Origin of the sequence: Streptomyces humidus (assembly GCF_014649655.1) — a bacterium.
Taxonomy (GTDB): Bacteria; Actinomycetota; Actinomycetes; order Streptomycetales; family Streptomycetaceae; genus Streptomyces; species Streptomyces humidus.
The window spans coordinates 1-56,318 of the sequence record NZ_BMTL01000022.1 but is presented as its reverse complement, the minus strand read 5'-3'; the positions used below and the strand labels follow the sequence as shown (position 1 = coordinate 56,318).

General features: G+C 72.1%; 51 protein-coding genes and 3 pseudogenes (1 of these 54 running past the window's edge). 34 read left to right on the top strand and 20 right to left on the bottom strand.

The genetic code is table 11. From position 1 onward, the window contains the following. Positions 1-361: the 5' end (the start) of a BTAD domain-containing putative transcriptional regulator gene (locus tag IE239_RS24845; protein ID WP_229878288.1), read on the bottom strand. 485 nt of this gene lie to the left of the window's left edge; only the first 361 of its 846 coding nucleotides appear in the window; the start codon lies at positions 359-361; its stop codon lies off the left edge, out of view. 450 nt (positions 362-811) lie between these two features. On the opposite strand from IE239_RS24845, the gene IE239_RS24840 reads away from it, so the two are divergent. Then, the gene (locus tag IE239_RS24840) at positions 812-1,369 is read left to right on the top strand and encodes a helix-turn-helix transcriptional regulator (protein ID WP_190151700.1); all 558 of its coding nucleotides are present in this window, start codon (positions 812-814) and stop codon (positions 1,367-1,369) included. 161 nt (positions 1,370-1,530) lie between these two features. On the opposite strand, the gene rfbA is transcribed toward IE239_RS24840, so the two are convergent. Continuing rightward, a complete protein-coding gene (gene rfbA / locus IE239_RS24835; protein ID WP_190151598.1) occupies positions 1,531-2,406 on the bottom strand; it encodes a glucose-1-phosphate thymidylyltransferase RfbA in 876 nt (291 codons plus the stop codon). Between the two features lie 213 nt (positions 2,407-2,619). Here rfbA and rfbH point away from each other — a divergent pair, with 213 nt between their 5' ends. After that, the gene (gene rfbH / locus IE239_RS24830; protein WP_190151597.1) at positions 2,620-3,927 is read left to right on the top strand and encodes a lipopolysaccharide biosynthesis protein RfbH; all 1,308 of its coding nucleotides are present in this window, start codon (positions 2,620-2,622) and stop codon (positions 3,925-3,927) included. Positions 3,928-4,036: 109 nt separating this feature from the next. Here rfbH and asnB read toward each other — a convergent pair whose 3' ends face one another. The 4 genes from asnB to IE239_RS24810 form a co-directional block, all read right to left on the bottom strand. After that, a complete protein-coding gene (gene asnB / locus IE239_RS24825; protein ID WP_190151596.1) occupies positions 4,037-5,887 on the bottom strand; it encodes an asparagine synthase (glutamine-hydrolyzing) in 1,851 nt (616 codons plus the stop codon). 4 nt (positions 5,888-5,891) lie between these two features. Beyond that, positions 5,892-6,161 (bottom strand): acyl carrier protein, encoded by a 270-nt coding sequence (locus IE239_RS24820; RefSeq protein ID WP_190151595.1) that lies wholly within the window; start codon positions 6,159-6,161, stop codon positions 5,892-5,894. Between the two features lie 117 nt (positions 6,162-6,278). Further along, on the bottom strand, positions 6,279-7,553 hold the full coding sequence (locus IE239_RS24815) for a ketosynthase chain-length factor (protein WP_190151594.1): 1,275 nt from the start codon (positions 7,551-7,553) through the stop codon (positions 6,279-6,281). After that, the gene (locus IE239_RS24810; protein WP_308435419.1) at positions 7,550-8,803 is read right to left on the bottom strand and encodes a beta-ketoacyl-[acyl-carrier-protein] synthase family protein; all 1,254 of its coding nucleotides are present in this window, start codon (positions 8,801-8,803) and stop codon (positions 7,550-7,552) included. Before IE239_RS24810 ends, IE239_RS24815 begins: the two co-directional genes overlap by 4 nt. Before the next feature lie 279 nt (positions 8,804-9,082). On the opposite strand from IE239_RS24810, the gene IE239_RS24805 reads away from it, so the two are divergent. Further along, positions 9,083-9,307, top strand: a complete 225-nt coding sequence (locus IE239_RS24805; RefSeq protein WP_190151592.1) for a hypothetical protein — start codon at positions 9,083-9,085, stop codon at positions 9,305-9,307. Positions 9,308-9,387: 80 nt separating this feature from the next. On the opposite strand, the gene IE239_RS24800 is transcribed toward IE239_RS24805, so the two are convergent. Then, positions 9,388-11,010 (bottom strand): class I adenylate-forming enzyme family protein, encoded by a 1,623-nt coding sequence (locus tag IE239_RS24800; RefSeq protein ID WP_190151591.1) that lies wholly within the window; start codon positions 11,008-11,010, stop codon positions 9,388-9,390. A gap of 214 nt (positions 11,011-11,224) precedes the next feature. On the opposite strand from IE239_RS24800, the gene IE239_RS24795 reads away from it, so the two are divergent. From IE239_RS24795 to IE239_RS24785, 3 genes are all read left to right on the top strand, one after another. After that, positions 11,225-12,862: an FAD-dependent oxidoreductase gene (locus IE239_RS24795; protein ID WP_190151590.1), complete on the top strand. Its 1,638-nt coding sequence runs from the start codon at positions 11,225-11,227 to the stop codon at positions 12,860-12,862. Between the two features lie 118 nt (positions 12,863-12,980). Continuing rightward, a complete protein-coding gene (locus tag IE239_RS24790; RefSeq protein ID WP_190151589.1) occupies positions 12,981-13,760 on the top strand; it encodes a cyclase family protein in 780 nt (259 codons plus the stop codon). Next, entirely contained in the window at positions 13,757-14,761 is a 1,005-nt protein-coding gene (locus IE239_RS24785; protein WP_229878287.1) for an acyltransferase domain-containing protein, read from the top strand. Before IE239_RS24790 ends, IE239_RS24785 begins: the two co-directional genes overlap by 4 nt. A 73-nt stretch (positions 14,762-14,834) precedes the next feature. On the opposite strand, the gene IE239_RS24780 is transcribed toward IE239_RS24785, so the two are convergent. Both IE239_RS24780 and IE239_RS24775 read right to left on the bottom strand, forming a co-directional pair. Then, positions 14,835-15,788 carry an aromatase/cyclase gene (locus tag IE239_RS24780; protein WP_308435418.1) on the bottom strand — a complete coding sequence of 318 codons (954 nt, stop codon included), beginning with the start codon at positions 15,786-15,788 and terminating at the stop codon, positions 14,835-14,837. A gap of 32 nt (positions 15,789-15,820) precedes the next feature. Further along, the gene (locus IE239_RS24775) at positions 15,821-16,609 is read right to left on the bottom strand and encodes an SDR family NAD(P)-dependent oxidoreductase (RefSeq protein WP_190151588.1); all 789 of its coding nucleotides are present in this window, start codon (positions 16,607-16,609) and stop codon (positions 15,821-15,823) included. Between the two features lie 181 nt (positions 16,610-16,790). On the opposite strand from IE239_RS24775, the gene IE239_RS24770 reads away from it, so the two are divergent. The 5 genes from IE239_RS24770 to IE239_RS24750 all read left to right on the top strand — a co-directional run bounded on the left by IE239_RS24770 (position 16,791) and on the right by IE239_RS24750 (position 25,918). Beyond that, positions 16,791-17,252, top strand: coding sequence for a nuclear transport factor 2 family protein (locus IE239_RS24770; protein WP_190151587.1), 462 nt, complete (start codon positions 16,791-16,793; stop codon positions 17,250-17,252). Between the two features lie 5 nt (positions 17,253-17,257). After that, positions 17,258-18,289 carry a methyltransferase gene (locus IE239_RS24765; protein ID WP_190151697.1) on the top strand — a complete coding sequence of 344 codons (1,032 nt, stop codon included), beginning with the start codon at positions 17,258-17,260 and terminating at the stop codon, positions 18,287-18,289. Further along, the gene (locus IE239_RS24760; RefSeq protein WP_190151586.1) at positions 18,277-19,461 is read left to right on the top strand and encodes a nucleotide disphospho-sugar-binding domain-containing protein; all 1,185 of its coding nucleotides are present in this window, start codon (positions 18,277-18,279) and stop codon (positions 19,459-19,461) included. Before IE239_RS24765 ends, IE239_RS24760 begins: the two co-directional genes overlap by 13 nt. 64 nt (positions 19,462-19,525) lie before the next feature. After that, positions 19,526-24,877: a type I polyketide synthase gene (locus tag IE239_RS24755; RefSeq protein ID WP_229878286.1), complete on the top strand. Its 5,352-nt coding sequence runs from the start codon at positions 19,526-19,528 to the stop codon at positions 24,875-24,877. A gap of 12 nt (positions 24,878-24,889) precedes the next feature. Continuing rightward, positions 24,890-25,918, top strand: coding sequence for a ketoacyl-ACP synthase III family protein (locus tag IE239_RS24750; protein WP_190151585.1), 1,029 nt, complete (start codon positions 24,890-24,892; stop codon positions 25,916-25,918). An 86-nt stretch (positions 25,919-26,004) separates the two neighbouring features. Here the strand turns inward: IE239_RS24750 and IE239_RS24745 are convergent, their stop codons facing one another. After that, positions 26,005-27,165: a nucleotide disphospho-sugar-binding domain-containing protein gene (locus IE239_RS24745; RefSeq protein WP_190151584.1), complete on the bottom strand. Its 1,161-nt coding sequence runs from the start codon at positions 27,163-27,165 to the stop codon at positions 26,005-26,007. 176 nt (positions 27,166-27,341) lie between these two features. On the opposite strand from IE239_RS24745, the gene IE239_RS24740 reads away from it, so the two are divergent. From IE239_RS24740 to IE239_RS24715, 6 genes and pseudogenes are all read left to right on the top strand, one after another. After that, on the top strand, positions 27,342-28,667 hold the full coding sequence (locus tag IE239_RS24740) for a nucleotide disphospho-sugar-binding domain-containing protein (protein ID WP_190151583.1): 1,326 nt from the start codon (positions 27,342-27,344) through the stop codon (positions 28,665-28,667). Next, a complete protein-coding gene (locus tag IE239_RS24735; RefSeq protein ID WP_190151582.1) occupies positions 28,655-29,887 on the top strand; it encodes a nucleotide disphospho-sugar-binding domain-containing protein in 1,233 nt (410 codons plus the stop codon). Before IE239_RS24740 ends, IE239_RS24735 begins: the two co-directional genes overlap by 13 nt. Beyond that, positions 29,884-30,855 carry an aldo/keto reductase gene (locus IE239_RS24730; protein ID WP_190151581.1) on the top strand — a complete coding sequence of 324 codons (972 nt, stop codon included), beginning with the start codon at positions 29,884-29,886 and terminating at the stop codon, positions 30,853-30,855. The genes IE239_RS24735 and IE239_RS24730 overlap by 4 nt, the downstream gene beginning before the upstream one ends. Positions 30,856-30,868: 13 nt before the next feature. Continuing rightward, entirely contained in the window at positions 30,869-31,714 is an 846-nt protein-coding gene (locus IE239_RS24725; protein WP_190151580.1) for an alpha/beta fold hydrolase, read from the top strand. 201 nt (positions 31,715-31,915) lie between these two features. Further along, positions 31,916-33,430: an acyl-CoA carboxylase subunit beta gene (locus IE239_RS24720; RefSeq protein WP_229878301.1), complete on the top strand. Its 1,515-nt coding sequence runs from the start codon at positions 31,916-31,918 to the stop codon at positions 33,428-33,430. Between the two features lie 40 nt (positions 33,431-33,470). After that, positions 33,471-33,650, top strand: a pseudogene (locus IE239_RS24715) (acyl-CoA carboxylase subunit epsilon); the annotation flags it as partial. A 198-nt stretch (positions 33,651-33,848) separates the two neighbouring features. Here the strand turns inward: IE239_RS24715 and IE239_RS24710 are convergent. After that, positions 33,849-34,082, bottom strand: coding sequence for a helix-turn-helix domain-containing protein (locus IE239_RS24710; protein WP_190151577.1), 234 nt, complete (start codon positions 34,080-34,082; stop codon positions 33,849-33,851). Continuing rightward, positions 34,082-34,633, bottom strand: coding sequence for a DUF2975 domain-containing protein (locus IE239_RS24705; protein WP_229878285.1), 552 nt, complete (start codon positions 34,631-34,633; stop codon positions 34,082-34,084). Before IE239_RS24705 ends, IE239_RS24710 begins: the two co-directional genes overlap by 1 nt. Positions 34,634-34,869: 236 nt before the next feature. Between IE239_RS24705 and IE239_RS24700 the strand changes: the two genes are divergently transcribed. Together IE239_RS24700 and IE239_RS24695 are read left to right on the top strand one after the other, a co-directional pair. After that, positions 34,870-35,322: a hypothetical protein gene (locus tag IE239_RS24700; protein WP_190151575.1), complete on the top strand. Its 453-nt coding sequence runs from the start codon at positions 34,870-34,872 to the stop codon at positions 35,320-35,322. 72 nt (positions 35,323-35,394) lie between these two features. After that, positions 35,395-36,228, top strand: coding sequence for a transposase family protein (locus IE239_RS24695; protein ID WP_190151574.1), 834 nt, complete (start codon positions 35,395-35,397; stop codon positions 36,226-36,228). 100 nt (positions 36,229-36,328) lie between these two features. On the opposite strand, the gene IE239_RS24690 is transcribed toward IE239_RS24695, so the two are convergent. Beyond that, positions 36,329-37,297, bottom strand: coding sequence for an antibiotic biosynthesis monooxygenase (locus IE239_RS24690; RefSeq protein WP_229878284.1), 969 nt, complete (start codon positions 37,295-37,297; stop codon positions 36,329-36,331). A gap of 169 nt (positions 37,298-37,466) precedes the next feature. Here IE239_RS24690 and IE239_RS24685 point away from each other — a divergent pair, with 169 nt between their 5' ends. Both IE239_RS24685 and IE239_RS24680 read left to right on the top strand, forming a co-directional pair. After that, entirely contained in the window at positions 37,467-38,273 is an 807-nt protein-coding gene (locus IE239_RS24685; protein WP_190151573.1) for a hypothetical protein, read from the top strand. 236 nt (positions 38,274-38,509) lie between these two features. Further along, on the top strand, positions 38,510-38,782 hold the full coding sequence (locus tag IE239_RS24680) for a hypothetical protein (RefSeq protein WP_190151572.1): 273 nt from the start codon (positions 38,510-38,512) through the stop codon (positions 38,780-38,782). A gap of 111 nt (positions 38,783-38,893) precedes the next feature. Here the strand turns inward: IE239_RS24680 and IE239_RS24675 are convergent, their stop codons facing one another. Together IE239_RS24675 and IE239_RS24670 are read right to left on the bottom strand one after the other, a co-directional pair. After that, positions 38,894-39,748: an LAETG motif-containing sortase-dependent surface protein gene (locus IE239_RS24675; protein WP_229878304.1), complete on the bottom strand. Its 855-nt coding sequence runs from the start codon at positions 39,746-39,748 to the stop codon at positions 38,894-38,896. Between the two features lie 262 nt (positions 39,749-40,010). Beyond that, complete coding sequence (locus IE239_RS24670) at positions 40,011-40,907, bottom strand: AraC family transcriptional regulator (protein WP_229878283.1); 897 nt, start codon at positions 40,905-40,907, stop codon at positions 40,011-40,013. Positions 40,908-40,980: 73 nt separating this feature from the next. On the opposite strand from IE239_RS24670, the gene IE239_RS24665 reads away from it, so the two are divergent. Both IE239_RS24665 and IE239_RS24660 read left to right on the top strand, forming a co-directional pair. Continuing rightward, positions 40,981-41,808: a phytanoyl-CoA dioxygenase family protein gene (locus IE239_RS24665; RefSeq protein WP_190151570.1), complete on the top strand. Its 828-nt coding sequence runs from the start codon at positions 40,981-40,983 to the stop codon at positions 41,806-41,808. Next, positions 41,805-42,086, top strand: coding sequence for a hypothetical protein (locus IE239_RS24660; RefSeq protein WP_190151569.1), 282 nt, complete (start codon positions 41,805-41,807; stop codon positions 42,084-42,086). The genes IE239_RS24665 and IE239_RS24660 overlap by 4 nt, the downstream gene beginning before the upstream one ends. Positions 42,087-42,484: 398 nt before the next feature. On the opposite strand, the gene IE239_RS24655 is transcribed toward IE239_RS24660, so the two are convergent. Continuing rightward, positions 42,485-43,450: a glycoside hydrolase family 6 protein gene (locus tag IE239_RS24655; RefSeq protein ID WP_190151568.1), complete on the bottom strand. Its 966-nt coding sequence runs from the start codon at positions 43,448-43,450 to the stop codon at positions 42,485-42,487. Between the two features lie 447 nt (positions 43,451-43,897). On the opposite strand from IE239_RS24655, the gene IE239_RS24650 reads away from it, so the two are divergent. The 4 genes and pseudogenes from IE239_RS24650 to IE239_RS24635 all read left to right on the top strand — a co-directional run bounded on the left by IE239_RS24650 (position 43,898) and on the right by IE239_RS24635 (position 48,986). Continuing rightward, positions 43,898-44,911 carry a LacI family DNA-binding transcriptional regulator gene (locus tag IE239_RS24650; RefSeq protein ID WP_190151567.1) on the top strand — a complete coding sequence of 338 codons (1,014 nt, stop codon included), beginning with the start codon at positions 43,898-43,900 and terminating at the stop codon, positions 44,909-44,911. Between the two features lie 736 nt (positions 44,912-45,647). Continuing rightward, positions 45,648-46,547, top strand: a pseudogene (locus tag IE239_RS24645) (non-reducing end alpha-L-arabinofuranosidase family hydrolase); the annotation flags it as partial. A gap of 605 nt (positions 46,548-47,152) precedes the next feature. Continuing rightward, positions 47,153-47,818 (top strand): hypothetical protein, encoded by a 666-nt coding sequence (locus IE239_RS24640; RefSeq protein ID WP_190151565.1) that lies wholly within the window; start codon positions 47,153-47,155, stop codon positions 47,816-47,818. Between the two features lie 76 nt (positions 47,819-47,894). Next, positions 47,895-48,986: a GNAT family N-acetyltransferase gene (locus IE239_RS24635; protein ID WP_190151564.1), complete on the top strand. Its 1,092-nt coding sequence runs from the start codon at positions 47,895-47,897 to the stop codon at positions 48,984-48,986. Between the two features lie 118 nt (positions 48,987-49,104). On the opposite strand, the gene IE239_RS24630 is transcribed toward IE239_RS24635, so the two are convergent. The 3 genes from IE239_RS24630 to IE239_RS24620 form a co-directional block, all read right to left on the bottom strand. Further along, entirely contained in the window at positions 49,105-49,353 is a 249-nt protein-coding gene (locus tag IE239_RS24630; RefSeq protein ID WP_190151563.1) for a hypothetical protein, read from the bottom strand. Positions 49,354-49,465: 112 nt separating this feature from the next. Further along, positions 49,466-49,918: a PIN domain-containing protein gene (locus tag IE239_RS24625; protein WP_190151562.1), complete on the bottom strand. Its 453-nt coding sequence runs from the start codon at positions 49,916-49,918 to the stop codon at positions 49,466-49,468. Beyond that, entirely contained in the window at positions 49,911-50,198 is a 288-nt protein-coding gene (locus tag IE239_RS24620; RefSeq protein ID WP_190151561.1) for a type II toxin-antitoxin system Phd/YefM family antitoxin, read from the bottom strand. The genes IE239_RS24625 and IE239_RS24620 overlap by 8 nt, the downstream gene beginning before the upstream one ends. 80 nt (positions 50,199-50,278) lie before the next feature. On the opposite strand from IE239_RS24620, the pseudogene IE239_RS42320 reads away from it, so the two are divergent. From IE239_RS42320 to IE239_RS24610, 3 genes and pseudogenes are all read left to right on the top strand, one after another. After that, positions 50,279-50,398 (top strand): annotated as a pseudogene (locus IE239_RS42320) (transcriptional regulator); the annotation flags it as partial. Positions 50,399-50,469: 71 nt separating this feature from the next. After that, the gene (locus tag IE239_RS24615) at positions 50,470-50,934 is read left to right on the top strand and encodes a hypothetical protein (protein ID WP_190151560.1); all 465 of its coding nucleotides are present in this window, start codon (positions 50,470-50,472) and stop codon (positions 50,932-50,934) included. Between the two features lie 93 nt (positions 50,935-51,027). Next, entirely contained in the window at positions 51,028-52,698 is a 1,671-nt protein-coding gene (locus IE239_RS24610; protein WP_190151559.1) for a multicopper oxidase family protein, read from the top strand. Positions 52,699-52,844: 146 nt separating this feature from the next. Here IE239_RS24610 and IE239_RS24605 read toward each other — a convergent pair whose 3' ends face one another. Continuing rightward, a complete protein-coding gene (locus tag IE239_RS24605; RefSeq protein WP_190151694.1) occupies positions 52,845-53,342 on the bottom strand; it encodes a DUF4396 domain-containing protein in 498 nt (165 codons plus the stop codon). Between the two features lie 380 nt (positions 53,343-53,722). Here IE239_RS24605 and IE239_RS24600 point away from each other — a divergent pair, with 380 nt between their 5' ends. The 4 genes from IE239_RS24600 (at position 53,723) to IE239_RS24585 (ending at position 56,269) form a co-directional block, all read left to right on the top strand. Continuing rightward, positions 53,723-54,898, top strand: coding sequence for an MFS transporter (locus IE239_RS24600; protein WP_190151693.1), 1,176 nt, complete (start codon positions 53,723-53,725; stop codon positions 54,896-54,898). 77 nt (positions 54,899-54,975) lie between these two features. After that, entirely contained in the window at positions 54,976-55,449 is a 474-nt protein-coding gene (locus IE239_RS24595) for a hemerythrin domain-containing protein (RefSeq protein ID WP_190151558.1), read from the top strand. A 218-nt stretch (positions 55,450-55,667) separates the two neighbouring features. Beyond that, positions 55,668-56,108: a nitrate reductase molybdenum cofactor assembly chaperone gene (narJ, locus tag IE239_RS24590; protein WP_308435417.1), complete on the top strand. Its 441-nt coding sequence runs from the start codon at positions 55,668-55,670 to the stop codon at positions 56,106-56,108. Next, entirely contained in the window at positions 56,105-56,269 is a 165-nt protein-coding gene (locus tag IE239_RS24585) for a respiratory nitrate reductase subunit gamma (RefSeq protein WP_229878282.1), read from the top strand. Before narJ ends, IE239_RS24585 begins: the two co-directional genes overlap by 4 nt. The last annotated feature ends 49 nt before the right edge of the window (positions 56,270-56,318 follow it).

Here is a 56,318-nt window from a genome sequence, read left to right as displayed (position 1 = left end):
ACAGGGACAGCGCCCGGCGCAACGTGCGGGACGCCTTCTCCAGATGGCCTGCGGCGAGCAGCGCCCTCCCGTCCGCGACCAGGCGCTCGAAGACCTGGAAATCCAGCTGATCCTGTTCCACGCGCAGGCAGTAGCCGGGCGGCTGGCTCACCAGGAGCCGCTCGGAGGCGTTTTCTCCGAGCACACGGGTGAACAGCTTTCGCAGCTGGTAAATGTACGTCTGCATTGTTGTCATCGAACTGCGCGGAGGATTCTCGCTCCAGAGTTCGTCGATGACCGCGGTGGTGTCCACCACTTGGTTTGCACGGAACAGCAGAAGGGCCAGTGTGCGCCGGGTCTTGGGTGCCGTGGGTGTACACACGAGATCATTGTGTGCGATTTCCATCGGTCCCAGTACCTTGAATTCCATTGAGTCCCCCGATTCTCCATGGTTCCGGCGAGATATCTCGCCGGTGATGACTCTTGTATGCCACCCATGGTCAGGACAAGGGGTGTGTGTCGAAGGATGTAGCGCCCCGGTCTCCGTGTTAATGATCGGTCGGCGCGCCGCTGATCATGGGTGTTCTCTGTTGCCCCGGGGATTCGAGGTACGGCATACTTCGGCGGGAGGAACGATTTTCTTCAAGAGCAAGCAAAGCTCTGGTAAATGAAACCCACTTTGCCTGGCATTTGGGTTGGATTTTAGAGTCGGACGCTTGACGGGGGCAGATGCGTGTCACATACGGGGAAGGGTGTCGGATCCGACGGGACAGCACCGATTCGGTTGCTTGTGCTCGAGAGGGACACTATTTATCGGGCCGGATTGACGTCCATGCTGGGCTGCGAGGCGGGCATGGAGATCGTGGCGCAATGTGAGGAGCTCAAGGAGGCCCTGAAAATCCTGCCGGACGTTCGGCCGGACGTGGTCTTAGCGGGCGTCGAGAATGTCTCGCGCAGGACGGAGCGGTTTCTTTCGGTGCTGCTCGAGGGCATGTCGTGCGGCCAGCTGGTGGTGCTGGGGCACGACAGGGAGGGGACGGCCGGGCGCAGACTGACGCGCCTCGGGGTCCGGGCCTACCTCTCCAAGGGGGTCCCGTTGCGGTACCTCGTCTCGGTCGTCTGCATGGTCCATTTCTACGGCCGGCGCGCGGCCGGGGGACGCGACCCGGACGAAGCGGCCGGGAACGGCCGGCCGGTGGTCCTGTCGGCCCGTGAGCGGGAGATCGTGGAGCTGGTCGCCAAGGCCATGACGAACGCTCAGATAGGGCGCGAACTCCACATCACCGAGGGCACCGTGAAGCGTCACCTCAGCAACGTGTTCACCAAGCTCCAGGCGGTCTCGCGCATCGACGCCGTCAACAAGGCGGCCGCGGCGTGTCTGATCGACTGAGGCGGTGCTCCCGCGGCTGAGGCGGGGCTCCCACGCGCCCACGGTTCCGCGGAGCCGTGGGCGGGGCCGTACGCGCCTCACGGGCGCGTTCGAACGGGAACGGCCGGGCTTCGCCCGGCCGTTACTCGTCCTCGTCCTCGCGTCCGGTCGGACGACTCCGGTCAGCCCGGCCAGCCGCTGGCCACCTCCTGCACGTACTTGCCGTACTCGGAGCCCGCGAGCCGCGCGCCGAGCCGGTGACAGGCGTCGGCGTCGATGTACCCCATGTGCAGGGCGATCTCCTCGATACAGGCGATCCGCACGTGCTGACGGCTCTCCAGGACCTGCACGTACTGACTGGCCGTCAGCAGTGACTCCGGCGTGCCGGTGTCCAGCCAGGTGAAGCCGCGCCCCAGGTCCACCAGCCGTGCGCGGTCCTCCGCCAGATACGTGAGATTGACGTCCGTGATCTCCAGTTCGCCCCGCGCGGACGGGCGGATGTTCTTGGCGATGTCCACCACGTCGTTGTCGTAGAAGTACAGCCCGGTGATGGCCCGGTTGGACTTCGGGACGTTCGGCTTCTCCTCGATCGACACGAGCCGGCCCTCGGGGTTCACCTCGCCCACTCCGTAGCGCTGCGGATCGGTGACGATGTAGCCGAACAGCACACAGCCGTCGACGTCGCGCGCCGTCTCCTGGAGCAGGGCCGAGAAACCCGGGCCGTGGAAGATGTTGTCGCCCAGCACGAGGGCCACCGAGTCGGAGCCGATGTGCTCGGAGCCGATGAGGAACGCTTCGGCAAGGCCGTTGGGCCGGTCCTGCTGCGCGTAGTCGAGGTTCAGGCCCAGCGAGCTGCCGTCGCCCAGCAGGCGGCGGAACTGCGGCAGGTCCGCCGGCGACGAGATGACGAGGATGTCCCTGATCCCGGCGAGCATCAGGGTCGACAGCGGATAGTAGATCGTGGGCTTGTCGTAGACGGGGATCAGCTGCTTGGAGACCGCCAGCGAAGTCGGGTAAAGTCGCGTTCCGCTTCCGCCCGCCAGCACGATTCCTTTCATGTCGGTTGCCCCTGACCGTGGTTGAGGGATTCGGTGACGGCAGCCATCACACGTGCCGGGTCTCGTGACCACCTCGTGCCGTGTTGGAGCCGGGCCGCGGCCCTTCCATCGAACGTAGACGCGCTCTTGAGCACCCCTCGCCACGCTGTCTCCGAGCAGGCCGGCTCCCGGTCACCCGTCGACCGTCCGGCCCAGCACCCACGGGAGGTAGAGATGTCGAGCGACACCAGGGCGCTCATACTGGAGTCGGTGCGCAAGTTTCACCAAGAAGCCTCGCAGCGAACGGAGTTCGTTCCCGGAGTGACCCCGGTGTGGCCGTCCGGCGCCTCGCTCGTGGAGGAGGACCGGGTGGCGCTCGTGGAGGCCGCGCTGGACATGCGCATCGCGGCCGGCGTGACGTCCCGCAAGTTCGAGCGGAAGTTCGCCCGGGCGCTGGGGCTGCGCAAGGCGCACATGACGAACTCGGGCTCCTCCGCCAATCTCCTCGCGCTGTCGTCCCTGACCTCGCCGCAGCTCGGCGACCGCAGGCTGCGACCGGGGGACGAGGTCATCACCGTCGCCGCCGGATTCCCGACCACCGTCAACCCGATCCTGCAGACGGGGATGGTGCCCGTCTTCGTCGACGTGGAACTCGGCACCTACAACACCACGCCCGACCGGATCAGGGACGCCATCGGCCCGAAGACCCGCGCGATCATGATCGCGCACGCGCTGGGCAACCCGTACGAGGTCGAGGAGGTCGCCGCGATCGCGGAGGAGCACGGGCTCTTCCTGATCGAGGACAACTGCGACGCCGTCGGCTCGACCTACCGCGGCCGGTTCACCGGCACGTTCGGCGACTTCGCCACGGTCAGCTTCTATCCGGCCCACCACATCACCACCGGCGAGGGCGGCTGCGTCCTCACCGACAACCTGGTGCTCGCGCGCATCGTCGAGTCCATGCGCGACTGGGGCCGGGACTGCTGGTGCGAACCGGGCGAGGACGACACCTGCCGCAAGCGGTACGCCTACCAGCTGGGCGACCTGCCTCCGCGCTACGACCACAAGTACACGTTCTCGCACGTCGGTTACAACCTGAAGGCGACGGACCTGCAGGCGGCCCTCGGCCTCAGCCAGCTCAGCCGGCTGGAGGAGTTCGGCGCCCTCCGGCGCCGCAACTGGCAGCGGCTGCACGACGGCCTGGCCGCCACCCCGGGGCTCCTGCTGCCCCGGGCCACGCCGGGGAGCGACCCGAGCTGGTTCGGCTTCGCCATCACCGTCCTGCCCGAGGCGCCGTTCGACCGGTACGAACTGCTGCGCTTCCTGGAGTCGAGGAAGATCGGGACGCGGCTGCTGTTCGCGGGGAACATCACCCGCCACCCCGGCTACCTCGACCAGCCGTTCCGGGTCGCGGGCGAACTGGCCAACAGCGACGTCGTCACCGAGCGGACGTTCTGGATCGGCGTCTACCCGGGTCTGACGACCGAGATGGTGGACTACGTCGCCCGGTCCGTCAGGGAGTTCGTCGCCCAGCGGGGCTAGCGGGCTCCCCACCACGGCAGCCCCCACCACGGCGGGCCCCACCACGCAGAGGCGCCACCCCGGATCCGGGGTGGCGCCTCTGCGTTCCTCTCGCGCCAGCGCGCGCGGCTCACAGGACCAGATCGACCCCGTACGCGTCGAGCCAGGAGTTGAGCCACAGCGCCATCTCCAGCCCGCCACGGTCGTAGGGGCGGCTGACGTCCCCCGGGGACCGTCGCAGACAGCGTCGGACCCGGTCCATGTCCAGCAGGGCCAGGACGGGCGAGGACGGCTCCGCGACGACCTCCGCCAGTTCCGCCTTGAGAGCCCGCTCGTAGGCCGGGTCCTGGGTCGCGGGATAGGGCGTCTTGACGCGGCCGGCCACCGACGGCGGCAGCAGGTCGGCCGTGGCGGCCCGCAGCAGACTCTTCTCCCGGCCGTCGAAGCTCTTCATCTCCCACGGCACGTTGAAGACGTACTCCACGAGCCGGTGGTCGCAGAAGGGCACCCGCACCTCGAGACCGACCGCCATGCTCATCCGGTCCTTGCGGTCCAGGAGCGTCTGGACGAACCGCGTCAGGTTGAGATGACCGACCTCCCGCATCCGCCGCGCCCGCCCGGTCTCACCGGGCAGCCTGGGCACCTCGGCGAGGGCCTGGTCGTAGCGGGCGGCCCGGCGGCCCGGGACGTCGATCTTCTCGACGAGACCGGTGTCGAGCAGGCCGAGTCCGCCGAAGTAGCGGGCGGACCCCGCGGTCAGCCAGGGGAACGTCTCCGCGTCCAGCGCACGCGGGTTGCGGAACCACTGGTAGCCGCCGAAGAGTTCGTCCGCCGACTCGCCGGACAGGGCCACCGTCGACTGTTCGCGCACCGCCTTGAAGAGCAGATACAGGGACGGCCACATGTCGCCCCAGTACGCCGGCGGCAGGTCGGTCGCGGCGAGCACGGCCCGCCTGACCGCGGGAGAGGTCAGCTCGTCGCTGCCGATGACCACCTCGGTGTGCTCGGCGCCGACGTGCCGGGCCATCTCCCGGGCGAACGGGGTGTCCGGCGACGTGCGCACCGCGTCCTCGGCGAAGCGGTCCCGCGCCCCGGCGAAGTCGACCGCGAACGAGCGCACGGGACCACGCCCCTCGGCCTCCAGGGCACGTGCGGTGAGCGCGGTGACCGCCGAGGAGTCCAGACCGCCCGAGAGCAGGGTGCACAAAGGCACGTCGGCGACGATCTGCTGCGCCACCGTGTCCTCGAGCAGCCGGCGTACCGTGGCGATCGTGGTCTCCCGGTCGTCCGGGTGCTCCCGCGATTCCAGCGTCCAGTACCGGCGCCGGACCAGGCCGCTCGCCCGGACGCGCACCAGCTCGCCGGGCCGTACCTCGTGCAGGCCGGCGTACACCGCCTGGCCGGGGGTCCGGACCATGTCGAGCACCTCGTACAGCCCGTCGGCGTCCACCCTGCGGGAGACCGTGGGATGGGCGAGGACCGCCTTCGGCTCCGAGCCGAAGAGCACACCGTCCGCTGTCGGCCAGTAGTACAGCGGTTTGACGCCCATCCGGTCGCGCACGAGCAGGAGTTCCGCCCGCTCGGGATCCCAGACGGCGAACGCGAACATGCCGGTGAGGCGCTCGGGCAGCCGCTCGCCCCACTGCAGGTAGCCGCGCAGCACGACCTCGGTGTCGCTCGCCGTGCGGAACACGTGCCCGTGCGACTCCAGCTCGCTTCGCAGCTCCGGGAAGTTGTAGACCTCCCCGCAGAAGCTCAGACAGGCCAGAGCGCGCCCGGAGGCGTCCGCCACCATGGGCTGGACGCCTCCCTCGAGATCGATGACGGACAGCCGGCGATGCCCCAGCACCGCGTGGCGGTCCCACCACAGGCCCTCGGCGTCCGGACCGCGGCACGCGAGCGTGCCGGTCATCGCGCGGACGGTGTCGAGGTGCCGAGGGAGCTCGAGCCGGTAGTCCACCCAGCCGCTGATCCCGCACACGGGATCAGGCCTTTCCGGCGGCGGGCCGGGCGATGTGGCCGTTGACCAGGTCCAGCAGCAGCCGAGGGGTCAGCTCCTGCGAGACGATGTCGTCGGGCAGCGTGACGCCCACGGCCTGCTGGATGCCGATGACGGTGTTCAGCAGGGCGAGCGAGTCGTAGCCGAGGTCGTCGAACGGGACGTCCAGGATGTCGCCCTCCAGGTCGACCCCCTCCTCCTCCCCGGCGCTCTCGCGCAGAACACGGACGAGTTCGTCGAGTGTGAACGTGGACATGTGTCTCCTTCGGATCGCCGCTTCCGGCGGTGCGGAACGCGGGGGAGTGCGTGGCGTGCTGTCCCGCGGGCCGTGCGGACGGCCCGCGGGAGCCTGAACGGACCTGGGGCGGCCGGATCAGCCGGCCCGGCGCACCACCAGCGCGGAGTTGTGACCGCCGTACCCCCGGGCCAGCACCAGGGCGCACCGGAGGGCCGTCTCACGCGGAGCCCCGGTGACCAGGTCGAGCGCGTCGGCATGGGCCGGGCGGTCGATGTGCACGGTGGGCGGGATCACCCCGTCCCGGAGGCTGAGCAGCGCGGTCGCCACGTCCAGCGCGCCGCCCCCGGCCAGCAGGCGGCCGGTCATGGTCTTGGGGGCGGTCACCGGCACGGCCCGTGGCCCGAACACCGCGGCCAGGGTGTCCGCCTCGATGCGGTCCGGTTCCGGGAGTCCGGCCGCGTCGGCGAACACGACGTCGATGTCCGCGGCCGTCAACCCGGCCTCGTCGAGGGCGAGTTCGACGGCGCGACGCAGCCCCGGCGGCCGGCCCGAACCGGGCCGGGGGTCGAAGGTCGCGGCGTACCCGACGATCGCGCCGTACGGTACGGCGCCGCGCGTCCGTGCCAGGTCGGGGTCCTCCAGGGTGAGGAGAGCCCCGCCCTCGCCGGGCACAAGGCCGCTCGCGTCGTGGTCGAAGGGCACATAGGCGCGACGCGGATCCCGCACGGTGGTGAGCCGTCCGGACCGGGTCATGCACAGCCAGCCCCACGGACACATGGCGCTGTCGACACCGCCCGTCACCATGAACGGCGTGCCGTCCCGGACGTGCCGGCACGCCTTGGCCACCGCGTCCAGCCCGCCGGCCTGCTCGGCGACAAGAGCCGCCCCGGCGCCGCGCATGTCGTGCCGGATGGAGATCTGACCCGTGTTGACGGGATAGAACCAGGCGAACGACTGGTAGGCGCTGACATGACCGCCGCCCCGGCTCCACAGCGCCTCCAGCTCGCGCTGTCCGAACTCGAAACCTCCCCCCGACGCGGCGGTGACCACACCGCAGGCATAGCGCCCGAGGCCCGGCACGTCGACGGCGCTGTCCGCGATCGCCGCGTCCGCCGCCACCAGCGCCAGCCGTGTCATGCGGTCCGTCTGGGGCAGCAGCCGCCCCGGGAGAGACTTCCGCGCGTCGAACCCCTTGACCTCGCCCGCGAGACGGGCGGGATAGTCGTCGGGATCGAACAGGGTGATCCGGGCGATGCCGCTGTCACCGCGCAGCACGGCGGCCCAGTACTCCTCGGTGGACGACCCGTTGGCCGCCAGCACACCGATGCCCGTGACCACCGGCGGCCGGGCGTACGGCGAGGGCGGGCCCGGCCGCCCCGTCCCGGCGCCGGCCACCGTCCGCGCCGTCATGCCGCGCGCCGTTCGGGCTTGGTGAGCACGATCGCGCTCTGGAAGCCGCCGAAGCCGCTGGCGACGCTGAGCACGACATCGGTGTTCTGCTCCCGCGCGACCAACGGCACGTAGTCGAGATCGCAGTCCGGATCCGGTTCGTGCAGATTGGCGGTCGGCGGGATGACGGAGTGCTCGATGGCCAGAGCGCTCGCGGCGACCTCCAGGGAGCAGATGGCGCCCAGCGAGTGCCCGATCATCGACTTGATGGAGCTGATCGGCGTGCGGTAGGCGTGCTCCCCCAGGCCGAGCTTGAACGCGGCCGTCTCGTGCAGGTCGTTCTGCCTGGTGGCCGAGCCGTGGGCGTTGACGTAGTCGACGTCGGACGCGTCGATCCGGGCCCGCGCCATCGCCTGCCGGATCGCCTCCGCCAGCTCGGCGCCGTCCGAGCGCAGCCCGGTCATGCTGTACGCGTTGGACCGTGTGGCGTGCCCCGAGACCTCGGCGTACAGGTGCGCCCCGCGCCGCAGGGCGTGACCCAGTTCCTCCATGACGAAGATGGCCGCCCCCTCGCCGAGCACGAAACCGTTGCGTGTGCGGTCGAACGGCCTGGACGCGGTCTCCGGGCTGTCGTTGCGGGGGCTGGTCGCCTTGATGGCGTCGAAGCAGGCCACCGTGATGGGGGAGATCGCGGCGTCCGACGCGCCGCTGATCATGACGTCCGCCGCGCCGTCCCTGATGATGTCGGCCGCGTGTCCGACGACGTCGATCCCGGACGTGCAGCCCGTGGACAGCACGCCCACCGGTCCCTGGGCGTCGGCCAGCCACGCCAGTTCGGCCGCCATGGAGGACGGCAGGAAATAGTCGTAGAGGTAGGGGACGCCGTGCTCGGCGTCCACCTGCCAGGTACGACCCTCGTCGCTGACCACCGCGTACTCGCGGTCCAGACTGGTGGTCATACCGCACGCGGTACCGACCATCACCCCAGTGCGGTGCGCGTCGAACTCGCCCAGAGCGCCGCTGTCGGCCAGCGCCTCCCGGGCGGCGACCACGGCGAACTGCGTGGTCCGGTCCCATCTGCGGATCTCACGCCTGCTCAGCCCCGACCGGACGGGGTCGAAGTCGACCTCGGCGGCGACGCGCGAACGGAAGTCGGCCGCGTTGAACAGGGAGATGGTGCGGGTGGCCGTGCGCCCGGCCGTGAGCAGCTCCCAGTACTGCTTGGCGCCGATGCCGCCGGGAGCGACCACGCCGATGCCGGTGATCACCACTCGTCGGTCATCGCGTCTCGCTGACACAGATTCCCCCTTGGTCGCCGTGGGTTACCGGCACCCGCCGGGTGAGCGGACAGAGCCGGAGGACCTCAGCATCCGGACGACCACTCGAGCCGACCTGGAAGAACGATGGATCCACCCGTCCTCGAACGGCCTCGGTCACCGTGGTCCGGCCCCTCGTCCCGGAAGGCGTCACGGCACCGAGTCATCGAGGCTCCGCGGGCTCCGAGGGCTCCGAAGAGCAGGGAACCAGGGAACGAGGGAAGGGAGGCGGCGGTGCGCGAGGAGAAGCAGCTGACGGTCTGGCGGGTGCTGTCCGTGGGACTGATGGGCATAGGGCTGTCCCACTGGGCGGACGGCGCGTTGTGGGCGGCCCTGTTCGACGAAGGGGAAGGCGCTGCCCGTGCCGCCGTGGCGGAGCCGGACCGGGAGCCGGCGGGCCGCGTGACGGCGTCCCCCGGCCCGCGGCGGAGCGCCCCGCCGTGGCGCCGCACGACATGACGGTGCGGGCCCGGACCCCGGCAGGGTCCGGGCCCACGCGTGCGGCACGCCGGACTCGGGCAGGGCGGCCGGCGGGACGGTCAGCCGGTCGTCCGGCGCAGCAGTTCCTCGCGCAGGTCCCTGCGCTGCACCTTGCCGGTGCCCGAGCGGGGGATGCTCTCGACGAGGTGCACCTGCCGGATGTGCTCGTAGTACGGCAGCTTCGCGTTGACGAACCCGGCCAGCTCGGCGGGCTCGGCGCCGCCCGCCGCCGGGACGACGAGGGCATGCGCCACCGCCCCGCTCACCGGGTCGGGGACGTCGACCACGACGCAGTCCGAGACGGCGGAGTGCCGGAACAGCACCCGTTCGATCTCCGAGGGGGACACCAGCCAGTTGTCGCACTTGAAGGTGTCCTTGATGCGTTCGACCACGAAGAGGTAGCCCTCCTCGTCGACGCGCCCGACGTCACCGGTGGAGAACCAGCCCTCGGCGTCGACGTCGCGTGACAGGTCGCGGCCCAGATAGCCCCGCATCAGCTGCGGCCCCCGGACCTGGATCTCCCCCTTGCCGCCGACGGGCAGGACCTCGCGCGTGTACACGTCGACGATCCGCACCTCGGTGCCCGGCACGGGGACGCCGGACGAGCCCGCCTTGGGCCGGTCGAAATCGTCGAAGTGCGTGGACGGGGACGTCTCGGTCAGCCCGTAGCCCTGCAGCACGGGAACGCCGAAGTGCTGGCCGAGCACGGAGGCCGCGGCCGGCGGCAGCGCCGAGCCGCCGGACAGGATCGCGCGCAGCCGGGGAGCCTCGAGTTCGCTCAGCGCCGGCTCGGCGGCGAGCCGGGTGAGCCGCATCGGAAGGCTGTAGAGGTGGGTCGCCCCGTAGCGTGCGGCGGCCTCGACCGCCCCGGTGAGGTCGTCGTCCGGCCAGAGCACGTGCGTCGCGCCGGCGCAGACGCCGATCGTCAGGTGCATGAGATGGAACGTCGGCAGATGGTTGAAGAGAACCGACGACTCCGTGACCCGGTGTCCGTATGCGCTCTGGGCCGCGTTCACGGTGAGGTTGAAGTGGCTGAGCCGGACGGCCTTGGCGGCGCCCGTGGTGCCACTGGTGAAGTGCAGTCCGGCGATCCGCTCCGCTTCCCGGTCGTCCGTGCCCTGCTCCGGGTCCGGGGTGAACTCCGGTGCGCCGTCGATGAGTTCGTCCAGCGTGGGAAGGGCGTCGGCGGCGTCGCCGAGGCCCGGGGCGCGTTGCGTCAGCACGACGTGCCGCAGTTCCGGCAGCCGGTCGCGGACGGCCGCCAGCGCCGGGTAGAGCCCGGGGGAGACGATCAGGGCCCGGCACGCCGACGTGCCGAGGACGTGGAGCAGCCGTTCCTCGGTGAGCAGGGGACTGACGACCGCGGCGACGTTGCGGGACCGCGTGATGCCGAAGTAGCCGACGGCGAACACGGGATCGAGCACCGCGGCGATCCCGATCACCTCGTCGGGGCCGCCCGCCAGATCGCGCAGGGCCGCGGCACAGGCGCTCACCCGCGCGTCCAGCTCGGCATAACGGATGTCGCCCGCCGCGGTGCGCAGCGCGGGCCGCTCCGGGAACCGGGCCGCCGCCCGGCTGAGCAGACTGTCGACGCGCGGGCCGCCGAGCAGTCCGGAGAGCACGGTCAGGGGCGCCGCACTGGTGATGCTGTCGGCCTCGGTCACCGGTTCGGTCATAGCCATCGCGGATGCTCCTCCTCGGAACTGCAGCGGTGTGGTGTGCGCGACTGTGGTCGGCGCGCTTCGGCTGCGGCTCGAGTGGCGGGCGAGCGGCGCGCTCCAGCGGTATTCCGGCCCGCGTCGAGCCGCGCCGCCGAGCCTGGCGGACACCACCGTGCGGCCCGGACGCCGACAGGCCCGCGTTCCGCACGCGACCCGACCCCAGGAGGAGGCCCGGATGGGCTCGTGGAAGACACCGGACACCGAGGTGCTCGTCACGGGCGCGGGCCCGGTCGGCCTCACCGCCGCTCACGAACTGGCCCGGCGCGGAGTGCGGGTGCGCCTCGTGGACCGCGCCGACGGGCCGGCCGTCACCAGCAGGGCGACGGCCACCCACGCGCGTGCCCTCGAGGTCTACCACCAGATGGGAGTTCTGGAGGACGTGCTGCGGCTCGGCCGCCGGGTCGACAAGTTCACGATGCATCAGCGCGGGCGGGCCCGCGCCCGGCTGGACGCCGACTTCTCGCGGCTGCCGACGCGGTTCCCGTTCACCCTCCAGATCGACCAGGTGCTCACCGAGCAGGTGCTGCGTGAGCGCGTGCGCGACCTCGGGGTGAAGATCGAATGGGGGGTGGGCCTCGAGGAGGCCGGCTCCCACGACGACCACGTGAGCGTGACCCTGCGGCACGCCGACGGGACTGCCGAGAAACTGAGCGTGCCCTGGCTCGTCGGCGCGGACGGCGCGCACAGTACCGTCCGTCGCGCACTCGGCATCGAGCTCGTCGGCGAGAACAACGAGACCTGGCTGACGGCGGACGCCGCGCTGGACACCGACCTGCCGCCGGACAGCCTGCACTGGATGCACACCGGAAAGGGGACCATCCTCATGGTTCCCTTCCCCGAGCCCGGCAAATGGCGCCTCCTCGACACCGTGGACGTCGACCACGCCGACCGGCCTGACGTGATCGCCGAGCGGTTCGCCCGGAAGATCACGCGGGGGACCGGCCGTACCACCACCGTGCGCGAGCTGACCTGGGTGTCGGTCTTCACCATCCGGCAGCGCATGATCCGCACGATGCGCTCGGGGCGCTGCTTCCTGGCGGGCGACGCCGCGCACGTGCACAGTCCCGCGTCCGGGCAGGGCATGAACACCGGCGTCCAGGACGCGCACAACCTCGCCTGGAAGCTCGCCGCCGTGGTGCACGGCCGCGCCGACGACGCGCTGCTCGACAGCTACAGCGCCGAGCGTGTGCCGGTGGGCGAGAAGCTGCTGATGTCCACGAAGACCGCCACCGGCCTCGTGGCCCTGCAGAACGCCGCCGCCCCGGTGCTCCTCCCCGTCGGCCTCGGCTTCCTCGACGCCGTCCGGCCGGTCAGACGGCAGGTGGAACGCAAGGTGCAGCGCGTGATGTCCGGGCTCGCGCTCGACTACCCGGACAGTCCGCTGACGGTCGCGGCCGAGCGGTCCGACGGCATCGCCCCCGGCGCCCGGGTGGGCTGCACCGCCGAGACCGCGCGGGCCTCGGCCGGCTGGCGTGCCCTGTGCGAGGAGTTCACCGACCCCCGCTGGACGCTGCTGGTCCGGCCCACCGCGAGCGCCGGTCACGGGGACCTCGAGCGGATCGGCCGGCGCTTCGGCGCGGAGGTCTCCCTGCGAACCGTCGGCGGGGGCGACCCGGCGCCGGGACCTCATCCGCTGGCGGACCCGGACGGCGCACTGTGGCGGGCGCTGGGAGCGCCGGATCCCGGTTACGCGCTCGTCCGGCCGGACGGCTATCTCGCGGCGAAGGGAGAACTCGCCGCGGCGGACGAGCTGGAGCGCCTCCTGCGCCGCGTCCACCTGGTGCCCGGGGACGGCGGCCGGGGAGACGCGTAGGCCTCCCACCGGAACCGGACCACGGCGAACCGGACCACGGCCGACCGAACCACCGCGAACCGATCCCAACCGAACCGAACCACGGCCGACCGGGCCGTGTCACGAGAGCGGAGCCCCGTTGCGCATCATCGACCTGTCCACGCCCGTCGACGCCGGGGTCTGGGAACCCGACCCCGTCGTCCACGAGGTCCTTTCCCCCGCGGAGGGCGCCCGGCACATGGCCGACGGCATGCGCGAGAACTGGGGAGTCGACTTCGACCCGGCTCAGCTGCCGGACGGGGAACTGCTGTCGCTGGACACCCTCACCCTGACCACGCACACCGGCACCCATGTGGACGCTCCCTCGCACTACGGCACGCGCGCGGACTACCGCCCCGGCGCGCCCCGGCACATCGACGCCATGCCGCTGGACTGGTTCGTGCGCCCGGGAATGGTCCTCGACCTCACGGACGCCCCCGTCGGCGCCGTGGACGCCGGCCGGCTGCGGTCCGCCTTCGACCGGGCGGGCCGGGAGCCGGACCCGCTGGACATCGTGATGCTCCGCACCGGGGCCGACCGGCTCGCCGGCACCCCCGCGTACTTCACCGACTTCACGGGCCTCGACGGCTCCGCGACCCGTCTGCTGCTCGACCTCGGCGTACGGGTGATCGGCACCGACGCGTTCAGCCTCGACGCGCCCTTCGGCCACATGATCGAGAAGTTCCACGAGAGCGGGGACCGGAGTGTCCTGTGGCCCGCCCACTTCGCGGGGCGTGAACGGGAGTACTGCCAGATCGAGCGGCTGGCCAACCTGGACGCGCTGCCGGCCCCGACCGGGTTCACCGTCTCCTGCCTGCCGGTGCGCATCGTCGGCGCCGGGGCCGGCTGGGCGCGGGCCGTGGCCCTGGTCGACGAGTGACGAGCCGTCCCGCCGTGCCTTCCCGGCCGGTGGCCCTCCTGCTGCCGGGACAGGGGTCGCAGTACGCGCGGATGGCCGCCGGACTGCTCCCGTGCGAACCGGTCTTCGCCGAGGCCATGGACGAGGTGTTCACCGCGTGGGGTGACGCCGGCCGCGGGCTGCGCGCGCAGTGGCTCGCCGAACGGCCCGAACCCCCCTGCGATCACGCGGCGTTCGCCCAGCCTCTGCTCTTCGCCGTGGACTACGCCCTGGGACGCCTGGTGCGCAGCTGGGGCATCGAACCGGTCGCCCTGCTCGGGCACAGTGTCGGCGAGGTGGCCGCGGCCGTGCTGGCCGGCGTGTTCCGCCTCGACGACGCGGCGCGCCTGGTGGCCGACCGGGTGGCCCGCTCGGCACGAGCCGAGGAGGGCGGCATGCTCGCCGTCGCGGCGACCGTGGAGCAGCTCGGGCCCTACCTCGGTGAGGGGGTGGTGATCGGCGCGGTCAACGCACCGCTCGCTGCCGTGCTCGCCGGGCCCGAGGCGCCGCTCGCCAAGGTCGCCTGGCGGCTGGCCTCGGAGGGGTTCGCCTGCCGCCGGGTGCCCTCGTTCACGGCCTTCCACAGCCCGCTGATGGAACCGGTGCTGGAGGGCGCCGAGCGGATGATCGCCGCAGCCCCGCGCCGGGCGCCGGGGGTGCGGCTCTACTCCGGCTACACGGCCGCTCCCCTGAGCGCCGCGCAAGCGGTCAGCCCGGCCTACTGGGCGTACCAGCCCGCCCGTCCGGTGCTGTTCTGGCCCGCGCTGGAGGCCCTGCTCGCCGACGGCGACAAGCTGTTGCTGGAGGTGGGTCCCGGCCAGGGCCTGGCCTCCCTGGCCCGGCGTCACAAGGCGGTCCGGGCCGGCCACAGCGCGGTCGCCGCGCTCTCACCGGCCCGCCCGGGCACGCAGGAAGGGGACCGGCAGGCCCTGGTGAAGGCCCGGGACGTGCTCCGCGCCGAGGGCTACGCCCTCGGCCGCTGACCCGCGCACGCCCGACGGGGGCGTCCCGAACCGCGGACCGCGGTTCGGCACGCCCCCGTCCGAGGGACGGGACTCAGGCCCGGCCCGACTCGACCGACTCCTTGAGCAGGGTCAGCGTCGCCATGCTGTTGCCGCCCGCCGCGGCCCGGATGAAGTTCCGGGCCGTGTCGAGCGTGGCGTCGGGCCCCAGCACCTTCACGACCGCCTCTTCCTTGACGACGACCGTGTGCCGGGAGGTGACGCGCACCCCCCGGCCGGACTCCCGCATGCTCCACTCACCCGTGTGGGCGGCCATCAGGGACGGCGGGACGAGCTGCTTGTAGACGATGCGACGCTCCTCGGGGAAGCACACCCGCACCGACTCGGTGCGGTGCGTGGACCCGTCCGCGGCCAGGGTGTCCATCGACATCAGCTGGACGTCCGGAACGTCCTCGGTGAGGTCGAGCCGGGTGACGTGCGGCAGCCGGTCGGGCCACTTCTTCGCCTGGTGGAGGAAGTCGTACGCCGCTTCGGCGGGCCCCTCGACGACGACCGAGTCCTCGAAGGAGAAGAGCAGTTCACCGAGCCGCTCCCAGCGCTCCGCCAGGTCCTTGATGTTGCCGAGCTCGGTCCGGCTGTTGCGGTCGGTCGCCCTCTCGACCCACGCCACGTTCTCCGCGGTGTCGCCCACCGCGTCGAAGTCATGGGTCAGCACCAGCCGCGAGCCGCCCCCCGGCCGCTCGTCGACCGTCCATGTGCCGCCCATGCCGGCGACCGGGGGCGTGGAGACCTCCTGCCGGAAGGTGACGCGCCGCGCCGCCTCGTCGAACTCGCGTCGCGAGGTCCACGACCTCACCGCCCCGTTGGCGGTCGCCCAGATGTGCAGGCGTTCCGCGCCCTCCTGAAGCGCCTCGCGCGCCACGTGCACGGTGGGCCCGAAGAAGTCGGGCCAGCGGGCGGCGTCGGCGATGATGCGGTAGACCCTCCCGGGGGGAGCGTCGATGTCGATCTCGTGCGAGGTGTGGTGCCTTCCCTGTGAAGCCATCATGGCGTCCTCTCCCCGGCTCCGGGCCGTCGGCATCAGTAGATCCCCAGGCCGCCGCAGACGTTGAGCGCCTGGGCGGTGATCGACGCGGCGTCCTCGGTGGTCAGGTAGTCGACGAGACCGGCGACCTCCTGGGGTGTCGAGTAGCGGCCGAGCGGGATCTTCGTGCGGAACTGCTCGAGGACCTGGTCCTCGGTGGTGCTCCAGGTGTCGGCGTAGGCCTGCCGCACCCGCACGGCCATGGGGGTCTCCACGTACCCCGGGCACACCGCGTTGACGGTCGTGCCGCTCGCCGCCAGCTCCTTGGCCAGCGCCTTGGTGAAGCCGATGACTCCGGCCTTGGCGGCGGAGTACGGCGCTCCCAGCGGCACCCCCTGCTTGCCGCCCGTGGAGGCGATGTTGATGATGCGTCCGGGGCGCCGGGCGCCGATGCCGCCATGGGCGAGAGCGGCGCGGGTCACCCGGAACACGCTGTTGAGGTTGGTGTCGATCACGTCGTCCCACAGCTCGTCGGTGATGCGGGCGGTCACCCCGCCGCCGTTGCGGCCCGCGTTGTTGACGAGCACGGTGAGCGGGCCGAACCGGTCGACGGCTGCCCGCACCAGCTCCGCCGAGGCCTCGGGGTCGCGGACGTCGGCGGTGACGCCGTCCACGTCGAGACCCCGGCCGCGCAGGGTCTCGACGGTTTCCTTGACGTTCGCCTCGGTGCGCGCGCACAGGAACACACGGGTGCCCCGTGCGGCCAGCTTCTGGGTGACGGCCAGACCGATCCCGCTGGTGCCGCCCGTCACCAGGGCGATGTCTGGGGTGGAGCCTGTGCTCATGGATTCCCTCCGGACCGGTGTCGGTGCACGTCAGCGTGGTGCGGACCGGTCGAGCCGGGACGGAAGGCCGATGGAGGACCGGGCCGGGACTTCCCCCACGCCCGCTCCAGTACCTCTCGAGTCGGCGCTGCCACGGTGACCGCAGATCACCGGCATCGGCACCGAGACGGAGGGCCCGCACATGCCGCTCGCGGAGCACCGCACCGACACGCACGACGACACCCTGCTCTATCTGGAGATCCAGCACTTCTACGGGCGACAGATGCGCCACCTCGACAGCGGCGCCGTCGAGGAATGGGCGCGGACCTTCACCGAGGACGGGGTGTTCACCGCCAACGCGCACCCCGAGCCCCAGCGGGGCCGTGCGGCGATCGAGGCCGGCGCCCGCAAGGCGGCCGCGCAGCTCGCCGCCGACGGAGTGCAGCGCCGCCACTGGCTCGGAATGCTCCAGGTCGACCCCGGGCCCGACGGATCCGTCGTCGCCCGCACCTACGCCCTGATCACCAGCACCGCGCAGGGCGGACAGGCCGGGATACAGCTCAGCTGCACCTGCGACGACGTGCTGGTCCGCGAGGACGGGCAGCTGAAGGTCCGTCACCGCCGAGTGTTCCGCGACGACCTGGCCACCGGGAGGGGCGAGTGACCGCCATGACCGGCAGCACCGCCGTGCCCGAAGCCGTCCTGCGGATGCGTGAACTCGCGCACAGCGCGGCCTGCGCCGCCGCGATCCGCGCCGCCGCCCGGCTCGGCGTCGCCGACGCCGTCGGGGACGCCCCCGTCGCCGTCGCCGACCTGGCACGCGACGTCGGCGCGGACGCCGACGCGCTGGAGCGACTCGTACGCGCCCTGCAGTGCTACGGCGTCTTCACCCTGACGCCCGACGGACTCGTCGCCCACACCCCGTTCTCACGCCTGCTGCGCGAGGACGCGCCCCGTGGGCTGAAGTACAACGCGCTGTGGGCGACGGAGCCGTGGTCCTGGGAGGTCCTCGGGCGGCTCGACGAAGCCGTGCGCACGGGCAAGAGCGTCTTCCCCGGCCTGCACGGCAAGGAGTTCTTCAGCTATCTGCACGAGGACGCGCCCGCATCCTCCGAGGTGTTCGACAAGGCCATGACCCAGTCGAGCCGGCTCTCCGCCCAGGCCATCGCGGACGCGCTCGACCTCGCGGGGGCCGGCCGGGTGGCCGACATCGCCGGCGGTCAGGGGCACGTGCTGAGCACGCTCATGGAACGCCACCCGGCGCTGCACGGCATCCTGCTCGACCTGCCGGACGTCGTGGCCGGCGCCGACCCGCGGCTGCGCGAGGGAGGCGGCCTGGCCGGGCGGGCGACCCTGGTCCCCGGAGACTGCCGCCGGGAGGTCCCCGTCGACGCCGACGTCTACCTCCTCAAGAACATCCTCGAGTGGGACGACGAGAGCACCCTGCGCACCCTGCGCAACGTGGCCCGCGCGGCCCGTCCCGGCGCCCGGGTCGTCGTGATGGAGAACCTCGTCGACGGCAGCCCGGAGATGAAGTTCACCACCGCCATGGACCTGCTGCTGCTCCTCAACGTGGGCGGCAAGAAGCACACGCGCGCCGGCCTGCTGGGGCTGATCGAGCGGGCGGGGCTGCGCGTGGACGACATCCGACCCGTCAACTCGTACCTGCACCTGGTGGAGAGCACGGTATGCGCGTCCTGATCACCGCCTACATCCCCAGTCACTTCCTGCAGATCGTGCCCCTGGGCTGGGCGCTGAGGGCGGCCGGACACCAGGTCGTCGTCGCCGGACTGGCCGACGTCGCGGGGGCCGCGGTCACGGCGGGCCTGCCGGCCGTGCGGATCGGCACGGACGGCGGGTTCAGCGCCCATGTCCGGCCGGGCCACATGAGCAAGGACGCCGCCCCGGCCGAGATCCTGACGGCGCGCGAACTCGCCGACCGCAGGCCCTGGGCGGACATGAGCCACTGGTGGCGGCTTCTCGTACAGGACACCAACCATCTGTACACGGACTTCGCGCGCCGCTGGAAGCCGGACCTGGTCGTCTCCGAGATGGACTACAACGGCCTCATCACCGCGGGCCTGGTCGGCGTCCCGGCGGTGTTCCACCGCTGGGGCCCCGACCTGCTCGCGCCGATGATCCACCGGCACGCCACCGACGCGCTGAGGGAGTTCTGTGTCAAGGCCGGGCTGCCGGACGGCTTCCCCGGCCCCGACCTCACGCTCGACCCGTGCCCGCCGGACCTCCAGTTCGACGGCCTGCCCGCCGCCACACCCGTCCGGTACGCCCCGTACAACGGGGTCGGCGAGATGCCCGAGTGGGCGCGGGCCCCCCGGCGGCGCCCGCGCGTCGTGGTGTCCCTCGGCATGCTGGGAGCGCAGACCATGCGCGACGAGTGGAGCGAGAGCCTGGTCGCCTGCATCGCGCGGGCCGTGTCCGGGCTCGACGGCGCCGAGGTGATCCTGCCGCTGGGCACCGCGAACGCGGACCGCCTCGGCACGTTGCCGCCCTCGTTCCGGCTCGTCGACCCGGCGCCGCTCAACCTGTTCGTCGACGACTGCGACCTGGTGATCCACCACGGCGGGGCGGGCACCTGTCTGACCGCGGCCCACTTCGCCGTGCCCCAGCTCGTCCTCGCCCAGCAGCACCCCGCCTACGTGGGCTGCGGCGAACGGGTCGCGGCGACGGGCAGCGGGCTCGCCCTCGACCACCACACCGTCACGGACGACCCTGCCGCGGTCGGCGCGGCGATCGACGCCCTGCTCGGGGACGCGCGGTACCGGCGGGGCGCCGCACAGGTGGCCCGGGACATGGCCCGACTGCCGCCCGTCAACGACATGGTGGGCCGGCTGGAAGAACTCGCGGGCCGCTGAGCGGTCCGCCGCGTCGACGAAGCAACCGTCGACGAAGCAACCAGTGCGCGAGGAGCGGATCCCCTTGTCAGTCGTCAGTGACGGTCGTCCCCCTGAGCAGTCGCCCGCCGCGGAACCCGTGGCCATCGTCGGCATGGCGTGCCGGCTGCCCGGCGGCATCAACACCCCGGACGAGTTCTGGGAGTTCCTCATCGCCGGCAAGGACGCCGTCGGCGAGATCCCGCCGGCCAGATGGGCGGCGTACGCACAGCGCGGGCCCGACCACGCGCGGGCCGTCCGCCGCACCACCGCACGGGGCGGGTTCCTCACCCGCCCGCAGGGCTTCGACGCCGAGTTCTTCGGCATCACCCCGCGCGAAGCGGAGCTGATGGACCCCCAGCAGCGCATCGTCCTGGAACTCGCCTGGGAGGCGCTGGAGCACGCGGGCATCCCGCCGCACACGCTCGCGGGCCGGGACGCCGCCGTCTACATGGGAGTCGGCTCCGACGACTACGGGCGCCGGCTGCTGGAGGACCTGCCCCGGATCGAGGGCTGGACCGGCATCGGAGCCTCCCCGTGCGCGGTCGCCAACCGTGTCTCCTACGCCCTCGACCTGCGCGGCCCCAGCCTGTCGGTGGACACGGCGTGCTCCTCGTCGCTGGCCGCGGTCCACCTGGGCTGCGCCGCCCTGCGCGCCGGCGAGAGCGGGCTGGCTCTCGTCGGCGGCGTCAACGTGATCGCGTCGCCGGGGCTGTCCATGGTGCTCGACGCGGCGGGCGCGACCTCGCCGGGCGGCCGGTCCCGGCCCTTCGACGCCGACGCCGACGGATACGGCCGCGGCGAGGGCGCGGGGGTCGTCGTGCTGAAGCGTCTTCAGGACGCGCGCCGGGACGGCGACCGGGTGCTGGCCGTGATCCGGGGGAGCGCCGTCAGCCAGGACGGACGGACCGACGGGATCATGGCGCCCAACGGCGAGGCCCAGGAGGAGGTGGCCCGGCTCGCCCTGCGACGCGCCGGCGTCGCCCCCGGGACCGTGGCCTACGTCGAGGCGCACGGCACCGGCACCCGGGCGGGCGATCCCATCGAAGCCGCCGCGCTCGGCGCCGTGTTCGGGTCCGGACGCCCCCAGGACCGGCCGTGTCTGATCGGCTCCGTCAAGAGCAACATCGGCCACCTGGAGGCCGGCGCGGGCATCGCCGGCGTCATCAAGACCGTCCTCGCCCTGACTCACCGTCACATACCGCCGCAGGCGGGCTTCGTGTCCCCCAATCCGGCCGTCCCCTGGGCGGACGCGGGCCTGCGCGTCGTCGACCGGCGCACCCCGTGGCCCGACGGCGGCCATCCGCGACGGGCCGGCGTCTCGGCCTTCGGATACGGCGGCACCGTCGCACACGTCCTCCTCGAGGAGGCCCCCACAGAGGCCCCCGCGCAGGCCCGCACGGATGCCGCCGCCCACGCGGCGGCCCCGCACGGCACGCGGCTGCCGGCGCCCGAGCTGTACCCGCTCTCCGGCGCGTCCCCGGAAGCCCTGCGCGCCTACGCCGGCCGTCTCGCCGACGCGGTGGACCGCGGCGACGGCCCCGCGGAACTCGCCGATCTGCGGCACACCCTGTGGCACGGACGGACCCACCTCGCCCACCGGGCGGCCGTCGTCGCCAAGGACGCCGCGTCGCTGCGCTACGAGCTGCGCAAGCTGGCCGCGGACCAGCCCGCGGCCGCGACCGCCACCGGCAGCGCACCGCCCGCGGAACCCGCCGACGCCGTCTGGGTGTTCTCCGGACACGGAGCCCAGTGGAACGGCATGGGCCGCACCCTGCTCACCGCAGAACCGGCGTTCGCCGACGTCGTCGACGAGATCGAACCGATCTTCCAGGACGAACTCGGCTTCTCACCGCGCGAGGCCCTGCTGGACGGCGACCACGGCGGCGTCGACCGTGTCCAGGCACTGCTGTTCGCCGTGCAGTCGGGCCTCGCCGCCGTCTGGCGCGCCCAGGGACTCAGGCCCGCCGCCGTCATCGGGCACTCCGTCGGCGAGGTGGCCGCGGCCGTGGAAGCGGGCGTGTTCACCCTCGCCGACGGCGCCCGTCTCATCTGCCGGCGCTCCGCGCAGGTCGGGCGGGCCGCGGGCGGCGGAGCCATGGCCATGGTCCCGTTGCCCTTCGACGCCGTCCGCGCGCTGCTTCCGGACGACGGCGACGTCGTCGCGGCCATCCAGTCGTCGCCCGGGTCCACCGTGGTGGCCGGCACGCCCGACGCCGTCTGCGCCTTCTCCGAACGCTGCGCGCACCAGGGCACGCCGGTCCGGCCGGTCGCCTCCGACGTCGCCTTCCACAGCCCGCAGATGGACCCGCTGCTGGACGGCCTGCAACGCGCGCTCGCCGGCCTCGCACCGTCCGCGCCCGCCCTCACCGTGTACTCCACGGCGCTGGACGACCCGCGCTCCGACGCGCCCCGCGACGGCGCGTACTGGGCGGCCAACCTCCGCAACCCGGTGCGGCTCGCGGCCGCCGTCACCGCCGCCGCCGAGGACGGCCACCGCCTCTTCCTGGAGGTGTCCGCCCATCCCGTGGTCGCCCACTCGCTCACCGAGACGCTGGAGAGCCTCGGCGTCGAGGACGCGTTCGTGGCGAGCTCCCTGCGCCGCGACCGGCCCGAACGGGCCACGCTGCTGGGCTCCCTCGGCGCGCTGCACTGCAACGGCTGCCGCATCGACCTCGGCGCGCAGGGCGCCGGGGGATCGCGCACCGCGCTGCCCGGCGTCGTCTGGCAGCACCGCGACCACTGGCGCGACCTCCCCGTCGACGACGCCTGGCGCGCCCAGGGCCACGACGCCGGCTCGCACACGCTCCTCGGGTCGCCGGTCGACGTCGCGGGGACCGCACCGCTGCGGGTCTGGCGCACCGTGCTGGACCTCGACAACCGGCCCTACCCGGGACGGCACCCGGTGCGCGGCGTCGAGATCGTGCCCGCCGCGGTGCTGCTGCGCACCCTGCTCACCGCCTGCGGCGAAGGCTCCCTCAGCGACATCGCCCTTCTGACGCCGGTGACCCCCGAGACCCCGCGCGAGGTGCAGGTCCTCGTCCGAGGCGGTGCGCTCTCCCTCGTCTCCCGGCCGTACGAAGGCGAACACGCCGCCGGAGCCGCGGACTGGCAGACGCACACCACCGCACTGGCCGCGGATCCCCCCGCCGAGCGACCGGACGTCGACCTGACCGCCGTACGCGGGCGCTGCGACCGCATGCTGCCCCCCGAGGCCGCCGTCGACCTCCTGCGTCTGACCGGCATCGCGGACACGGGCTTCGGCTGGGACACGCCCCAGCTGTCGGCCGGCCCCGGTGAACTCCTCGCGCGGGTAAGGGTCGTGGACGACGACTCCGGCGCGCGGGGACCGGCGCGGGACTGGCCCGCCGTACTCGACGCGGCCCTGTCGGTGGCGCCCCTGGTCTTCGACGGCGAACCCCGCCTGCGGATCGTCTCCGGCCTGGCCCGGCTCGCGCTGGACGCACGGCCGCCCGAGCACCCGCTCGTCCACGTGGTCACCGTGGCCGGGGCGCGGACCTGCGTCGACATCGTCGTCACCGACGGCGGCGGCCGGGTCGCGGGACGCCTCGAGGGGGTGCGGTACACCGAGTTCGGAGCCGGTTCCTCGGGCGCCGCCCCCGGCCGCGGCACGCTGGTGCACCGGATGGACTGGCGGCCGGTCGCCCGCACCGCACGCTCCCGGCCGCTGCGCACCGTGGTGATCGTCGGAGACGGATCCGGCGCCGCCGCCGAACTGGCGCGACGGGCCGGTACGGCGCACGTGCGCTGCGTTTCCCTCCCCGGTGTGGAGGAACTCGTCGGCGTCCTCGACGATCTGGACAACCGCGACGTCGTACTCGTGCTGACGGGCGGGGAAGCGGCCGGCCCCCCGTCCCCGGCCGAGCAGGCGGAGGAGCTGGCGTGGACGCTCGCGCGCGCCGCACAGATCATCGCGGGCGCGGGCCGGCCGCGGCTGCCCGAGCTGTGGCTGGCCACGGCGGGCCTGAGGGAGGGCGCGGGGGACCGGGCGCTGACACAGTCTCCGCTGTGGGGCCTCGGGCAGATCCTCGGCGGTGAACACCCCGAGTTCTGGGGCGGCATCGTCGACCTCGATCCCGCCGCGCCCGAGACCGGCGCGGCCGCGCTCCTGGACGTGCTGTCCGGCGCGGGGCCCGCCGAGGTCTTCGCACCGCGGGCCGGAGAACTCCTCGCGGCCCGGCTGGCGCCCGTCGACGGCGCGCCCGAACGGGCGCCCCTCGGGTGCAGGCCCGACGCCACCTACCTGATCACCGGAGGCCTGGGAGTGCTGGGCCGCCACGTGGCCGACTGGCTGGTGTCCCGCGGCGCCCGCCGTCTGGTGCTGGCCGGCCGGACGGCCCTGCCGCCCCGGAGCACCTGGGACACGGTCACCGACCCGGCGCAGTGCGAGCGGATCGCGGCGGTCCGGACTCTGGAGGCACGCGGCGCGACCGTGCGCACCGTGGCGGTGGACGTCGCGGACGCCGGGAAGCTCGCGGCCGCGCTCGACACCGACGCGCTCGGGCTGCCTCCCGTCAGGGGGGTCGTCCACGCGGCGGGCGTCCTGGACAACCGGCTCGTCGGCGGCCTCACCCGCGACTCGCTGCACGCCGTCATGCGGCCCAAGGCCTTCGGCGCGCTCGTGCTGGACCAGCTCTTCCCGCCCGGCAGCGTCGACTTCATCGTGCTGTTCTCCTCCGTGGGACAGCTCCTCGGCCTGGCCGGGCAGGCGAGCTACGCGGCGGCCAACGGATTCCTGGACGGCCTCGCACGCCGCCGGTCCGCCGCGGGTCACGACGACATGCTCAGCCTCTGCTGGACGTCCTGGCACGGCGCCGGCATGGCCGTCAACGAGGTCGTCGACGAGGAACTGCGCAACGTCGGCGTCAGCGACATCTCGGTCGAGGAGGCGTTCCTGGCCTGGGACCGCGCCTCGCGCCACCGGCACCCTCAGGTGGCCGTCTTCCGGCCGCTGCCGGATGCCGAGGGGACGGCACGGCTCCCCGTTCTGAGCGAACTCGACTTCGGGGCGGCGCCGGCCGGTTCCGCTGCAGCGCCGGACGACATCGCCACGACGCTCGCGGCCGCCACCGCGCAGGAACGGCGCGCCTGGATGCTGGGCGAGGTCGCCGGGCAGGTCGCGGCCGAGACCCGGACCGAGGCAGAACACCTCGACGTACGGCGTCCGCTGACCGCGCTCGGCGTCGACTCGGTGATCACGCTGGCCATCCGCAACCGCCTGGAGAAGCGGCTGGGGCTGAGCCTGCCCGCCACCCTTCTGTGGCAGCTGCCCACCGTGAGCGCGATCTCCGACCACCTCCTCGACCTCCTGGTGCCTCCGCAGGACGCGGAATCGCCCCGGGAGGCCGGGGCCCCGACGGCCGACAGCGGAAGATGAGGCGGCACGGACATGCGCTACGAGGATCTCTTCATCGCCGGGGTCGGCTCCTTCCTGCCGAAGGCGGTCGACGTCGAGGAGGCCGTCGCCGCCGGCGACTACGACGTCGAGGAACAGCGCGACAGCGGCCAGCGGTCCGTGACCGTCGCGGGCCCCGACGACTCCCAGCCGGACATGGCGGTACGGGCCGGCCGGGAGGCCCTGCGACGAGCCGGCCACGACCCTGCCGACGTCGCTCTGCTGCTGCACGCGGTGACCTGCCACAACGGCCTGGACGGCTGGAACGCGGCCGCTTATCTGCAACGGCGGCTTCTGGACGGCGGCGGCGTGTCCTTCGAGATCCGTCAGCTGTCGAACGGGGCCCTGGGCAGCGTCGAACTGGCCGCCGCCTATCTGTCCGGGGCGCCCGGCCGGAACGCCGCGGTCATCACCGCGGCCGACCGGTTCGCCCCGCCGGCCTGGGACCGCTGGCGGTCCCAGTGGGGGCTGGTCTTCGGGGACGGGGCGAGCGCGGCCGTGCTCTCACGCTCCGGCGGGTTCGCGCGCGTGCGCTCCGCCGTCACCGTCTGCGACACGGAGCTCGAAGTGCTCCACCGGGGCACGCTGCCCTTCACCGCCGCCGCGACCCAGGACCCCGTCGACTTCCGCGCCCGCACGCTCGACTCGTCGCTGCTCATGGACTTCGGGGAGACGGAGCGCAGGATCACCGCCGGGCTGCGGACGGCGGCCGGGCGGGCCCTGGCGGAGGCCGGAGCGGAGCCGGCCGCGGTGAAGCACTGCGTGGTGCCCCACTTCGGCCGGGAACTGCTGCGCAGGCAGTGCCTGGAACCGCTCGGGATCGAGCCGGAGAGAACCACCTGGGAGTTCGGCGCCCAGGTGGGGCACCTGGGCGCCGCCGACCAGTTCGCGGGCCTGGCCTATCTCGCCGAGTCCGGGCAGCTGGCGGCGGGCGATCAGTTGCTCCTGGTGAGCATGGGCGGCGGCTTCACCTGGACCTGCGTCGTCGCCGACGTCGTGACGGAGCCTTCCTGGGCGCTGTGACACCGCGGGGCGCCGTCGCACCACGGCGCGCACGAAGAAGGGGCGCAACGGCCGGGAACCGTTGCGCCCCTCTCCCTGTTCCCCGCTCAGCCGGCCGCGACCAGACGTTCGATCGTGCGCACCGCCTCGGCCGGACTGGGCAGTTCCGCGATCTCCGCCCGCAACTGCTCGGCCCGCTCGGCGTACGAGGGGTCCTTGAGCACGGTCGCGGCGGCCTGGACCACCGAGTCGGCGCTCGCCTCGGCGAAGGGCACCTGGCGGGCGGCCCCGGCAGCCGCGAGCAGCCGAGCCGACTCCCAGACCTCGGCGATCACCGGGACCGCCACCTGCGGCACGCCCGCGGTGAGCGCCGAGAGGGTGGTGCCGACGCCGCCGTGGTGCACGATCAGATCGCATGAGGGGAGGATCTGCCCCATCGGCAGATGGCCCGCGGCCCGCACCCCCGCGGGCAGCGCGCCCAGATCGCGCACGACCGCGTCCGAGGCCCCCACCACGACCTCCGCGCCGATCTCCGGGAGGCGGCGCATCAGCTCCTCCAGCAGGGAGAAACCGCCCCGGATCGGCGACCGGTTGAGCGGCACCCGGGTCCCGAACGTCAGGCACACCCGTGGCCGTTCCCGCTTCTCCAGCACCCAGTCGGGGAGGTTCTCCATGCGTCCGTTGTAGGGCACGAACCGCATGCGCAGGGAACCGGGCCGGTCCTGCGGCCGCAGTCCGGCCGGGCACAGGTCCAGGGCCAGCATCGCGGGCGGCAGGTCCGTGCGGCCCGACGCCCGCAGTTCCGGACGCAGTTCCTCGACGCCCGCACGGGTGATGGACGGCGGCGAACTGAGCCGCATGCCCTGCTCGATCCAGGGGACCGACAGGCCCGCCGCGACCAGCGGTCCCACGAAGCCGTAGGTCTCGGTGACGATGAGGTCGGGGCGCCACCGCTCGGCGAGCGTCCGGACGCCGTCGAGGAGTCGCACGGCCAGCCGGGCGTAGCCCCGGCCGATGTGCGGCAGGAGGTTCTCCTCGCCGCGCGGCATGGGCACCGGGTGGCCCGCGCGGTCGTACGAGAGAACTTCGGGCATCTCCACCGGGGGATGGCACTCCGCGAACGCGAGTCCCGCGTCGGTGATGACGCCGGCCATGTTCGCCGGCGCGGTCACGAGCACCTCGTGGCCCGCCGACCTGAGCGCCCACGAGATCGGGACGAGCGGCAGCACGAGCCCTTCCGAACAGGAGGCCGTCACTAGGATTCTCATGCCGCGATTGAAGCCACGGTCCCTGGAGTCTCGCTCAAAGCCCGGCCCAGGACCCGTCCCGGCCCGACTGCCGCCGCGCGTCCCGTGGCCCGGTGTCCACCGGTGCTCGATCCGACGTCGAGCACCGCCGCACACGCTCGGCCGGACCGATCGGACCGCGGCGTAAGGCGAGGCGGATGCGCGTTCTCATCACCACGTTCCCATGGACGTCCCACTATCTGGCCATCGTGCCGTTCGGCTGGGCCTGCCGGCTGGCCGGGCACGAAGTGCGGGTGGCCGCCATGCCGACCATGACACCGGCCGTCCTCGAATCGGGTCTGACGGCGGTGCCGGTCGGACCTGCCGGAGGCCCGGCGGAGGCGTTCGAGCGCGCGGGCATCGACCCCCGGCACAAGCCCCCGCAGCCCCGGCGCGGCGCGCACCGGGGCAGCGAGCGCGAGAAGGCCGCCCAGGACACGCTGAGCCCCTGGCCGCAGGACTGGCCCGCCCACCCGGAGCGCCTCAGCGACGCCCAGCGCGAGGCGGTCGGCCGCATCGGGCTGTTCGCGTCGGTGATCGGCGACTCCCAGATCGAGGACCTCGCCGCCGTCGTCCGGGGCTGGCGGCCCGACGTCCTCGTCCACGACGGCACCCAGTTCGCCGCGCCGGTCGCCGCCGCGCTGACCGGCGTGCCGACCGCCCGCTATCTGCTGGGCACGCCGGGCATGCTCCGGGTGGACACGGCGTACGGCGCCGCCCCCGTCCCCGCGTACGAGCGGCTGTTCACGAAGCGTGGCCTCACCCCGCGCATCGAGCCGGACGTCTGGATCGACCCCTGCCCGCCGAGCGTCCAGTACGCCTACCCGCCGGGGGCCGACGTCCTCGCCATGCGCTTCGTCCCGTACAACGGCGCGGGGGTGGCGCCCGACTGGCTCCGGGAGACCCCGGCGCGCCCGCGCGTCTGCGTCAGCTGGGGATTCACCGAGGCGGAGCTGTCCGGCACCCGGATGCTCACGCTCTTCCGGCAGACCCTCGACGCGCTGCTCGGCCTGGACGTGGAACCCGTGCTCGTGATCGATCCGAAACTCGGAGAGCTGCTCGGCGAACTCCCCGACGGCGTGCGCACCGTGCTGTCCACGCCGCTCGCGCTCGTCCTGCCCTCCTGCGCGGCCATCGTCCACCACGGCGGCGCCGGAACCACCATGACCGCGTCCGCGCTGGGCGTCCCCCAACTGGCCGTCACCACGCCGCCGCACTACGCCCTTCCCGGGTTCCGGGTCGCGGGCACCGGCGCCGGACGCCATCTGCGGGTCGACGAGATATCCGGGGGAGCCGCGGGCACGGCGGAGATCAGGGGGCACGTCTCGGCACTGCTCACCGAGCCCGCCCACCGCGCCGCCGCGACACGGCTGCGTGACGAGATCGCCGGGCTGCCGTCGCCCGCGGCGGTGGCCGAGGCCCTGGCCCGCCGGGTCCGGCCCGAGGAGCACCGCAGCGAAGGGGTTCTGCCATGCGCGTCCTGATCACACCGTTTCCCTGGGTGCCGCACTACTACCCGATCGTCCCGTTCGCCTGGGCCTGTGTGCTCGCGGGACACGAGGTGCGGGTGGCCGCCATGCCGTCCCTGACGGACGTGGTCACCCGCACGGGACTGCCGGCTGCGCCCGTCGGGCCCGACCCCGCCGAGGCCTTCCGCCGCGCGGGCGTCGACTTCACCCCGCCCAGGGGATCGCGCCGCGCGGAACGCCCCCGGCAGGCCTGGCCCCGGGACTGGCCCGCACACCCCGAACGCCTCAGCGAGCAGCAGCGCGACTACTTCCGCAAGATCGGCCTGTTCGCCTCGCTGATGGCCGACGCCCAGCTGGACGACCTCGTGTCCCTCGCACGGGACTGGCGGGCCGACGTCGTCGTCCACGACGGCACCCAGTTCGCAGGCCCGGTGGCGGCCGAGGCGCTCGGACTGCCCAACGTGCGCTATCTGCTCGGCTATCCGGGGCAGTTGAGGGTGGACACGAGCTATGGCAAGGACCTCGTCCCCGAGTTCCCGCCGCTCTTCGAACGGTTCGGTGTCGCGCCGCGCACCGAACCGACCGCCTGGCTCGACCCGAGTCCGCCCGGGGTCCAGTACCCCTGGGCGCCGGACGCGCGCGTGCTTGCCATGCGGTACGTGCCCTACAACGGCCCCGGTGAACTCCCCGGCTGGCTGGGCGAACCGCCCGCGAAGCGCCGCGTCTGCATGACCTGGGGGCACACCACCGCCGAATGGGAGGGCCCCGCACTGGTCGGCTTCATCCGGCGCACCATCGACGCCGTCCTCGGTCTGGACGTCGAGCTGGTCCTCGTCCTGAGCGAGACGCTGCGCGACCTGCTGGGCGAACAGCCCGCCGGGGTCCGGGTCGCGGTCGGAGTCCCGATGAACGCCGTGCTGCCGTCCTGCGCGGCCGTCGTGCACCACGCCGGCCCGGGCACGACCATGGCCGCCGCCGCGCTGGGCGTCCCGCAGTTGATGATCACCAACCATCCGCACAACGCGGCGATGGCCGCCCGGATCGCGGCCACCGGCGCCGGACGGCACCTGCTGCTCGAGGAGGCCCCGGAGGGAACGCGCGAGATCGGTGCGGAGGTCGCCGCGCTGCTGGAGAAACCGTCCTTCCGCGAGGACGCCGCCCGGCTGCGGTCCGGGATCGCCTCGCAGCCGTCGCCCGCGGACGTGGTGACGCGCGTCGAGGAGCTCGTGCGATGAGATACCGCACGCTCGGCGAGCGCGGTCCGCGGGTCTCGGCCGTCGGACTCGGCTGCCTCGCACTGACCGGCGGGTACGGCCCGGTGGACCGCGCCGAGTGCGAGAACACCGTCCGCGGCGCACTCGATCTCGGCGTCACCCTGTTCGACACGGCCGACTTCTACGCCGGCGGCACGAACGAGGAGCTCGTGGGCCGGGCCCTGGCCGGACGGCGCGACGAGGCCGTCATCGCCACCCGTACCGGACTGCGCCCGCGGGCCCCGGGCGGGCCGCCCACCGTCGTCGACGGACGCCCTCACCAGCTGAAGCGGGCCTGCGAGGCCTCGCTGCGACGGCTGGACACCGATCACATCGACGTCTACTACCTGGGCCGCGTCGACCCGCGGGTACCGGTGGAGGAGAGCGTCGGCGCCCTCGGAGAACTCGTGGCCGAGGGGAAGATCCGCCACGTGGGCCTGTCCGAAGCCCCGGCCGACGACCTGCGCCGGGCCCACGCCGCCCATCCGGTCACGGTGCTGGAGAGCGAGTACTCGGTGTGGGAACGGCACGTCGAACAGGACGCGCTCCCGGCCGCCACGGCAGCGGGCATCGGCTTCGCCGCGCACACCCCGCTCGGCAAGGGGTTCCTGACGGGACGGCTCGTCGACCCCGGGGATCTCGGCCCGGACGACCACCGCCGCAACCATCCGCGCTTCCAGGGCGAGAACTTCCGCGCCAACCGGCGCCTCGTCGCCCGGGCCGAGGAGGAGCTGGCCGGCCTGGGAATGCCCCTCGCCCAAGGCGCACTGGCCTGGCTGCTGTCACGAGGCCCCTGGATCGTCCCCATCCCCGGCACCCGCAGTCTGCGTCATCTCGCGGACAACGCGGCGGCCGCCGACGTCCGTCTCACGGACGGGCAAACCGACCGGCTCACGGCACTGTTGTCACCCACACTGATATCGGGAAGCCGGCATCCGGTGCGCCGGTAGGCACGCGACAGAAGTGGACCAGGCATATATGGACGGCTCGCAGACAGCACCGGCGCGACGCGTCGAACTCCGGTCCGCCGACGGCACACGCCTCGTGGCGACGGACCGCGGGAAGGGGACGGCGATCCTGATCGTCCACGGCGGTGCGAGCACCGCGGCCACGTGGGAGTTCGTGGCGGACCGCCTCGCCGAGCGGCACCGGGTGCTGTGCCTGGAGCGGCGCGGTTACGGGGTGAGCGACGAGGGCGTGTCCCCGCACTCGATCGCGGCGGAGACCGAGGACGTCCGGGCCCTCGCCGCGACGGCCGGCGAACCGGTGCTCCTCGTGGGCCACTCGTCCGGCGCCGTGGTCGCGCTGGAAACCGCGCTGGCGGCACCGCGGACCTGCGCCGGGCTGCTGCTGTACGAGCCGCCGGTGGCGGTCGACCGTCCGCTCGGCGGTGAGGCGCTGCGCCTGGCAAGGGCCCAACTCGACCAGGGCAGACCGGAGCAGGCGATGGCCACGCATCTGCGGCGGATCGTCGGGATGTCCCGGCGCTCGGTCCTGCTCATGCGGGCGCTCCCGCCCATGCGGGTGATGCTCGGCAACCAGGCGGAGGCGCAGATCCGCGACGACGAGGCCATCGAGGCGCTGGGCGTGGGCCTCGACCGCTACGCCTCGCTCGACGTCCCGGTGCTGCTGCTCGGCGGTGAGCGCAGCCCCGCCCATCTGCGTGCCCGGCTCGACGCGCTGGCGAGGGTTCTGCCACGCGTCCACCGCATGACGATCATGCCCGGACAGGGGCACATGGCGAACTTCCGGGCACCCGGGGACGTCGCGCGCGTCGTGGCGGACTTCGCCGAGGACGTCCTGGGCTGAGACCGGGGAACCTCTCTCGCCGCACGTCTTCAACTCACCTCTACAACCCACCTCTTCGCCGCACGTCTGCAACTCACCTCTCAACTCACCTCTCAACTCAGCTCTTCGACGAAGGAGGAGAACGTGACACGGCCTGTTGTCGAGGACGTCCGGTCGGGTCTGCCCACCGACGCACGCGGCCGGGTGGCCGAACTGCACGGCATGCGGGCGCAGGCCGTGGCCGGGCCGAGCGGGAGGGCCACCCGGGCGCAGCACGCCAAGGGCAAGCTGACGGTCCGGGAGCGCCTCGAACTGCTGCTGGACGAGGGGAGTTTCCAGGAGATCGGCCAGCTGCGGCGGCACCGCGCGGTCGGCTTCGGTCTGGAGACGCGCAGACCCCACACGGACGGGGTGATCACCGGTTGGGGCACGGTGTTCGGCCGGACCGTCTTCGTCTACGCGCACGACTTCCGCATCTTCGGCGGTGCGCTGGGCGAGGCCCACGCGTCGAAGATCCACAAGATCATGGACATGGCCGTCGCGGCCGGCGCACCGCTGGTGTCGCTCAACGACGGTGCCGGCGCCCGCATCCAGGAGGGCGTCAGCGCGCTGGCGGGATACGGCGGCATCTTCCGGCGCAACACGAAGGCGTCGGGGGTGATACCGCAGATCTCGGTGATGCTGGGCCCGTGCGCCGGCGGCGCGGCGTACTCGCCGGCCCTGACGGACTTCGTGTTCATGGTGCGGGAGACCTCCCAGATGTTCATCACCGGCCCGGACGTGGTGAAGGCGGTGACCGGCGAGGAGATCACCCAGAACGGGCTGGGCGGCGCCGACGTGCACGCCGAGACGTCCGGGGTGTGTCACTTCGCGTACGAGGACGAGGAGACCTGCCTCGCCGAGGTGCGCTATCTGCTGTCGATGCTCCCGCAGAACAACCGCGAGAACCCGCCGGCCGTGGCTCCGCGCGATCCCGTGGACCGCCGCTGCGAGACGCTCCTGGACCTGGTGCCGTCCGACGGCAACCGCCCCTACGACATGGCCGGTGTCATCGAGGAGGTCGTGGACGACGGCGAGTACCTGGAGGTGCACGAGCGCTGGGCCCGCAACATCATCTGCGCGCTGGCCCGGCTGGGCGGTCGTGCGGTCGGCGTCGTGGCCAACCAACCGCGTTCCCTGGCCGGGGTGCTGGACATCGAGGCCGCGGAGAAGGCCGCCCGGTTCGTCCAGTTCTGCGATGCCTTCAACATCCCGGTCGTGACCCTGCTGGACGTGCCGGGCTTCCTCCCGGGAGTCGCCCAGGAGCACGGCGGCATCATCCGGCACGGAGCGAAGCTGCTGTACGCGTACTGCAACGCGACCGTCCCCAGGGTCTCGGTCGTCCTGCGCAAGGCGTACGGCGGCGCCTACATCGTCATGGACAGCCAGTCCATCGGCGCGGACGTGACCTATGCCTGGCCGACGAACGAGATCGCCGTGATGGGCGCGGAGGGCGCCGCGAACGTCGTCTTCCGTCGCCGGATCGCGGAGGCGGAGGATCCCGCCGCCATGCGCGTGCGCATGGTCAAGGAGTACGCCTCCGAACTGATGCACCCGTACTACGCGGTGGAGCGCGGTCTCGTCGACGACGTGATCGATCCGGCCGAGACCCGCGCGGTGCTCATCGGGGCGCTGGCCGCGCTGCGCGCGAAACATGCGGACCTGCCCTCGCGCAAGCACGGCAACCCGCCCCAGTGACCGCGACCGCCCACCACGACGTGCCCGAGGAGAACTGCCTGTGGACATCCCCGAGATCCGAGTGACGAAGGGGCATGCCGAACCCGAGGAGGTCGCCGCTCTCACGGCGGCCCTGCTGGTACGCGCCGCCGCGCCGCCCGTCCCCGACGAGGGACCGGTCAGGGCGCTCTGGCGGCGTCTCGAGCGCGAACCCGGTTTCTGGGCCGCGCACAGCTGGCACGACCGGGGCGGGTCCGCCGGCTCCGGGCCGCTCCGCTCCGCGCACCCCGCTCGAGGGGCCGGTTGCCCGACAGCCGGTCAGTGAGCATCCGCCAACTTGAAGTCACAGGTCAAAGGGCTGGTGTGACCGGCTGTCGGGGTGCTCACGCTGGTCGTGGGCGGCAGTCTGCGGAGTAGATCGTCTGTCAGCGCGGTCGACTTAGGTCTGCTCGGTGGGGGCGTGGGTGATCAGGTCTCCCGGCTGGCACCGGAGGACCTCGCAGATCCTCGACAGGGTCGAGAAGCGGATGGCCTTGGCTCGCCCGTTCTTGAGTACGGACAGGTTGACAACGGTGATGCCCACCTGCGCGGACAGTTCGGTAAGGGTCATACCGCGCTCGACGAGGAGCCGGTCGAGGTGGATCCGGATCGCGTGGGGTTCCTCGTCGGGCATCAGATGGTCCCTTCGAGGTCCTCCCGCATGCGCACACCCTCGCGCATGATCTTCCCCATGATCACTGCGGTGAGGCCGGCGAGAGCGAGCACCAGCGGCCCGGAGACCGTCGGCCCAGAACCCACGATCGGCGCCATGCTCCCGACGAGCCAGGACTGCGACCAGCCGACGACGAGGCCGGCCAGTGGCGTGCCCACGGTGACGAACCAGCCGAGAATAGAGAGCCGGTGCGCCACCGCCTCGGTGAACGGTCCTTGCCCCATAACGGCCTTGAGTAGCCGGGAGAAGAGCAGCAGCGCGAGCGCGCCGAACAGCAGCCAGGGCAGTTCGCCTCCGAGGTCGGCGGCGCGCTGCCCCACGGAGGGACTGTCCTGGCAGAGGCGCGTGGCACTGCTGGACGCCTTCACGCCCGCGCCCACCGGCAGTGAGTTCGCCAGTGAGGCGTTGCGCCAGAAGTCCGTCTGCACGCAGACGGCCCCGTCGTCGAGTATGTGCGTGACCCCCTTGCCGATGAAGGCGAGCCCGCACAGCACCGCCAGTACAGAGGTCACCGAGGCCAGAGTCCTCATGAGTCGCGTGTTCATCGCAGCCTTCCCCATCGATTTTCGATATGCCCACAGTAGAGGAGCATATCGATATTCGACAAGTCCGTGGCCGCTGGCGAGGCCTCGGCGAGCTGGAAGGTCAGCTGATCACCGTCTCTGCCCGCACTCCTGGGTGCTGGACGTCACCACCGTTTAGCCGGTTCCAGCTCGCCGTGGCCGGGCAGACTTCTACGATCCGGTGCATGGATCCCGAGCTGCTGGAGCGGATCACCGCGCGGCGCGCGGAACTGGACGAACTCGAAGAAGAGCTGGCCCAGCGGTTGGCGGAGGTGCGGGCCGAGCGGGACGAACTCGCCGTCGCCGAACGGGTCCTTGAGCGGATGAGCGAGCAGCTCACCGACGAACGTGCCTCGGCCGCGCCGGCGCCCGGGCAGGTGGGCGGACGAGCGGTGCTGCTGATCCCGCACCGCACGTCAGGCGTGGAGGAGACCACCCTTCCGCCGGACTACCAGCGCATTCTCACCGCCGTGGGGCAGGCCGCCGGACCGGTCATGGCCCGGCAGGTCGGCGACGCGCTGGGAATCGACGTCAACGTGCGGGCCAAGCTGGAACCGCTGCGCGGGAAACTTGTCAGACTGGTCGACCGCGGCTGGCTGCGCAAACTGCCCGACGGCCGCTTCACCACCCGCCTGTGATGTCCTGCCCCGCCGCCCAGAGCGGTGCGGCGCGGGCGTAACCGGGGTGCCCCCGGCGGCCGTTGGAATTGTGTGACGAATACCAAAGAGCGCGCCGAGGACACCTGCCCGCTTGTTTACCAGTGCCGTCTGCCGCTGTCCACGCGGACCGTCAACCACCTCGCCGAACTGCTGCGGCGTCACCTGAAGTCGATACGGTCCAGGTGGCGGATCCTGCCGCCGGGGAAGATCGCGGTGATCGTCCTGGCGGTGCTGCGCCATGACCAGCGCCTGGCCGACATGGCCGGCGGCAACAACGTCTCCGAGTCCACCGTCCGCCGATGGCACGACGAGCTGATCGCCCTGCTCGCCGCTCGGGCGCCGCGCCTGGACCGCGCTCTGAAGAAGGTCGCCAGGCAGGGCGGGGAGGTGGTCCTGATCGACGGCACTCTCATCGCCACCCAGCGCCGCACTGGAAAGGCCGACCGGCGCAACTACTCCGGCAAACACCATCATCACGGCCTGCACTTCCTCGCCCTAACCGACGAGCGGGGCCGCCTGATCTGGATATCCGCCGCCCGGCCCGGCCGCACTCACGACATCACCGCCGCCCGCCAGGATCACGTCCTGGCCCACCTGCGCGCTGCCGGTCTCGGGGCGCTGGCAGACCTCGGATTCCGCGGCCTGGACAACGACGTACTCGACCCCGTGATCGTCACCGGCTTCCACGCCAGCCGCACCCACAAGCTCACACCCGGTCAGAAGACCGCCAACCGCGTCCTCGCCGTCGGACGGGCACCGATCGAACACGGCTTCGCCCACCTCAAAAACTGGCGGATCCTCACCAAGCTCCGCACCGACCCCGCCCGCGCCACCCACCTCCTGCGCGCCCTGCTCGTCCTGACGAACCTTGAAGTCAACCGCTGACAGACGATCTGCTCCTCAGGTAGCCGCCCACGACCAGCGTGAGCACCCCGAGGGCCGGTCACACCAGCCCTTTGACCTGTGACTTCAAGTTGGCGGAGGCTCAGTGATTCCACACGAGCAGTGACACTGTCAGAAGCACCAGGCTGCTGACTACGATCACCACGGCGCCCAGTACGTCGGTACGTGCCCCGGCGGTCGGCGCGGGTGACAGCCAGAACCGAAAGAGACGGTTGACCAGCGGCATCATGGCCCAGGTCAGGATGGCGACGCTGATGATGTTGCTGACGAAGTACATCCCGAAGATGGGAAGTCCGGCGGCCAGGAGTTGGCTGTTCAGTGTCCGGGACAGCACGACGACGACCGGGAAGATGGCAAGGAAGACGGCCATGGCCTGCTTCCAGTTGGGTGGGACAGCCCGCTCTTCGGTGCCGCGTTCAGAAGCGAACCAGCCACTGAACGCCGAGCCGATCCGGCGTACCTCGTAGGAGCCGACCGCATCGCGTCCCTCGTCGAGGAGCTTCCTGCGCGCTTCGGAACCGAGCCAGTTGTCGAGGTGTTCCCGGGTGTCGAACCGGAACACGACGACCCAGTTGTCCTCGATCCCCGGCACCGGCCTGAAGAGTTCGAGCCCCTGGAATCCCGGGAACTTCTCCTGGACCTTTTCCAGCTTGTGCTGCCACAGCAGATAGTCGCCCTCCCGGTCGGGGGCGATGCGATGGGAGGCGACCACGGTCACGCCCTTCTGCACCGGAGGCTCGCCGACCAGCACCTCCTGGGTTTCCGGTCCCTCGAACAATGAGCGGCCACGCTCCAACATCTGTTGCCGCTCAGGAGAGTCGAGCCAGGCGGTGAGCTGATCGGCCTGGTCGAACCGGTAGGTGACGATCCATTCGGCCCTCGCGCCCTCGCTGGGCGGGTAGACCTCCTGGCCTTCGAAGCCGGGGAATTCCCTGGCCAGCGCGGTCAGTCTGTCCTGCCAGCGCTGGTATTCGCTCTCGTGGCCCTCACGCACCTTCTGTGTAAGGACCACGGTGGCACTCTCGCGCCCACGGCTTGCAGTGGTCTTCACATGGCCTACGCTAGCAATTAGGTTCAAATAGGGCAAAAGTTGCATTTTTTGCCAGGCGGGGCTCGGCGACGTTCCGGGCCGATGTGCTGCCACTGGCATTCGACACCGGTCGATTCCTGCCACCGGCCTGACGATCGAAGCCCTTGACGCTCGACGCTAAGGAGAACTGATGAGTGACACAGCTCTGGCGTCAGCGGCGCTTCGCCGAACCGGCGTCGGGCCTGACGGCTACACCATGGAGTTGGGCCTCCTCAACAAAGGCGGGCTTGAACTGACGTCCTGGCAGTCGACGTTCACCATGCCGGAGGGTGCCAGCCTGCTCGCCCGCGAGGGCACGGTCGTGGCCTGCGACTTGGGGTCGCAGGCCTACACAGTGCGGCCGGAGCCAAGCACGCCGCTCGCGCCGTCCGAGCGTCGGACGATGGCTGTGGAGGTGCGGGGTACGACGCGCGCCCCGACGACCGCCCGGTTCACCGCCACGGCCGCCGACGGCACCACGGTCCAGGCACCGCTGACGCTGATGGCGACTGTGGTGGGGGACGGGCAGAGCCGCGAGGCCGACGAGAGCACCTGGCCCGGCTCCACCGCCATCGACAGGGGCACGTCCGGGACCGAGACGAAACCCGACCCGGGAGAGGACGGGACCGGGGGCGGCTTGGGGGGTGGCGGCGGAGGCGGCGCGACGACCAAGTTCCGCGTGAGCTTCGAGTGGGAGAACGACTCCGGCGGTGGCGGCGGCGCTGGTGGCGGCATGAACCAGGAGTCGAGTGGTGCCGCAACCGGTGAGCAGCGGGTCGGTGCCGACCAGCAGGTGCAGGCACATCAGGGCGCCGCGGGGGCCGACGGCCAGCCCCTCACGGATTGGCAGCAGTATCAGCAGAAGTACCAGCAGGGCAGTCAGCAGACGGATTCGCTCGACGGGCAGATCAAGGAGCTCAACGAGCGGGTGGCGAAACTGGAAGGCGGTAAACCATGACTTCCTCGAGCGACTGGACGCAGTGGACGGGCGGCGCCCCGCCGTCGGCTCCCGGCACCTCTCCAGCCGGATCCGATGCCACTTCTCCGTCCCCCGGCGGCAGCTCTCCGGCGGAATCCGGTGGCGACTGGACGCAGTGGACCGGCGGTGGCGGGAAGCCGCCCGTACCGGCCGGCAGCAGCCCCTTTCCGTACACAGTGCGGTGCCCCATCGGCCTGGACTCCTCGGCTGCGCGGGTGACACTGCCGACCGAGGCCGGCCAGGGCGCGACGATCGTCACGGACGTGGGCGTGGAGGGATCCGCCGACGGCTCACTTCCCAGTTCCCGCGGCTACGAAGTGCTGGACCCGGCCACCGTGCTGGTCCACCTGACCGGCAGCAGTGATGTCGCCACCGGGCCGGAGTACGAACCGGCCCCGTACCCCGGCGGCAAGAAGAAGGCGGTGCCGCCGCCTGCGGGGCAGCCGTTCGTCACGGTACTGGTGGTGCCACCGCCGTTCGAGTACTAGCCGGGGTCCTGCGCCGGCAGTCCGTCGTCGCGGACGCGAGGGTGCCCGCTTCCTGCGAAGCGGGCACCTGTCGTCGGCGAGTCGCGAGTCGCGAACGCTGCCGGAGGAGGCTCAGCCCTGCCGGCTGCGGCGCGCCCGGCCCGCGGTGTAGGTGACCCCGGCCCCCAGGGCGAGCACCACGGCCGCGCATGCCGCGATCAGTCCGGTCGACGAGGAGGCGCCCGTCTCGGCGAGCGGCGGCGTGCTGCCGCTGGGCGACGGCTCAGGAGAGTCGGACGGCGGCGTCACCGGCGTCGACGGGGCCGGAGGCGCCGGCGGGACCTTCGACGTGGTGGGAGGCGTGGTGGAGGGCTGCGGCGTCTCCGGGGGCGTCGAGCTGCTCGGCGGCGGCACCTCACCCGCCGGCTGGGTGGGCGTCGACGGGGAGGACGGGGTCGGCTCGGACGGCGACTCCGGCGCTGCGGGAGTGCACGGCTTGTCCCCGCCGTTCCACGCCGCTATGAGGTGGTAGGGGGTGACGATGTTGTCGGGCTGGTAGGGGGCGGGGCCGTGTCCCTGCCCCTCCTTCCCGTCGTAGCTGACGTCGTCGCCGTACAGGTCGATCTGGCCGTAGCAGGTGGGCGGCTGGACGACGAGCTTCTGCCAGGTGCGCTTGGCGTCGTCGTTCCCGGCGACGTCCGCCGCGGTCAGGCGGACGGTGGCTTTGTCGATCAGCGTCTGGTGCCCCGAGACGAACCAGTTGGGCCCCTCGGTGGTGTACTCGGCGAGCGAGACCGGGTAGGTGCAGCCCTCCTTGACCTTCTGGTGAGGAGCGAGCCGCACCTCGACGGCGCCGGGCACGGTGTCCCAGGAGTGGAAGCCGCCCTGGGAGGTCCAGTCGGCGCCTACGACGTTTCCGTCGGCGCCGACGATCCTGTACTGGACCGTGACCGACTGGCAGTCGCCGTCCGTCCCGGCGTGCGCCACGCCCGCTCCGAGAACGGGGAGGGCGGCCGCGAAGAACGCGCTTGCAGCGAGGGGCGCCAGGGACCTGAGGTGTTGTGAACGCGACAAAGGGGGCCTCTGTGATTCAACGTGAGGAAAAGGCGGGGGGTTCACCGGAAGCGGCCCGGCGGCGACGACGAAGACGCGATCGCGTACGGCGAGCGCTCCGTCTGCCGCAGGGGCAGCGAAGTGAGCTGCATTGTCGCCAGCTTCCGCAACTGGCGTCAATTCCCGGCGAGTTTATTCACGCCCTGGACAGCGAATCGCCGCCCCGGGCCCTGCCCCCGCCGTCGGCGGCCGCCCCCTCGCCCGGCAACCCCGGCAGCTGCGGCAATTCCGGCAGCCCCGGCGTGTCCTCGGCGTCGTGTCCCGGGCTCCCGGCCGCACGTATCTCACGCGGGCTCGCGCCGAGCTCGCGGCGGCAGGCCTTGTTGAAGGCCTGGAGATCGGCGATGCCCACGGCCGCGGCGACGGCGGTGATGGACAGGGTGGAGGACGACAGGAGATGGCGGGCGCGGTGCAGGCGCCGGCGCCGGATGTACGACACGACCGTGAGGCCGGTCTCGGCGCGGAACAGGCGGGTCAGGTGGGTGTGGGAGATCCCGACGGCGCGAGCGATGTCCGGTACCGGCAACGGGCCGGCCAGGTGTTCCTCGACATGGGCCTGTGCGGCGGACACGTAGGGGTGGCCGCGCCCGTCCCCCTCGCCGCTCGGCAGCTCGGCGATGCGCCACAGCGCGGCCCACACCTCGGCGGTTGCTCGCGGGGCGGAGGTCGGCATGGCCGTCACGGCGTGGCGGAGCAGCTCGGCCAGGCGCGTGCTCTCGGCCGCGGCGTCCTGCATCACCGGTACCACCCGCGCGGATCCGCCCTCGTGCAGCCGCAGATGGACGTAGAAGTGCTCCGATCTGCCCCGGTAGTGGAAGTGCACCTCCGTGTTCGGCGGCACCAGGCTGACGTGGCCGGGGCGAATGGGGTGGACCGACTGCCCGAGCGACAGGGCGCCCTCGTAGTGGTAAAGGTGCAGCTGCCACAGGCCGGGCAGCCGGAAGACGTCGTGCGCGGTGGAGACGCCGTGCACGCCGATGCCGGCGGCGACCACCGTGGGAGCCTCGTCGAGCCAGAGCGTTGTGGACCTCACGAAGGTGGAAAACTACCAGCAGTGGGCGAATTCAGCCCACGACCGGGGCCTGCGAGGCGCATACGTTCGTCGCATGCGAACCAGCAAGCACCTCCTGACATCGGTCGAGGTGGCCCGCTTCGTCGCGCAGGGGTATCTGCGCCTGGACGGGGTGGTGCCGCCGGAACTCAACGAGCGGGCCGTCGCGGCCCTGGACGAGGGACTGCCGCACGTCGCCTACGGCACCCCCCTGAGCGCGGCGTTCGGGCAGGACACGTTCGTCCACGCGCTGCTCGCCCTCCCGGTCGTCGCGGGCGCGGTGGAGAGCCTGGTCGGCCCCGGGCCGACCGTCGACCACCACGCCGTGCACGTCCGCGAGCCGCACGAGGGGCATGCGCAGGACCTCCACGCAGACGCGATCATCGACGTACGGCCGGACGCCTTCGACATCCAGCTCATGTACTACCCGCACGAGGTGACCGCCGCCATGGGCGGCACGCTGAGCGTGCCCGGAAGCCACCTGCGCAGGATCAACGAGACGGACATCGGACGCGTGCAGAACCTCCGGGGGCAGACGCGCCTGACCTGCCCGGCGGGCACGGTCGTCCTCGTGCACCACGGCATCTGGCACAGCGGCCGCCGCAACGACACCGAGCGCCGCCGCCACATGTACAAGCTCCGCCTCAATCCCACCGTGCCGCAGGTGCGCCTGTGGGACACCGCCGACCTGCACGACCCGGCCGTGACCGCGGAGCTCGCCACCGCCTTCCCCTGGTACGAACAGGCCACCGCCCGACTGGAGATCCACAACCGGGTCCTGCTGTGGCGGGCCCTGACCGGCGACGACCTGTTCGACGTCGACCACTGGGTCACCCGCGTCACCAACAGGCCGACCAGACCGACTCGCAGGAGCCATGTATGAGACAGCAGGTTCTGGTCCTCTATCTCGCCACGTCGGCGCTCGACTCCCAGGTGGTCGGCTGGTCCCGGTACGACGGGACCGGCCGGACCCGCCCGACGACCGGTGACGGCGACGAGCCGCCCTACCTCACCGGGCTCGCCGCGCTGCACGACGGGTGGCGCTTGTTCCAGGCCTCCCAGCTGCTGCCTCCCCAGTCGGGCCACGAGTACGACGTGTCCTTCCTCAAGCACGAGTTCTTCTTCGAGAAGCTGGAGGAAGACCCTCACCCCCGCACATGAGGCGGCCGCGCCCCGACACGAGGGCGACAGACGCCAGGGACCGACGTGCGCGGCCTGCGCGAGGGCGACCGGCGTGAGGGCGACCGGCGTGAGGGGCCTGAGCGAGGGCTGCCGGCGTGAGGGGGCGGCGTACCGGGGGCCGACCCGATCGACGGAGAGGCGAGGGAACGCCCCCCTCGCCCCGCCGTCGCCCCGCGTGCGTCGGGCCGCCACCCGCCTGTGCGGAAGGCGGGTGGCGGCCCGTGGTGCCGCGGCGCGGTCCGGACGGCTCCCGCGCCCCTGCCCCGTGGCCCCCCCGGCCACCCGGCGAGGTGTGGGCCGGGGGACCGAGGGGCGTGCGTGGGGCTGGGGGACGGGCCGCGGGCCGGGGGACCGGCCGCGGGAGTTCTGGATCCGGATCAGTAGCCGTAGATCATCTTGTAGGCGACCTCGGGAAGGAACTGTCCGGCCGAAGAGCCGCCTCCGACGCCGCAGTTGCCGTCGGACTCGCCCGGCGCCTTGATCCACAGGAGCATCTCGGCGCCACCGCCCGTCTGGGTGGGGGTGCCGATCCGGCGGCCCGCCGGGTTGCACCACTGGCCGTTGGAGCCGTTGCCGTTGCGGCTGCTGTCCACGACGAACGGCTTGGTGTAGCCGTAGCGGGCGCGGAGTTCGTTGTTGACGGCGTTGCCGTAGGCGGTGTTCTCGGCGGTGGTGAAGTAGTTGGAGATGTTGAGGGAGAAGCCGTGGGCCTGTCGCAGGCCCGCGTCGTTGAGGCGCTGGGCCATGGTCGCCGCCCCGGCCCAGCCGGGGTTGCCGGCGTCCAGGTAGACCCAGGTGTTGGGGGCCTGGCGGTTGAACTGGGCGAGGGCCCCGCTGAGCATGCCCTGCCGCTCGGCGATCTGACTCTGCGTCATACAGCCGTAGTCCCCGAGGGAGTCGGGTTCGAGGAGCACGACGGCCGGGCGGTTGGCGATGCCGCCGGCGAACTGTGCGATCCAGCTCGAGTAGGCGGACGGCGACGAGGCTCCGCCCGCGGAGTGCCCGCCGCAGTAGTCGCGGTTGTAGATGTTGTACGCGACGAGGAGGGGCAGCTTGTCCTTGGCGTCCGCGGCGCCCGCGTAGGCGCCGGCGGCGGTGCCCACGGCGCCGCTCCAGGAGCCGAACCAGCGGGCCGTCGGGGTGTTGGCGATGGAGGCGTTGATCGCGGACGCCCGGCCGTCGCCGGGGTTGGCGGCGACCCACCGCTTCGCGCTGGAGTCGGGGTCCACGTAGAACCCGCTGGTCATGGTGGTCGGGTCGGCGGCGTGCGCGGACGGGGCGATGGCGAGCGCCAGCGGCATGGCGAGGAACGCTGCCACGAGGGCGCGGAATCTGCGGCGCAAGGTGTACCTCGTTTTCCTGGCAGGGGTGCGCCGCACGCTCTCGTCCTGAGCGTGCGGCGCGCTGAGGAAGCGCGGTGGTGGTACGACGCCCCCGGGCGCCGGCGGCTTCCGGCGGGAGCGACACACCCGAGGAGGCCCGCAGTGTGGCTGGGAGCGCTCCCACTGGAAGCGGTCCCAAGGGGAAGGTGGGCTTCGGGGGTGTGGTCGGTATCGTGTGGCGGGGCGTCGGAACTGTCAAGTGCCCCAGCGGAAACCGCCGTTCCGCGACCCTCGGGCCCGCAGGGCCTCCCATGGGCCTCCTGCGGGCCTCACCAGGGCTTCACGTGGCCAGGGGGAGGCTCTACAGTTCCCCGACTGGAAGCGCTTCCAGATCTCTCGTTCTCGCTCGCTCCCACGCTCGCCACCACACGCTCACTCGCACGCGCCGCGACGGAAGGCTCATGATCCATGGCACAGGACGCGTCCCGCCGGCAGCCGACGCTCGACGAGGTGGCCGAACTCGCCGGCGTCTCCCGGTCCGTGGCCTCTCGCGCCCTCAACAACGCCCCGCACGTCAGCCGCGTCAAGCGCGAGGCGGTCGAACGCGCCGTCCAACGCCTCGGCTACGTACCGAATCCGACCGCCCGCGCACTGGCCACGCGTCAGACCGGAGCCGCCGCCCTGGTCATCGCGGGCGAGGACCCGTCGATCTTCGCCGATCCGTTCTTCGCCCAGGTGATCGTGGGGGCGTCGGCCGCTCTGGAGGAGGCCGACCTGCACCTGATGCTGTGCCTGGCCGCTTCCGACCGGGGCCGCAAGCGGGTGGAGGAGCTGCTGCGGTCCAAGGGCGCCGACGGCGTCATGCTGATGGCGCTGCGCGAGGGCGATCCGCTGGCCCGGACGGCCCAGGAAGCGGAGATCCCCGTCGTGTTCGGCGGACGCCCGGTCGGTCCGGCGCCGCGGTGGTACGTGGACGTCGACAACGTCGGCGGAGCGCGCGGGGCGACCGAGCATCTGCTCTGTCTCGGCCGGACCCGGGTGGCGGTGATCTGCGGACGTCTGGACACCGAGGCCGGGCGCGCCCGTTACCGTGGTTACCGCGATGCCATGCTGGCGGCCGGGCTCGATCCGTTCCCGCCGCGGGAGGGGGATTTCACCGAACCCAGCGGAGCCGCCGCCATGACCGCGCTGCTGGCCGAACACCCCGGCGTGGAAGGGGTGTTCGCCGCCAACGACAACATGGCGGCGGGGGCGCTGCGCGCTCTGCGTGAGGCCGGCCGGTCGGTTCCCGCCGACGTCGCCGTGATCGGCTTCGACGACCTGGCGATCGCCCGGATCGCGGATCCGCCGCTCACCACGGTCCATCAGCCCATCGCGGCGCTCGGGCTGGAGATGGCGCGCATGCTGGTCGCGCTCGTGGGCGGGCAGGACCCCACCCCGCTGATCCTGCCCACCAGACTGGTCACCCGCGCCAGCGCCTGACCTTCCGCGGGCGTCCGGGCGCGGACCGGCTTGCCCGCGGCAGGGGCCGGCGTCTCCGGCGTGGCCTTCCGGCCCCTCTGTGGCTCGAAATGTTTCGACGACAATGGCGAATCTTGCGAGAGGTATTGACGCCGCTCACTCGCCCCCTATCATCCAGATTGATCGATACCTCGCCTCATGTTCGATATCTCGAATGCGTCGAAGCTGTTTCCCTCGCGGAGCGGGGCGCCTTCGGGGCATGCCCGCCCGTACGGCCGAGTCGCAAGGAGGGCGTCGTTCATGCATGTGTCATGGCCGCATCAAGCGATCTTCCGGCATGTGCACGAGCAACGCCCGATGCTCCGTTCGTCTCGTACGCGGGTCGCTGTCGAGCCACTCGGCTCATCGGTTGCCGACCGCCGGGGGAGGGCGGCGGGCGACGCCCCGCGCGGCGTCCCTCGTCCGGAGGCCGGAGGGCAACGGGCGCCACCGGCAGGCCGGAAGCTCTGAGGGACCGGGAGGGCGCGGGGGGCTCGGTCCGTGCTCGCGTACCGCCACGAACCGCAACACGTCGACAGTCCGGACGGTCCGTGACCGGGCCGACCGGGACCGCATACTCGAGAATCAAGAGGTCGTCATGCGCAGAGGAAATTTCAGCCGCAAACGTCTGGCTGTGATGCTCGCCGCTCCGGTCGCTGCCCTGGCCTCGTTGGCGGCGTCGCTCGTCGCCAATCCGGCTCAGGCGGCCGTCAACGCGTGCTCCCTCCCGTCGACGTACCGGTGGTCGTCGACGGGTGTGCTGGCGCAGCCGGCGAACGGGTGGCTCGCGGTGAAGGACTTCACCAACGTGGTCTACAACGGCAAGCACCTGGTCTACGCGTCGAGTGTGTCGGGATCGGGCTACGGCTCGATGCGGTTCAGTCCCTTCACCAACTGGTCGGACATGGCGTCGGCGGGACAGGCCGGCATGAACCAGTCCGCGGTGGCGCCCACGCTGTTCTACTTCGCGCCCAAGAAGATCTGGGTGCTGGCGTACCAGTGGGGCGCGTGGCCCTTCATCTACCGCACGTCGAGCGACCCGACCAACCCCAACGGCTGGTCCGCGCCCCAGCCGCTGTTCACCGGCGGCATCCCCGGCGGCGCCCCGATCGACCAGACCCTGATCGCCGACGACCAGAACATGTACCTGTTCTTCGCCGGTGACAACGGCAAGATCTACCGGGCGAGCATGCCGATCGGGAACTTCCCGGGCAACTTCGGCTCGTCGTACACGACGATCATGAGCGACACGGTGAAGAACCTGTTCGAGGCGCCGCAGGTCTACAAGCTCCAGGACCAGAACAAGTACCTCATGATCGTCGAGGCGCGGGGCGCCAGCGAGCAGCGCTACTTCCGTTCGTTCACGGCCTCCAGCCTGAACGGTTCCTGGACCCCGCAGGCCGCCAGCGAGAGCAACCCCTTCGCGGGCAAGGCCAACAGCGGCGCCAACTGGACCAACGACATCAGCCACGGTGACCTGGTCCGCAACAACCCCGACCAGACCATGACCGTCGACCCCTGCAACCTGCAGCTCCTCTACCAGGGCAAGTCTCCCTCCGCCTCAGGGCCCTACGACAAGCTGCCCTGGCGGCCGGGCGTCCTCACCCTGCAGCGCTGACCCGCCCGAGCCGCGGGGACCGCGCTCTCGCGCGCTCCACCGTGGCAGGGAGGCAGCGGTCCCCGGGCGGGCGGCTTCCGCCCGCGGACCGAGTCCCACCGCCCAGAGGGACCCCAGCCGTGACCCGGCTGGGGTTCCGGCCGTGAACGACTCGAGCTGTGCGACATCCCGTGAGTCCTCCTGAGGCCCGCCGAGTTCCTGCCCCTGTGGCCAGGGGTTCTTTCTCGTTCGCGTGCTCTGTGTGCTTGTGACGTAACTTCGGGATTCCTGAAGCTTTCTCATCTCGTCCGACCGATCCGCAGTCGGGCCGAAGGTGAGGAGGCTCAGGCCGGCGGCGCTGGCGGTCGTACGGGACCTGCGTGAGCACTGGGCGCCGGCGTCGGCGGGGGAGCCTCACGGCGGGGTGCCCCTCGCAAGCCGCCGCCCGCGTGGGGTCTTGGACGACCTCTTCGTCCCGCTTCTGATCGTGGTCGGCGACGGTGTTCGGGCCGCCGCGCCGAGAGGCCGTTCACCCGCAGACGTGACCGGTCGCGCGAACGTTCGCTCCCGGCGGTTTTCCCGTTCGGTGTCGCACGCACACAGGTCTCCTCGATCATGGACGAGACATGATCGCCCACCCGCTCTCTCGCGCGCTCCACGGCGGTCCGCACGCTGACGGCACGGCCTGGGCCGGAGAGCTGCCGGCCGGCGGGCCGGCCGCGGCCACGACGGCCCTCGCCGCCACCGGGTACTGCCTGGCCTTCGCGCGCACGCTCTCGTGTGCCGCCTGCGTGGTCGTCGCGCTGGTCTTCTTCGCGGGTGCCGTGCTGCGGTCGCGCGCGCCCGCGGCCGTCGTCCTGTCGTCCGGCCTCGGGGCCATGGTCTCCGCCCAGGCCACGGCCTGTTGCTGGTTATCGTTCACCTTCTCCGGACCCGGCCCCGGCCCCGGGGGAGGGACGCTCCACGGAGGGGCGGGCGGCGCGATTCATCTCGCGATGACGCTGGTCACGGTGTGCGCGCTGCGCGCGGTGGCAGGTTCCCGGCTGCGGCTCCTGGTCATGACGCAGGCGGCCCCGCCCAGTGTCTTCCGCCGTCTTCGCGCTCTGCTGTTCGCGCGGACGTCCACGCGCCCGGCCGTGGACCCCAGCCGCTGCTCGGGGGCCCGTGCCGAAGACGAACGCCGGGTGCCGGAGGTACAGCTCGCCGGCGTGACCGGCCGGCGCGGCCCTCCCCGGCCCGGCCGGACCGGTGCCGCCCGCGTGTGGCCGGCGTGCCGCGCGCTTCACGCCTGAGGGTCCGACGCCTCGCGCGCCTCGCCCGGCCACGGCGGACGACTTCTTGCCGCGAACCAGGAACCCAGGGACCTCCATGACGACTCCACGCATCGACATCGTGCACCCCCGTGAACTCACACCGAGCGACCTCGACCTCTGGAACGAACTCCGGCACACCACGACCCCCGCCGCCAACCCCTTCATGAGCGCGGAGTTCACCCAGGCCGTCGGCCGGGTGCGCCGCGACGCGCACGTAGCGGTGTTGCGCGGCAAGCGGCAACCGGTCGGCTACTTCCCCTTCCAGAGGGGCCGATGGGGCCACGGCCGCGCGATCGGGCTGGGCGTCTCCGACTGCCAGGGCGCCGTCCTGCACCCCGACGACGCACGGCTCGACCCGCACCAGCTCATGCGCGCCTGCTCACTGAACGCCTGGGAGTTCAACCATCTCGAAAGCGGTCAGAACCTCTTCCTGCCGTATGCGACGGGACGGTTCGCGTCTCCCGTCGTCGACCTCGCCCAGGGCTACGAGGCGTACGAGAACCACCTCCGAGCCCACTCGCGAAGCCTGCTGAAGACCACCCGGGCCCAGGAGCGCCGCCTGGCACGGCACCTCGGCCCGCTGCGGTTCGTCCACGACGAACGCAGCCCGGCGGTGCTGAGGACGCTCATCGCCTGGAAGTCGGCCCACTACCGCCGCACCGGCCGTCGCGACCCTTTCACCCACCCGTGGGTCGCCCAGCTCGTCGATCTGCTCGCCGAGTCGGGCTCGCCGCACTGTTCCGGCACGCTCTCGGTGCTCTACGCGGGTGACCGGCTCGTCGCCGCACACTTCGGCCTGCGCTCCCGCACGGTCCTCTCCTGCTGGTTCCCCTCGTACGACCGAACCGTCGCGACCTTCTCGCCGGGCCGGATCCTCTACCTGCGCATGATCGAAGCCGCCGCCGCGTCCGGCATCCGCCTCGTCGACTTCGGGAGAGGGGAGGCCGCCTACAAGAACTCCTTCAAGACGGGTGACCTCATGGTGCACGAGGGGGCGCTGCGCACGTCAGGCCCGGGCGCCGCCCTGCACTGGCTCCGCCACGAGCCGCGCCGCGCGGCCCACCGGCTGGTACGCGAACACCCCGCCCTGAGGGGCGCGGCGGTACGTACGCTGAGGGCCGTCGGGACGATCCGGGACTCCGCCTGAGGAGGGTGGACCGGCCGTGCGCGGGACGCGGCCACGCAGGGGATCTCGGCCCGACGCCCGGCCGTCCCACCTTCCGCAGGGCGAAGGCCGCCCGGCAGGCCTGACCGCCCACCGCCCCTCACGCTCCCGCGACCAGGCCCAGCAGCAGAGCCGGCAGTATCCACCACCACGGCATGCTCCTCCGTGCCGAAGGCATCAGCCACGGTGCCGCCGCGGTTTCGGCGGCCGCGAGGGTGACGACGCACGACAGGACGATTCCGGCGGACGCGTCGTCGTCCCGGGTGTCTGACGGAGTGATGGTCGGTGCCGTCCAGCGGAAGTGGGCGGCGACGAGGGTCAGCAGGGTGAGCGGTACGGCGAGGACCACATGGAGGCCCGCGGTCGTCGTTCACGGAGACGGAGATCCGTCACCTCGGAGAGGTCAGTCGATCATGCCGGTCGAGGTATTCGCGCCGACCTCGCCGTTCCGCGCGAGATGTTCAGAGGTCGTCCGGGAGCAGCCGGAAGGAGGGCTGTCCGGTCAAGGGCCGCATCATGCGAAAGTGGCCGTCGGTCGTGAAGATGTCGGCCGTCTGGAAGGCCGCCGCCAGGGCGACGTTCATTGCGTCCGCCAGACCCACCCCCGCCCCGCCGTCCGCGTCGACGTACCCGCGCATCACGGCCATGGCACTTCTCAGGTGCGGCGCGGTGTCGGGGACCTCGAACCGGCGGGCCTCCGCCTGCCCGGTGATGAAGTCCAGCGCGTTCATGGCGGCCTTGCTGCCGACTCGGGAGGTCAGCAGATAGTCCAGTTCGGTGAGCACCATGGGCGAGACCACGAGGTGTCCCGTTCGTGCGAGAGCTTCCCGGTGAGCGGAGTGGCCAGGGTCCTTCGGCGTGAACAGTCGGTACAGGGCGTTGGTGTCGGCGATGGCGACCGGGATGTCAGGCATCGGTCCCCCCGGGTACGTCCTCACCCATCCCCCGTAGCGTCGCCTCGATCTCCTCGTCGCCGAGCACGGGGCCGCCCAGGTCGGGGATGTCCAGGTCGCCCATGGGATCGGTGCGGAACGGGTACGCGGGTCGGCCCGTCAGCGCGCCGCGGGGCACGATGTCTCCTATCGGGACGCCGTCCTTGGTGATGGTCACCGTCTCCCCGGCCGCCACGCGGGCCAGGACACGCGATGTCTGCTGGTTGAGCTCCCTCAGCGGGACCTCCGCGCTGTCACTCATCCGCCCACTGTACTACTCGTTCTACACGACTGGGCGGCCGCTGTACGGCGGGGCACGACCCGGGTCTCCCTCTGCCAGGTCATGTGACGTGGAGGGAGCCGGGGCTGGCGGCCTGGTTCCGGCGCTGGGCCCGGCTGGAGAAGGTCGCGGTGAGCCTGTACACGTACGAGTGCAGGCTGGTGCCGGGGTTGTTGCAGTCGAATTGCCGCCTTACCCCGCCGGGGTATATTGACGGCGACGAGCCGTTTCGCCTCGAGTACGGACCCAAGCCATGACGACAGCCCACCACCGGCCAGGCGCCCACGGCGTCGTCGCCCGGTGGACACGCGCTGCCGTCATCGCACTGGTGGCGGTGCTCGCCGTCCTCGTGCACCACGAGACCGCCGCCATGCTCACGCACGTGTCGCCGACCGGGATTTCCGGCAACAGCAGCATGGCGGGTATGCATCACACGGCCACGCCGATTGCTCCCGCCCACGCGAGCGGGCACGCCGCGCCACCCGGTCTCGCGGCCCCGGCCGCGATCCACGACGATGACGGGGCCTGCTCCGGCACCGCGATGCAGCACTGCTCCGCCGCCGGCGTCGACAGTCTGAAGCTCGTGCCTCCGCACCGGCCCGCGCTCGAGGGCGCTGCGGTCGCCCACCCTGGTGCTGCCGTCGGCCGGGACGTCCCGGGCGCCTCCAGTCGGGCGCCGCCCGACCTTCCCGTTCTCCTCTCTCGATTCCTGCTGTAGGCCGCGCCCGCGGCTGCGCGCGCTCACGCGTGTGCTCAGCCGTGCCCGCACGTGCGCCGAAACCACAGCGACATCGAGACGAAGGACCCTTCTGTGAACACCATCGACCGCCGCTCCGTCCTGCTGGCGGGGCTCGGCGTCGCGGGTGCGGGCGCGCTCGCCGCCTGCAGCAGCTCCGCCGACGCCCCCGCCCTGATCAGTCCCTCCGGGGCGGCCGTCGCCGCCGCCGACGAAAAGCGCGCCAGGACCGGCAAGACGCACCAGGTGACCCTGACCGCAGCACCGGCCACGGTCGACCTGGGCGCCGGGATCATGGCCAGGACCTGGGCCTTCAGCGGCCGGGCCCCCGGCAAGGAACTGCGCGTCTCGGCCGGTGACACGCTGGCCGCCACGCTGTCCAACCAGCTGCCGAACCAGGCCACCACCTCCATCCACTGGCACGGCATCGCCCTGCGCAACGACATGGACGGTGTACCGCCGGCCACCCAGGCGGCCGTGCGGGCCGGACGCAACTTCACCTACCGGTTCACCGCCGACGCCCCCGGCACGTACTTCTTCCATCCGCACGTCGGCGTCCAGCTCGACCGGGGCCTGTACGCGCCGCTCATCGTGGAGGACCCCAGGGAGCCGCTGTCGTACGACGAGGAATGGGTGGTCGTCCTCGACGACTGGCTCGACGGCGTCACCGGCACCCCCGACGGCGTCTACGCCGAGCTGCGCCGCGGCATGGGCGGCATGCACATGGGCGAAGACTCCGGCAGCCCGTCCAGTTCCTCCGGCCGCGACGGCCACGACGGCCACGACATGGGAGACATGGGTGGCATGGATATGAGCGGCGGCATGGACAGCATGGCGAGCTCCCCCTCCGCTTCCCCCTCCGCCTCGTCCTCCGGCTCAGGCATGGGTACGGGCATGGGCGTGGGTATGAAGTTCATGCTGATGGGCGCCCGGAGCCCCCTGCTCGGAGGCGACGCCGGCGACGTGCGGTACCCCTGGCACCTGGTCAACGGCCGGGTTCCGGCCGACCCGCAGATCTTCCGCAGCAAGCCGGGCAAGCGCGTCCGGCTGCGCCTGATCAACGCCGGCTCCGACACCGCCTACCGCGTCGCGCTCGGCGGCCACCAGCTCACCATCACCCACACCGACGGCTTCCCCGTGAAGCACCAGCCGGCCGACGCCCTGCTGATCGGCATGGGCGAGCGCTACGACGTCCTGGTCACCCTGGACGACGGCGTCTTCCCCCTGGTGGCGCTCGCGGAGGGCAAGAACGCCACCGGCATGGCCGTCATCCGCACCGGCTCCGGCGGCACCCCCACGGCGACCGTCCGCCCGAAGGAACTGGACGGCATGCTCATGGACGCCTCCCGGCTGCGCGCGGCGGACGACGTCCAGTTGGCGTCGAAGAAGACCGACCAGGTCCACCGCATCGAGCTGACCGGCTCGATGATGACCTACGACTGGGCCCTCAACGGCCGCCGGTTCGACATGGGCAACCCGGCCGCGCATCCCGTCACCGTGGAAGAGGGTCAGCGAGTGCGGCTCGACTTCGTCAACACCACCACCATGTGGCACCCGATGCACCTGCACGGCCACACCTACCAGCTCGGCACGAACGGACCGCGCAAGGACACCACCATCGTCCTGCCGAAGAAGACCGTGTCGGTGTTCTTCGACGCCGACAACCCCGGACAGTGGATGCTGCACTGCCACAACGCCTACCACGGCGAGGCAGGCATGATGGCGCTGGTCGCCTACCAGGGCTGACCGGCCGCACAGCCCGAGGCGGGCCGGCCCTCCTGCGCACTGCCGCAGGCCGGGCCGGCCGGCCCGTACACGGACCCGCCCGGGCCATGAGGCCCGGGCCGGGTGGGAGCACGATGGCCGTCAGCAGTGGCCGTCAGTGGTCGGCGTCAGTGGTGGGCGTGCACGACGGCGTGCCCCTTCCCACGGCTGATCATCCACCGGTTCACCGGAGTGGTCAGCACGAAGGCCAGGGCAAGGGATGCCGCGAGCGAGACCCAGAACAGAGCCTGGGACAGACCCGCGTCCATCGCGCCGGGCACTCCCACCATGACGGTGTTGTCGATCAGTTCCATCACGGCGATGGACACCGTGTCCGCGGCCAGCGCGACCTTCAGCGCCTGGCGGACCGGCAGCCCGGCGCGCAGTACGCCGCGCATGGTCAGCGCGTAGCCGAAGACGAAGGCCAACGCGATCGAGATGACGACGGTGCCCGCGTTGTGCAGGCCCGCGGCCGTGCCGATCACCATGCCCAGGACTTCGCCGATGGCGCAGCCGGTCAGGCAGTGCAGCGTGGCCTGGGCGGCGGTGCGCCAGGAAGTGCCGGAGCCGTGGCCGGCGTGGTGCGCGTGCTGGTGCTGGTGCTGCTGGTGCACGGTGTGGTCCATCTTCGCCCTCCAAGGCCGGATCGGGTCACCCATGTCGGAACCATATACCCCCTGGGGGTATTCCCTCAGTCTGGGGGACCTGCGATCAGAGCCTGGGACGCCCGAGATCCTGAGGGGCCTGAAGGGAGGGGTGGCGGGGTCCGACGTGAGGACCGTCGGTCCGGCCGCAGGGACCCATGGCCCATGCCGCCGGGGCGACTTCGAGCGGACAGTGTTCGAAGGGTCGCCGATCCGGCGGGCAGGAGTCCCATGGTCTGCGGGTCCGGCCTCGCAGAGTCACCGTGAGCAAGAGGGAAGGGACGGACGACATGGTCCAGTCTTCGACGACGGAAGGCAGCAGGGCGGCCTCCGGCGCGCCGGTGCCCGGCCGCGCCTGGCTGATGCTGGCCCTGGCCACCATCGGGTTCGCCGTCAACTTCTGGGCCTGGGCGCTGCTCAGCCCGCTCGGCCCCCGCTTCAAGGACACCCTGGAGCTGAGCTCCTTCCAGCAGTCGCTGCTGGTGGCCGTGCCGGTGGTCGTCGGTTCCCTGGGGCGCATCCCGGTCGGCGCGCTGACCGACCGCTTCGGCGGACGGGTGATGTTCCCGATCGTCTCGGCCGCCACCATCCTGCCCGTCCTCTACCTGGGTCTGGCCGGACACTCCTCGCTCACCGCACTGCTGGTCGGCGGCTTCTTCCTCGGCGTCGGCGGCACCGCGTTCGCCGTCGGCGTGCCCTTCGTGAGCGCCTGGTTCCCGCCCGCGCGGCGGGGCCTGGCCATCGGAGTCTTCGGCATGGGCATGGGCGGCACCGCGATCAGCGCCCTCACCACGGTCAAGCTGGTCGATGCCCACGGCATGGCGAACCCCTTCCTGATCACCGCGGGCGTCCTCGCCGCGTACGCGGCCGTGGCCGCGCTGGTCCTGCGGGACGCCCCCGGACGCACCGTGCCGACCGAACCGCTGGGCCGTCGGCTGGCCGCCACGCTGCGCCTCGGCGTCACATGGCAGGCGTCCGCCCTGTACGCGGTGGCCTTCGGCGGCTACGTCGCGTTCTCGGTCTACCTGCCCACCTACCTCAAGACCGGCTACGGTCTCGCCCAGGCGGACGCGGCCGACCGGATGGCCGGGTTCGTGCTGCTCGCGGTGGTCATGCGGCCGGTCGGCGGCTGGCTGTCGGACCGCGTCGGCCCGGTGCGGGTGCTGACCGTCGCGCTGGGCGTGGTGCTGGCCGGAGCGCTCGCGCAGTCCTTCACGCCGGCCCTGGCGCCGATGGGCACGATCGCCTTCCTGGCCATGGCCGCCGCGCTGGGCGCGGGCAGCGGTGCGGTGTTCGCGCTGGTGGCCCTGCTCGCCCCGGCGAACAAGGTCGGCTCGGTCACCGGCGTCGTCGGCGCGGCGGGCGGGCTGGGCGGCTTCGTGCCGCCGCTGGTCATGGGATCCCTGTACGGCGCCTACGGCTCGTACGCGATCGGCCTGGTCCTGCTGGGCGTGGTCGCGGCGGCGGCGCTCACCTTCACCGGGACCGGGGTGCGGCAGGCCCTCACCCGCCGCGCGGCCACCGCCCCCTCCCACTGAACCTCGTGCCACCGAACCTCGTCCCACCGAAACGTCGTCCCGCCGAACCCGGCACAGAGCAGAACTGGAGTCCTTCGATGTGCGAGTACTGCGGCTGTCAGTCCGTGACGACGATCGACGAGCTGACGCGGGAACACGACGAGGTCGTCACTCTCATCAGCCGCGTGCGCGACGCCCGGCGCGACGACGACGTCGAGGGCATGGCCGAACTCGCCCGCCGGATGACCGCCGTCCTGGTCCCGCACACCCGGGTGGAGGAGCAGGGACTGTTCCCCGCGATGGCCGTGGAGTTCCCCGACCACATCGCCGCCCTGGAAGCCGAGCACCGTCGCATCGAGGCGGTGCTGGCCGAGGCGGCGGACGGCGTGCCGGGGGACACCACCTGGCCCGAACGGCTGCTGGAGGTGCTCGCCCTGCTACGTGATCACATCCTCAAGGAGCAGGACGGCGTCTTCCCCGCCTCGTTGGCGACGCTGTCGACCGAGCAGTGGGAAGGCGTCGAGGCGGTGCGCGCCGAGGTAGGCGGCGCGCTGCCCCGGCCGGCCGTCTGACCGGGCACGACGGGCGGACCGGATCTTTCCGGTCCGCCCGTTCACCGTTTTCCGTGTCCGGCCGGAGCCGCCCCGGCCGGGCACAGGAACGTTCGACGCCGGCTCGCGGAAGCGGACGGCCGTTCCGGCGCGCGGACGATCTCCATCGGCCGTGCCTCGCCTGATCGCGGCGTGACCGTTGACCTTTCGGAGGGCGGTGGTCCTGGAGTCGTTCGCGCGTGGCCACCTTCGACCACCGCAGACGCTGCTGCCTCTACCTGACCTACTACGCCCACGGCGACACCAGGAAGCGCGGCCTCGGCCTGCTGCGACTGAAGCAGGCCTACGCCGCGGCCGGATGGCGTCTGGGCGACGACGAACTGCCCGACCACCTCGGCGTCGTCCTCGAGTTCGCCGCCGCCGACCCGGCCGCCGGAGCGCCCCTGCTGAGCGAACACCGCGCCGGCCTGGAGCTGCTGCGCCTGGCCCTGAACGACGACGGCTCGCCCTGGGCGCACGTCCTGGACTCCGTCTCCGCCACCCTGCCCGACCTCGTCGGCGACGACCGCGAAGCGATCATGCGCCTGGCCGCCCAGGGTCCGCCCGAGGAGCAGGTCGGCCTCGACCCGTACGCCGCGCCCGTGTTCCTGCCCGACCCCGTCGAAGGAGGCCCCCGATGACCGTGCCCCCTCAGCCCCTCACCCTGGCGGCGGAGACAGGCGCCGGCGGCATCCTGCTGTGGGTGGTCCTGCCCTACGTCTCCCTCGCGATCTTCGTCCTCGGCCATGTCTGGCGCTACCGGACATCATTCGCAGTGCTCCGGCCTTCAGGCCGGGGGTGAAGCGAATCTTGTGGCTGCGACGCGGAGCGTCGCGGTCTCGTTCCGGCGG

Excerpts from the sequence above, each read along its gene's own strand:
- IE239_RS24840 (WP_190151700.1), top strand. The coding sequence starts at position 812 with ATGCTGGGCTGCGAGGCGGGCATGGAGATCGTGGCGCAATGTGAGGAG.
- rfbA (WP_190151598.1), bottom strand. The coding sequence starts at position 2,406 with ATGAAAGGAATCGTGCTGGCGGGCGGAAGCGGAACGCGACTTTACCCG.
- rfbH (WP_190151597.1), top strand. The coding sequence starts at position 2,620 with ATGTCGAGCGACACCAGGGCGCTCATACTGGAGTCGGTGCGCAAGTTT.
- IE239_RS24820 (WP_190151595.1), bottom strand. The coding sequence starts at position 6,161 with ATGTCCACGTTCACACTCGACGAACTCGTCCGTGTTCTGCGCGAGAGC.
- IE239_RS24815 (WP_190151594.1), bottom strand. The coding sequence starts at position 7,553 with ATGACGGCGCGGACGGTGGCCGGCGCCGGGACGGGGCGGCCGGGCCCG.
- IE239_RS24800 (WP_190151591.1), bottom strand. The coding sequence starts at position 11,010 with ATGGCTATGACCGAACCGGTGACCGAGGCCGACAGCATCACCAGTGCG.
- IE239_RS24795 (WP_190151590.1), top strand. The coding sequence starts at position 11,225 with ATGGGCTCGTGGAAGACACCGGACACCGAGGTGCTCGTCACGGGCGCG.
- IE239_RS24780 (WP_308435418.1), bottom strand. The coding sequence starts at position 15,788 with ATGATGGCTTCACAGGGAAGGCACCACACCTCGCACGAGATCGACATC.
- IE239_RS24775 (WP_190151588.1), bottom strand. The coding sequence starts at position 16,609 with ATGAGCACAGGCTCCACCCCAGACATCGCCCTGGTGACGGGCGGCACC.
- IE239_RS24770 (WP_190151587.1), top strand. The coding sequence starts at position 16,791 with ATGCCGCTCGCGGAGCACCGCACCGACACGCACGACGACACCCTGCTC.
- IE239_RS24765 (WP_190151697.1), top strand. The coding sequence starts at position 17,258 with ATGACCGGCAGCACCGCCGTGCCCGAAGCCGTCCTGCGGATGCGTGAA.
- IE239_RS24760 (WP_190151586.1), top strand. The coding sequence starts at position 18,277 with ATGCGCGTCCTGATCACCGCCTACATCCCCAGTCACTTCCTGCAGATC.
- IE239_RS24750 (WP_190151585.1), top strand. The coding sequence starts at position 24,890 with ATGCGCTACGAGGATCTCTTCATCGCCGGGGTCGGCTCCTTCCTGCCG.
- IE239_RS24745 (WP_190151584.1), bottom strand. The coding sequence starts at position 27,165 with ATGAGAATCCTAGTGACGGCCTCCTGTTCGGAAGGGCTCGTGCTGCCG.
- IE239_RS24740 (WP_190151583.1), top strand. The coding sequence starts at position 27,342 with ATGCGCGTTCTCATCACCACGTTCCCATGGACGTCCCACTATCTGGCC.
- IE239_RS24735 (WP_190151582.1), top strand. The coding sequence starts at position 28,655 with ATGCGCGTCCTGATCACACCGTTTCCCTGGGTGCCGCACTACTACCCG.
- IE239_RS24730 (WP_190151581.1), top strand. The coding sequence starts at position 29,884 with ATGAGATACCGCACGCTCGGCGAGCGCGGTCCGCGGGTCTCGGCCGTC.
- IE239_RS24720 (WP_229878301.1), top strand. The coding sequence starts at position 31,916 with ATGCGGGCGCAGGCCGTGGCCGGGCCGAGCGGGAGGGCCACCCGGGCG.
- IE239_RS24710 (WP_190151577.1), bottom strand. The coding sequence starts at position 34,082 with ATGCCCGACGAGGAACCCCACGCGATCCGGATCCACCTCGACCGGCTC.
- IE239_RS24700 (WP_190151575.1), top strand. The coding sequence starts at position 34,870 with ATGGATCCCGAGCTGCTGGAGCGGATCACCGCGCGGCGCGCGGAACTG.
- IE239_RS24685 (WP_190151573.1), top strand. The coding sequence starts at position 37,467 with ATGAGTGACACAGCTCTGGCGTCAGCGGCGCTTCGCCGAACCGGCGTC.
- IE239_RS24665 (WP_190151570.1), top strand. The coding sequence starts at position 40,981 with ATGCGAACCAGCAAGCACCTCCTGACATCGGTCGAGGTGGCCCGCTTC.
- IE239_RS24660 (WP_190151569.1), top strand. The coding sequence starts at position 41,805 with ATGAGACAGCAGGTTCTGGTCCTCTATCTCGCCACGTCGGCGCTCGAC.
- IE239_RS24650 (WP_190151567.1), top strand. The coding sequence starts at position 43,898 with ATGGCACAGGACGCGTCCCGCCGGCAGCCGACGCTCGACGAGGTGGCC.
- IE239_RS24640 (WP_190151565.1), top strand. The coding sequence starts at position 47,153 with ATGATCGCCCACCCGCTCTCTCGCGCGCTCCACGGCGGTCCGCACGCT.
- IE239_RS24635 (WP_190151564.1), top strand. The coding sequence starts at position 47,895 with ATGACGACTCCACGCATCGACATCGTGCACCCCCGTGAACTCACACCG.
- IE239_RS24625 (WP_190151562.1), bottom strand. The coding sequence starts at position 49,918 with ATGCCTGACATCCCGGTCGCCATCGCCGACACCAACGCCCTGTACCGA.
- IE239_RS24620 (WP_190151561.1), bottom strand. The coding sequence starts at position 50,198 with ATGAGTGACAGCGCGGAGGTCCCGCTGAGGGAGCTCAACCAGCAGACA.
- IE239_RS24615 (WP_190151560.1), top strand. The coding sequence starts at position 50,470 with ATGACGACAGCCCACCACCGGCCAGGCGCCCACGGCGTCGTCGCCCGG.
- IE239_RS24605 (WP_190151694.1), bottom strand. The coding sequence starts at position 53,342 with ATGGACCACACCGTGCACCAGCAGCACCAGCACCAGCACGCGCACCAC.
- IE239_RS24600 (WP_190151693.1), top strand. The coding sequence starts at position 53,723 with ATGCTGGCCCTGGCCACCATCGGGTTCGCCGTCAACTTCTGGGCCTGG.
- IE239_RS24595 (WP_190151558.1), top strand. The coding sequence starts at position 54,976 with ATGTGCGAGTACTGCGGCTGTCAGTCCGTGACGACGATCGACGAGCTG.
- IE239_RS24585 (WP_229878282.1), top strand. The coding sequence starts at position 56,105 with ATGACCGTGCCCCCTCAGCCCCTCACCCTGGCGGCGGAGACAGGCGCC.